The organism is Pseudofrankia saprophytica (genome assembly GCF_000235425.2).
Lineage (GTDB): Bacteria > Actinomycetota > Actinomycetes > Frankiales > Frankiaceae > Pseudofrankia > Pseudofrankia saprophytica.
On the sequence record NZ_KI912267.1, the window covers coordinates 1286029 to 1342253 of the forward strand.

Sequence of the window (56225 nt, forward strand, 5' to 3'; positions counted from 1 at the left end):
CCGAGTTCGACACCGACAACGCCGACACGCGGCTCGTCCTGGCGCGCGCCGACCTCGTCGAGATGATGCGGATGTTCCTGCCGGCCGGCCGCAACGAGGCCCGGCTCGTCGACGAGATCGACGCCCATCTCGGCAAGGCCGTCGACCTGGGGTTCCTGCGTAAGCTGCCGGGCTCCGACGAGACGTACGAGGTGCGCCGGATCCTCAAGGCGTTCGTCGACGCCCAGTGGCTGTCGGGTTTCGACGAGGGCCTCACCCGGTACGCGCGGACGCTGGCCGGCTCGACCGAGGAGGACGCATGACCGCCGTTCGCTCGGAGAACGATCATCGGACGCCGCCCGCGGCCGACGCGGATGGGGTGGCCGCGGTGGACAAGGCGGAAGCGGCCGCGCCACCGCGGCCGGGCTTCCGGCTCGACCGGCTCGAGCTGCTCAACTGGGGCACGTTCCACCGCCGCGTCTGGACGCTGCGGGTCGGCGGGGACAACGGCCTGCTCACCGGCGACATCGGCTCCGGCAAGTCGACGGTCGTCGACGCGGTCACCACGCTGTTGTTGCCCGCGCAGCGGATCTCCTACAACCGGGCCGCCGGCGCCGAGTCCCGCGAGCGGACGCTGCGCTCCTACGTCCAGGGCCACTACAAGTCCGAACGCGTCGAGTCGTCCGGCGGATCCCGTCCGGTCGGGCTGCGGACCGACGGCAGCACCTATTCGGTGCTGCTCGGGGTGTTCGTCAACGAGGCGCTGGGCGCGACCGCGAGCCTGGCCCAGGTCTTCTGGCAGCCGGCGGACGACACCGGGCAGCCGGAACGGTTCTACGCCACCGCCGCACGCGACCTGGGCATCGCCGCCGACTTCGCCGACTTCGGTGAGGACATTCCCGCGCTGAAGCGCAAGCTGCGCAGGGGCGGCGTCGACGTCCACGACGGCTTTCCCGGCTACGGTCGTGCCTTCCGGCGCCTGCTCGCCGTCGAGTCCGAGCAGGCGATGGAGCTGTTCCACCAGACGGTGTCGATGAAGTCCGTCGGCGACCTCAACGAGTTCGTCCGCGCGCACATGCTCGAGAAGCAGGACGTCGGCCGGCGCGTCGACGAGCTCGTCGCCCATTTCGAGGACCTGACCAGGGCGCACGCGGCCGTGCGCCGGGCCCGCGACCAGCTCGAGACGCTCACCCCACTGCTTGGCGACTGCGACGAGTACGACCAGTTCGGCGGGCGGGAACACTCGCTCGCGGCCGAGGCCCAGGCGGTGCGGTACTTCGTCGCCGACCGCACCGCGGCGTTCCTGCGCGGCGAGATCCGCCAGCTCGACGTGCGGATCGAGCAGGACACGGTGCGCGCGGGCGACCTCGATACCCGGGTCCGGACGCTGCGCGCGGACGAGAAGCGCCTTGAGCTCCAGCGCGCCGGTCTCGGTGGCGGCCGCCTCGGTGAGATCGAGCGGGAACTCGGCCGGCTCGACCAGGACCGGGAGGCCCGCGAGGCCCGGGCACGCGTGTTCGACGCCCGGCTTGTCACGCTCGGTCTGGACGCGGTCAGCGACGCCGGCGAGTTCGACGCGCGGCGTCGTGAGTTCACCCGGCTCGCCGAGAGGCTGACCGGGCAACGCCAGCAGCTGGAGGGACGCCGGTCGGACCTGGACGTCCGGAGCAGGATGATCCGCGACGAGTCCGGGGCGCTGCGGGACGAGATCGCGAGCCTGCGGCAGCGGCGCAGCAACATTCCCGTACGGAGCCTGGAACTGCGTGGGCGGCTGTGTTCCGAGACCGGTCTCGACGCGGCGGAGCTGCCGTTCGCCGGCGAGCTGATCCAGGTCTCGCCCGAGCACCGCGAGTGGGAAGGAGCCGCCGAACGGCTGTTGCACGGCTTCGGGCTCTCACTGCTCGTCCCGGACCGGCACTACCGGGCCGTCTCCGACTGGATCGATCGCAACCATCTGCGGGCAAGGCTGATCTACTTCAGGGTGCCGTCGGCCGCCGGTCCGCCGAGGCAGCGACAGTCCGCGAGCGGGAACGCGCTGCTCGTCGACCGCCTCGACCTGAGGTCCGACTCGCCGTTCCTGCCGTGGCTGCGGCGCGAGCTGGAGTCACGGGCCGACCACGAGTGCGTCGCCACCATGGACGACTTCCGCCGCGCGGCGAAGGCCGTCACCCGCACCGGGCAGGTCAAGCACACCGGTGGCCGGCACGAGAAGGACGACCGCTGGCGGGTCGACGACCGAACGCAGTACGTCCTGGGCTGGAGCAACGAGCAGAAGATCGCCGCGATCGTCGCCCGGGCAGCCCAGGTGCAGGCGGAGCTCTCGGAGATGACCGACCGCCTGGGCGCCGTCGCGGCGGACATCGAGGCGCTCGGCGCTCGGGAGACCAACGTCAGGCTGCTCGCGGACACGCAGGCGTGGCGTGAGCTCGACTGGCGCTCGGTCGCCCAGGAGATCGACGCGCTGACCGCGGAGAAGGCCGGGCTCGAGAAGGCGTCGGCGGAGCTCGCGGACATCACCCAGCGGCTCGGAGCGCTCACCGACGAGCTGACCCGGGCCGACGAGCAGGGCGACGAGCTGCGCCGCCGCCTCGGCGGGCTGCAGGCGCGCCGCGGTGACGCCGAGACCGAGCTGGCCGAATGCGAGCAGATGCTGTCCGCGGCCGAGTTCGAGCCGGCGAGCGCCTCGTTCACCACGCTGGCGGCCCGGCTGACCGAGCCGCGTCCGTCGACACCGCGCCAATGGGTGGACGCCGGCCGGCGGCTCGACGACACCATCCGTCACGAGTCGCGGCAGGTCAGCGACCGCCGCGCCGCCACCAGCCGGCGCCTCGTCGCGAAGATGGGGCGGTTCCGGCAGGCCTACCCGCTGGAGACCGCGGAGCTCGACGACTCCGTGGAGTCGATCGGCGGGTACCGGGAGCTGCACGCCCGGCTGGTTCGCGACGACCTGCCGCGGTTCGAGACCGAGTTCAAGACCCACCTGAACGTGAACACGATCCGCGACATCGCGACGTTCCAGGCCGAGCTGAACAGGCAGCGCGATCTGATCCGGAGGCGGGTAGCGACGATCAACGAGTCGCTGACGTCCATCGAGTACAACCAGGGCACCTTCATCCGGCTCGAACTCGACGACACCCCGAACACCGAGGTCAGGCAGTTCCGCGCGGACCTACGGGCCTGCACTGAGGGGTCGCTCTCCGGCGGCGGCGAGGCCGACCAGTACTCGGAGGAGAAGTTCCTGCAGGTCAGCAAGATCGTGGAACGGCTGCGCGGGCGGGAAGGGCAGACCGAGGCCGACCGGATCTGGACCCGGCGCGTCACCGACGTGCGCAACTGGTTCGTGTTCTCGGCATCGGAACGGGCGCTCGCGGACGACACCGAGCGTGAGCACTACACGGACTCGGGCGGGAAGTCCGGCGGGCAGAAGGAGAAGCTCGCCTACACGATTCTCGCGGCGTCGCTGGCCTACCAGTTCAAGCTCGACTCCGGGCCGCGCACCTTCCGGTTCGTCGTCATCGACGAGGCGTTCGGCCGCGGGTCGGACGCGTCGACCCGGTTCGCGCTCGGCCTGTTCGAACGCCTCGGGCTACAGCTGCTGATTGTCACTCCTTTGCAGAAGATCCACGTCATCGAGCGGCACGTGTCGTCGGTGGGCTTCGTCGACAACGAGTCCGGTAGCTACTCGCGGCTGCAGAACCTGACCGTCCAGGAATACCGGGCCAGGCGGGTCGGCCGGCTCGCGGCCGAGCTGGCCACCGCCCAGTGACCCGACGGCTGGTGAGGCGGCGGCTGGTGACGCGGTGACCGGCGACCCGGTGGCACGGCCAACGAGGACGGGGACGAAGGCGGCGGGATGGACAACGCTGGCGGACGCGCGGGCCCGCCTGCGCCGGCGGTGGGAGAGCGGCCAGTATCTCGCGGCCTGGGCCAAGGGCGAACCGTTCGAGACGGTGGAGGTTCCCCTGCGAGGGCCGGCGGTCGGTGAGCTGGCCGAACGGTTCGACGAGGCGCGGGCCTGGAGCCAGGAGTGGTTCGCCGCCGAAGACCGATCGGCGGACTTCCGGCTGCCGACCAGGACCGTCGGCGGTCGCAGCATCGGGACGAACAAGATCCCGGCCAGGCTGGTCGTCGACGGTGGCTGGGACGCGCTGTGGCGGCTCCTGCAGGTCACGGCCGACGTCCGACGGTTCACCGAGCTGCGCCGCCTCACCGCGGGCGAGGGCCGCAGCCTCACCGCGGGCGGACTCGTGGAGGCCAGCGCGACGGGACATCGGGAGGCCGCCGCGTCCGACCCCGGCGAAGGCACCGTGCCCCGGTTCCGCGGAACCCCCACGACCGGGCCCGGCGACGGCTCCGCCACGGCCGCGGCGCTCGTGGACTGGGTGAACACCCATCCGGCCCGCGTGCTCCAGCACACTCCCGAGCAGTGGGCCAGGATCCTCGCGACGACCCGGTGGCTCATGCGCGAACGCGGCCAGGGCCGATACCTGCGCCAGGTGCCGGTGCCGGGAGTCGACACCAAGTTCATCGAGGTCCACCGGGCGCTGCTCGCCGAGCTGCTCGACCTGCTGCTGCCGGACGGCGCCGTCGACCAAGCGGTTCCTCGTGCCCAGTTCGCCCGGCGATACGGGTTCCGGAGCCAGCCGGCCTACGTCCGGTTCCGCTCCCTCGACCCGACCGTGAACCGCCTGCCTGGCGTGGGCGAGCTGGGCGTCCGGATCGAGGACCTCGCGGCGGCGGCGCCGAACGTCGGCACCGTGTTCGTCCTCGAAAACGAGATCACCTATCTGGCCTTCCCTGACGTGCCCGACGCGGCCGCGGTCTTCGGCGGCGGCTACGGGCTGACCGGCCTCGCCGCGCACCCGTGGTTCGCCGGCCGCCGCGTCCTGTACTGGGGCGACCTCGACACCCACGGCTTCGCCATCCTCGACCGGCTACGCGCCGAGATACCCGACGCCGAGTCGTTCCTGATGGACCGCGCCACGCTGCTGGCGCACCCTGACCAGTGGGTCCGCGAACCCTCGCAGCACCGCGCCCCATTGCCCCGCCTGACCCCCGATGAGGCCGCTCTTCACCAGGACCTCGTCAGCCACGCCTACGGTGACGCGATCCGCCTGGAACAGGAGCGGATCGGCTTCCCCCATCTCGAGGCCGCCCTCACCCGCCGGCTCGCGTAGCTCCCCAGCCGCCATGAGGCCGGCCGGAAGGTGACCGTCAGTCCGGGGTGCCGAGTTCGCGGACGGCGTGTTCGATGCGGCGGTCGGGGATCAACCACATGAGCGCCCCGGCGGCGTAGCAGGCCACCGCGATCACGACGCCGACGTGTCCGTGCGGGTCGACGAGCTGGGCGCACAGGATGCCGGTCAGGTACAGCACCGGCGAGATCTTGCCCTTCACATCCCGGCCGACGGCTCGCCGCAGCGGTGAATCGGAGCCCTGCCCGCGAATGATGATCATCTGAAGAACGTAGTACGCGATCGCGGCGAGCATCAGGTTCACGCCGTACAGGACGACGGGGCTGTGGGCGAACTTGCTCTCGTCCATCCAGGCGGTGGTGAACGGGAACAGCGAGAGAAAGAACAGCAGCCCCAGGTTCGCCCACAGTACGGCCCCGGTGACCTGGCGCGTCAGCTGAAACATGTGGTGATGGTTGTTCCAGTAGATCCCGACGTAGACGAAGCTGAGCAGATAGGTCAGCAGGCCCGAGCCGGCGGCGTGCCGCAGCGCGGCGAAGTCATGGCCCTCGGGGATCTTCAGCTCCAGGACCATGATCGTGATGATGATGGCCAGAACGCCGTCGCTGAACGCCTCCAGCCGGCTGGTCCTCATCGGATGCCACCTCACCGCCGCCCTGACCGGCGACCCTCGGGCGCGGCCCCACCTCGCCGCGCATGCCTGTCCGTGTGCCGCCCATCAGACCATCTGGCGACCAGGCACCCATCGGGGCCACCGGGGACGTAGCGAAGACGGGGTGGTGGCCATACCGCGCCACTTGCGACAGAAGACACGGTGAAGGTAGAACCCTGTTACAACGACGGGGCGGCTGGCGAGCGAGCTGGCTCTCCTGGCCGAGGCGAAGGCCGCTCGCGTCTCACTTCTGGTGGCCGTGAGCCGCGGTCCGCTCCGGGGCCAGAGCGCCGGTCGCTCCTGGGTCGGCTTCGCGGCCGTTGGTGAGGCGGAAGGCGTGCGCACATGGCTGACGAACGGGTCCGGCTTGAGATCGACGGGCCGATCGCCACGATCACGAACAACAACCCGGGCAAGCACAACGCCTTCGACGACACGATGGACCTCGCTCTTTTCGAGATCCTCGACGAGCTGGCGGCACGACGCGACCTGCGAGCGGTGATCTGGCGGGCGGAGGGGAAGTCGTTCTCCTCGGGCCGCGATGTCGCCGCGATCGGTGGCGGCGCCGTCGAGATCAGCCACCACGAGCTGATGAAACGCGGCCACCGCGGCATCCTGCGCGCGCTCGACATCGAGGCACCGATCCTGGTCGCGATGCAGGGCTGGTCGATTGGAGCGTCGTTTCAACGGGCCCTGATCTGCGACATCCGGGTTGCCGCCCAGGGAGCCCGGATGATGCTGCCCGAGCTTGGCTACGGCGTCATCCCGGACACCGGTGGCATCGGCCGTCTCTACCAGATCTGCGGCCACGGCGTGGTGAGCGACCTGGTGCTCACCGGCCGGGCGATGGGCGCCGACGAGGCGCTGGCGCACGGCGTCGTCTCCCGGGTCGTGCCGGCCGACGAGCTCGACAGGACGGTGCGCGAGATGGCCGAGAAGATCGCCGCCGCGCCGAAGGTCTCGGTGAACATGGCGCGCGGCGTGATCCGCCATCTCTCGGAGCCGGCGCTGCGCTCGTCGATGGCGGACGAGCTGATCTTCCAGACGTTCATCAGCAGGTCGGACGACATCGCGGAGATGCGGACGGCACGGGCCGAGGGGCGCCCGCCCCGATACACGGGGAGCTGACGACATGACCGGCAACGGACCCACGGGAACGAACCCGACCGGCGGCGCCAGCGAAGCAGGCGGGACCGGCGGGACCGGCGATGTTCAAGGCGTCATCGGGCTGTCCGAGCCGCCCGGCGCCGGCGAGAGCGCGTTACCGCCCGGCACCTTCGAGGGCGTCGCGGTCGTCGTGACCGGCGGCGGCACCGGGCTCGGCCGGGCGATCGCCACCGAGTTCGCCCGTCTCGGCGCGGCGATCGTCATCGGCAGCCGGAAGCCGGAGCATCTCGACGCCGGCCGGGAGGCCATGGAGAAGCTCGGCGCCCCGGTCCTCGCGAGCCGCTGCGACATCCGCGACCCCGAGCACGTCGCCGACCTGTTCGACGCGGCGGAAGCCGCGTTCGGCCTGCCCGGCGTGCTCGTCAACAACGCGGCCGCCAACTTCCCCGTTCCGGCCGAGGACATGTCACCGAACGCCTGGCGCACGGTCGTCGACATCACCCTGAACGGCACCTTCTTCTGCGCCCGCGAGTTCGCCCGCCGGCTGATGGCCGCCGGTCGGCCCGGCTCCATCGTCAACGTCGGGGCGTCCTACGCCTGGACGGGTGGACCCGGCTTCGCCCACTCGGCCGCGGCCAAGGCCGGGGTGAAGAACATGGTCGAGACGCTCGCCGTCGAGTGGGGGCCGTACGGGATTCAGGTGAACGGGCTGGTTCCCGGGCTCTTCCCGCACGAGGACATGACGACCGACATTCAGGCCAACCTCGCCCGTACCCATGACAAGGCCGTTGCCCAGCCGGCGATGCGGGTCGGCCGGCCGCGCGAGCTCGGCTGGGCGGCGACGTTCCTGGCCTCGCCCTATGCCCGGTTCATCTCCGGGCACACGCTCGTCGTCGACGGCGCGAACTGGCAGCGCCGGGCGCTGACCAACCCGGCGGTGGTCACCGTTCGCGACCAGATGGGACGCGGCCCCTTCGTCCCCTGACCACCGTTCGCCGTTCGCCGTTCGCCGTTCGCTGTTCGCCGGCCAACGGCCGCCGGCCAGCGGCCACCTGACCGCTCACCTCGCTTCTCGTCGCCGGAGGCTCGTCTTGTCCCTGTCCCACACGATCACCAACGAGGTCGCGGCGGGAGCGCGCTGGCCACTGCGGTTCGGCATCTTCCTGGCGCCGTTCCACCAGGCCGGCCGCAACCCGACGCTGCTGCTCGAACAGGACCTGTCCCTGATCGAGCACCTCGACCGGCTCGGCTTCGACGAGGCGTGGATCGGCGAGCACCACTCCGGCGGCTGGGAGATCATCTCGTCGCCGGAGATCTTCATCGCCAGCGCCGCCGCGAGAACCCGCCGCATCCGGCTCGGGACCGGCGTCGTCTCGCTGCCCTACCACCATCCGCTGCACGTCGCCGACCGGATCGTCCTGCTCGACCATCTGACCCGCGGCCGGGTGATGCTCGGCGTGGGCCCCGGCCAGCTCGCCTCCGACGCCCACATGCTCGGCATCGACACCAACCGGCAGCGCGAGATGATGGAGGAGTCCCTCGAGGCCGTCGTCGCGCTGCTCGCCGGTGATGAGCCGGTGACCCGGCAGACCGACTGGTTCACTCTGCGGGACGCGGTGCTGCAGCTCGCCCCCTACACCCGACCGCGCCCGGAGATCGCCGTGGCCGCGACCTTCTCCCCCGCCGGCCCGCGCACCGCCGGCCGGTTCGGCGCCGGGATGCTCTCCATCGCCGCGAGCCAGGCCGCGGGCTTCGACATTCTCGGCTCCCATTGGGAGGTCGCGAGCGAGACGGCCGCGCGGCACGGGCAGACGATGGACCGGCGCGGCTGGCGGCTGATGGGCCAGATGCACCTGGCCGACACCGTCGAACAGGCCGCCAAGGACGTCGCCTACGGGCTCACCGCCGTGCAGACCTACCAGTCGAAGGTGCTGCCGATACCGTTCGACCCGTCGACCCCGCTGGCCGAGCGCATCGAGCACGGCAACGCGACCGGCTCGTTCATCTGCGGCACCCCGGACATGGCGATCGCGCAGATCGAGCGGTTGTGGCAGCAGTCCGGCGGTTTCGGCGGCTACCTGCTCCTCGCCGCCGACCTCGCCGACCAGGAAGCCACCCGGCACAGCTACGAGCTGTTCGCACGTGAGGTGGTCCCACATTTCACCGGCGCGTCCGCTGCCCCGCTCGCCTCGGAGAACTGGCAGTTCGGCAAGTCGGAGACGTGGCGCAACCAGACCGCCGCCGCCATCGGCAAGGCCGTCCAGGACCACGCCGCCGCCACCGCTCCCGCTCCGGCGGCCGGCTGACCCACCTCGCGACCCCACCCTCGACGACCGTCACCGGGGAGGCCGCCACGTCTGTCGCGGCGGCCTCCCCGACCAGGTCGCCCGTCAGCGGTAGGCCCAGAGCTGGATGGCGCCCTGCCGGTCGGCGGTCAGCAGGGCCTGGCCCTGCTGGATGAACGCGGCCACGGCCTGGTAGTGCGCGTTGGGAGCGGTGGACGTGGCCCGGGGCCGGGTGGGGTTTCTGACGTCCCACAGGCGTGGCGGCAGCGTGGCGGACACGGCCAGCAGCCGGGTCCCGTCGGGGCTGAACGACACCTGCGGCCGGTCGTCATCGCCGCCGCGGCGGCGCAGCAGGGTCGCCCGGGCGACCGGCTCGGCGGGGTCGCTCACGTCCCACAGCGCGACGCCGCTGTCCGTGGCTCCCGTCGCCAGCAGCGTGCCGTCGGGGCTCAGCGCGAGGCGCGCGACGGCGGACCCACCGGTCTCGATCCGGCCGAGCACGGTCGGCTGGGCGGGCTTGGCGCCGATGTCCCAGCCGCTCACCATCCCCTGGCCGCGGTTTCCGTCGGCCGTGAACAGGACGCGCCCGCGTGAGCTGAACACGACGTCGGACGCCGGGATGCCCAGCGTGGCCAGGAGCCTGGGCCGGTCCGGTGAGCTGACCTCCCACAGCCACACGTTGGCACCGGTCGCCCGGCCGGCCGCGACGGCGAGCAGCCGGCCGTCCGGGCTGAACGCCAGCCTGCCCGTTCCCGCCGGCAGCGTGCTCAGCTGCCGCGGGGTGGACATCGGGCCCAGCCGCACGTCCCACAGCTCCACGGCCTGACCCGCGGCGGCCAGCATCCGGCCGTCGGGGCTGAACACGGCCGTCCGGTACGCCGGATGGGAGCCGGAACCGAGAACGGCCGGCCGCACCGGCGAGAACAGGTACCACATCCGGACGCCGGTGTCGGTGGCCGCGGCGGCCGTCGTGCCGTCCGGGCTCACGGCCAGGTCGCCGGCGAGAATCCGGCCGGGGTCGGTGGAGCCGCGGGGAGTGAAGGTCGGCAGCCGCCGCAGCCGGCGCACCAGCAGGACGACGCCCGTGAGGACGATGATCGCCAGTCCGGCGGCCGGCACCCCCGAGAACAGCCCCACCACGGCGGCCAGAAGCAGCCCGGTGACGGCGATGGCGACCGGGCCGAAGCTCCGCCGCCGGCGGCGTCCCCGTGGCGCGGGCACGATCAGGGACGGTCCCGTCCCGTCGCGGCGGCTGTCGGGCGCCGTCCGCTCGGCGGGCGGGCGCGGCGTATGCGGCCCCGACTGCGGGTGCGGTCCCGGCGGCGTACGCGGGCCGGACGGGGTACGTGGCCCGGACGGGGTATGCGGACCTGGCGGCGTACGCGGGCCAGACGGCGAGCGCGGGCCAGACGGTGTGGACGGGCCGCCAGACGGCGTGTGCGGACCCGGCGGCGTGCGTGGACCCGTGGACGCGGGAGGCGGCTGCTGGGGCGGTGGGAGCCGCGGCGACGTCGGGAGGTTCGGGTTTCCGGTGGGCGCGGGGAACCGCCTGGGACCGTCGGGGACGGGCTCGTCCGCGCCTGGGTGGGGAAGCTCCAGCAGCAGGCTGTAGAGCTCGGTCGCCGTCGGCCGTTGCTCGACCTGCTTGCTCATCGCGCGGGCGACGACCGCGCGCAGCGGCCCGTCGAGCGCGTCGAGCGGCGGCTCCTCGGTCACGATGCGGTAGGGCACCAGTTCCTGCGGGCCGTCGAACGGGGTCCGCCCGGTGGCGGCGAACAGGACGATGCCACCCCAGGCAAAGATGTCGACCTTCGGCGTCGGCAGCTCGCCACGGACCTGTTCCGGCGCCATGAACGCCGGCGTGCCGAGGCGACTGAGCTCCTGGGTGATGACCGACGTCGAGTCCAGCGCGCGGGCGATCCCGAAGTCGATGACTCGCGCGCCGGTCGGCGAGAGCAGGACGTTTCCGGGCTTCAGGTCGCGGTGGATGACGCCAGCGCGGTGAATGACCGTCAACGCCGTCGCGACGCTGACCGCCAGCTGCTCGAGCGCCGCACCGGCAAGCGGGCCCTCCCGCGCGACGGCCTGGCTGAGCGTCGGGCCGGGAATGTAGTCCGTGACGAGGAACGCGGGCTCGCCATCCGGGTCGGCATCGAGCAGCTCCGCTGTGCAGAACCCGCGGACCTTGCGGGCGTTGCCCACCTCCCGGCGAAAACGCGCGCGGAACTCCGGCTCCTCGACAATGTCCGGACGGATCAGCTTGACGGCGACCCACCGCCCGTTCACGGTGTCCTGCCCGAGGTACACCACGCCCATCCCACCGGCGCCCAGCAGGCGCCGCAGCGTGTACCGCCCGACGACGCGGGGATCTTCGGCCCGCAACGGCCTGCCGACGTCCAGGACCTTCTCTGACGGGTCGTCGGCCATCAGCCCACCAGCCGGGGTCCGCGCCCAGCGCCCCCGGCGCGCCCGTCCCCGCGCATCGTGGTACTCCCCCGAATCAGCCTGCTCACCCTCGCCGAGCCCCGTCCGACAAGAGGATGATGGCAGCATTCCCGTCCGCCCGCGCATGCACCCACGCGAGCGGCGGCCCTCCTGAAGCGGCTCCCTGGCAGCCACCAACGCCAGCCAGCTCCGATCACAATACGGGCCACACGCCGACCGCAAACACCCCTCCCGCCGAGGCTCTTCTCCCACCGTTCTTTTCCACGGCACGGGACCGGTCTGTGGTATCTCCCGTCTTCGTCCGGCCTCGGCACAGGACACAGGGAACCGGGCGGCGGGCTCGCCAGCGCGAGCCCACCGCCCGTCGAGGTCAGGATCCGGGAGCGGAATCAGGATCCGGGATCAGGATGTGGGATCAGGATGTGGGATCAGGGTGGTGGTTACAGCCCGAGGAGGTCCAGGACGGACTGCCAGACGTAGCCGTGGCCCGGCATCTCGATGTACGGAATGACCTCGGCGTAGGCCATGCCGGTAACGGCCTGGCCGTTGATCGTGCCGCCCACGGTCGCCGTGCCCTCCCAGTACTGGCCCACCGGGACAAGGCTGCTCCACACCTCCTGGTCGGGCAGCTGCGGCGTCACCGACAGCGTGCCACCGGGGACCGTGACCGTCGATTTTATGGGATAGGTGATATTGGTGTTCGGGCTGGTCCAGGTGCCGGTCGTGGTGCGGCTGAGCTGCGCGGGCGGCAGGTTGGTGGTCGACCCGTTCGGCTGGACGAGCGTCCCGACCGTCTGGACGTAGTTGCCGTTCTCGTCGCGGATGAAGTAGAGCATGTACTGGGTGTTGTTGGAGAGCTGGATGCTGTACCACTCCCAGCCGCCCTTGCCGGGTGTCCAGTCACCCCACTGGTGATCCAGCCAGGCGGTGCCGGTCACCTGCACCGGCATGCCGTGGTCGAACAGTGTCCCGTTGACCTTCAGGTTCGTCTGCGAGTAGTAGCCCGACTGCCCGAAGGGTCCGTAGGGAATGATGCCCGCATTGCCGTGCAGCGCGGCCGGCGTCGACTGGCTGGCGGTCATGCTTCCGAACGAGTAGCTGAGGTCCGAGAAACCGCCGGAGAAGTGGTTGACGCCGTTCTTCCCGTCCATGTGCACGGACCCGACGGTGAAGTTGTAGCCGCCGCCGGGCGGGACGACGTCCGGCTGGATGCTGTAGATCTCCTTGGTGCCCTTGTAGGTTCCCCGGGTGAGGTCCGAGATGGCGAAGTTCACGTTGTAGATGGTCGCGACGGGCGCCGTGGAGATCCCGTCATTGCGGACGACCATCGTCTCGAAGCCATAGGAGTGGCTCTTGCCGAGGAGGTCCTTGCCGTTGAGGTGGCCGGTGATGTACCACCATTCCATTCCGGCGTCGACGTGCGGGGACTCGTCCGCCGGCAGCGACACAGGATGGTACGTGATCGCGGATGCCGGCGACGCTCCCGCCGTGAACAGCACCAGCGAGCCGGCCAGCGCGGCTAAAGCAGCCGCGGCGAGTCTTCGGAACCGTGCTCGCCTCGCCCGCGAGCCCATAGATGAACGCACGACAACGTTTCCTTCCGTCGGGTGGGGAAGAACGGCGCGGAGGACAGAGCTCCGCGCCCCTGGGCGGACACTCAGGCCGCCAGGCTCATAGGGATGTCCACGGCAAAGGGCCCGCGCAGGCGAAAACGCCAGGAGCCATCCAGTCGAGAAGCAGCTCGACTACCAACCGCGACGATCAAACGGTAACCGAAATATGTAAATGCTTCAAGGACGTATCGTGCACGAGGTAATCGGCTCGGTTGGCGCCACGGCCACCAGCGAGCGAGCACGCGTCAATCCATGATGAACTCGCGAAATCGCATTTGCCCATTTTCGGGCGGATATGCGTGCGCGGCCGATGGGCTCCCGCCCCGGCCGGGCAGGGCGATCCAGGTCCAGTCCCGCCGGATTGGTCAGACGACCAGCTCGACGGCGCGGCCGGAACGGGTCCCACGCCAGGTACCGGCGGCGCCGCCAGCGCCCTGACGCCGAGATGGCGGCATGGACACCTTTAGATATTCTGTCGAGCGACACCGTCGTGCCCCTGACGTCTTCCGGCCGGCCGAAGTCGGTGCGGCCAGAATCCGCCCGGCCGTAGTTCGCCGGCCGGAATGTCAGGGGCAGGCCGTCGTCCGGCCCGCGGCCCACGGGCCCGCATCCAAGAGAACGGTGAACGTTCGCGGCCGCGCAGGATCATGGAGTCCCGTCGGCGGCGGACAGCGGAGAGGGCGGGCGCTGCCCTTCCGCGCCCGCCCTCTCCGCTGTCAGTGAGGCGTGGATCCTAGCTGCCGGTGAAGCGCGGGTCGCGGCGTTCGAGGAAGGAGCGGATGCCCTCGGCCATGTCCTTCGTCGTGTAGGCGATGTGCTGGGAGCGGGCCTCGTCCTCGACGGCCTGCTCGAAGGTGAGCGCGCCACTCGCGTCAAGCTGACGCTTGATGAGGGACAGCGTCGTCGTCGGGCCGGCGGCAAGCCTGCGGCCCCAGGCGGCCGCGACCTTCGGCAGGTCGTCCGCCGGGACCACCTCGTTGACCATCCCCCAGGCCAACGCGTCGCTCGCCTCGACGATGTCACCGAAGAACGCGATCTGCTTGGCGCGGCGCAGCCCCACGTGCCGGGGCAGCGTCCACGACGTGCCGCCGTCGAGCGCGAGGCCGCGCCGGGCGAACACCTCGCAGAACCGGGCCTGCTCGCTGGCGACGACCAGGTCGCACGCGAGCGCGAGCCCGAGCGCCACGCCCACGCAGACCCCGTCGACGGCGGCGAGCGTCGGCTTGGGCAGCCGGTGCAGCCGGTTGATGAGATCGCCGACGATCCGCATCTCGTGCAGGATCAGCTGCCGGCCGCGGCCAGTGAGCCCGCTCGCGTCGTTCCCTTTCGGCGACAGGTCCGCGCCGGACGAGAAGTTCCCACCGGCCCCGGTCAGCAACAGCGCCCGGTCCTCCGGGTTCAGGGCGACCTCGGTGAGGATCCGGTCGAGGTCACCCCAGCTCTCGGCGTTCAGCGCGTTCTTCTTCTCCGGGCGGTTGAACGTCACGGTGACGAGACCGTCGTGCCGCTCGACGAGCGTGGACGCCATGAGGGTTCTCTCCGGGTCTACTCGATGGGAGCCGGGGTCGGTGGGAGCGGAATCCGCGGGAGCGGGATCCGCGGGAGCGGGGACTGGCTCAGTCCTCGATCGGGGAGACACCGGTAGGACGGTAGGGAAGCGTGGGCTGGCCCTTCGCGTCCAGGCTGGTCAGCAGCGCGCCGCGCACGCAGACCGCCGGCGTCTGCGGATCCGCCTTGCCGTTGCAGCGGAACTTCAGGCCAGGCCCCGCCGGTACCGGCTTGGCCGGCATCGCGTGGAGCTTGTCTGCGATGGCGGTCGGGGTCAGCTCGCCGGTGAACCCGTCGAGCCCGTCCCGCAGTCCCATCATCGTCATGTAGATCGTCAGACCCATCGAGTTGGAGAGGTCGACCTTTCCCTTCGCGTAGGTGTCGACGATGGCGTGCCACTGCTTGATGTCGGCGTTGCCCGCGTCACCGTCCGCGACCGGCGTCGCGATGACGACGCCCTTCAGGTACGAGCCGACCGCCTTGCGTGTCGCGTCGGTGATGCAGCTGTACAGCGCGCTGATCGGCCCGGTGAAGTTGATGGCGCGCAGGCCCTGGAACGCGGCGATGCAGAAGCTGTCATTGCCGATGACGTGGACCTCGGTGTCATCGGACTTGATGCTCGCCAACTGTGGGGTCATGTCCGCGGTGCCCGGCGGCACCGGGATGACGGTCACGTCGATTCCCGCCTTCTTGAAGAGGTCCTTGCCGGCCTCGTCGTAGAAGGCGGTGGCCTGCGGCACGTCGATCACGACGACGGCCACCTTGGTGACCTTGTGCTCCTTGGCGACACCGATCGGCTGGTCCGCCAGCCCGGTCGCCGAGCTCACCATGACGAACGTCCGGTCCTTGTCGTGCAACGCGTTCTGCTCGGTGGTGCCGTAGATGAACATCGGGATGTTGGCGTCGTGCAGCGGCTTCCACACGTTCCCGAGGCTGGACGTCTCGCCGAGAACCGTGACCGCCACGTTCTCCTGGACGAGCTGGGCGGCGCAGTCGGCGGCGGCGCCCGGGTCGGAGTGCGTCTCGCAGGGCACCAGCTGGATCGGCCGGCCGCCGAGCCCACCGCGGTGGTCGTTGAGGAACTTCGCGACCGCGTCCGCGGCGGACAGCTGGATCGAGTTGTCGAGAGCCGGCCCCTTCCCGTCGCTGATCACGCCGACCTTGACCGGGGTGCCGCTCGCCGGCTGCGCCGGGCCCAGCGCCGCGACGCCGGTTGGCTCGGCCGGCGCGGCGTCCTTCCCGTCGTCACCGCCACCGCCGCAGGCCGCGGCCGCGACCACGAGCGTCGTGGCGACGGCAGCGGCCGTCAGCCACCGTGGCCCGCGCCGCCGTGGCCGGGGCACGTCTCTCGCTAACTCACCGATCGGCGAGGAGTCGTCCATGGCTTGTCCCTTCGGGTCGACGGTGCGGGCGCTGACCGCTGCCCGCGGTGTCGAGCGGACCGGCCGCCCGCCCGGGCGGTGCCAGTCCGCGGATGCACCCGAGCCGGCCAGATAGTACCGGGACGCCACCCTTAGTATCTAGATGTTTTGCGGGATCCCTTCGCGGCGATCTTCCCACACCGTGACCTGCGCGAGCGCAGGCGACCCCGTCGTTGCACGCTCCGTTAGATATAGATATTTTCGAGCGGGTCGGACCGGGCAGGCAGCGCGGCCCGGCGACACGGGAGCAGGAGGTGGACGGTGCTTCGGGTCGTACAGTGGGCCACCGGGGCCGTCGGGCGGCACGCGATACGCGCGGTCCGCGACCACCCCGACCTCGAGCTGGCCGGCGCGTTCGTCTACAGCGACGCCAAGGCCGGCCGGGACGTCGGCGAGATCGCGGGCCTGGACCCCATCGGGGTGACCGCCACGAACGACCCCGACGAGATCGTCGCGCTGGACGCCGACTGCGTGCTGTACATGGCCCAGGGCGAGATGAACCCGGCGGGCGCCCTGGACGACATCTGCCGGCTGCTCGCCGCCGGCAAGAACGTCGTCTCCACGGCGGTCACCAGCCTCATCTACCCGGCGAGCCTGGAGCCGGCGGTCGCCGCGCGGCTGGAGGAGGCGTGCGCCGCGGGCGGGACGTCGTTCCACGCCACCGGCATCGAACCCGGCTGGGCCTCCGAGGTGCTGCCGCTGACGATGTCGGCCCTGTTCGCGCGGATCGACACGCTGGTGGTCCAGGAACTGCTCGACTACTCGTCCTATGACAGCCCCGGGATGATGTTCGACATCATGGGGTTCGGCCGGGCGCCCGACGCTCCCGTGCCGCTCGCGGATCCGGTGCTGGCCGGTTCCGTGTTCCGCGCCCCGCTCCTCCTGGTCGCCGACGGGCTGGGCGCCACGATCGACGACTTCCTCTACGACCGCCAGGTGGCCGTCGCCGACAGCGGTTTCGACATCAAGGCCGGCCGCGTCGAGGCCGGGACGGTCAGCGCCCAGCGGTTCTCGGCCACCGCCGTCATCGGCGGCCGCCGTGCGCTGACGGTCGAGCACATCACCCGGGTCGGCCAGGGGCAGGCTCCGGACTGGCCCACCGGCCGCGGCTGGAAGGTCACCGTCGAGGGCAGCCCCTCGATGGTGCTGGAGGCAAAGATCGCCATTCATGGCGAGGACGAGAACGACCAGGGCTGCCTGGGCACCGCCATGCACGCCGTCCACGCCGTCGCCCCGGTCTGCGCGGCCGTGCCCGGCATCCGGACCTTCCTCGACCTCCCCATGATCAAGGGCCGCCACATCCTGTCCCAGCGGTAGGCCACCAGGTCACGCCATCCGAACCGGCGGAACGAAGCCGGGCGGAACCGGGCCGGGCGGGACCGGGTCCGCCCGGGCTGGCCGAGACCTGCCGGGACCTGCCGGGACCTGGCCTGGCCTGGCCGGTCCAGATCGGGTCCCGGCCAGGCCTCGGTCCGCGCCCGATCAGACGACGAACGATGCGGGAGGCTGCCGCCATGGGATACGAGACCATCCAGTACGAGGTTCGCGACCGGATAGCGACGATCACGTTCGACCGGCCGGACCGGCTCAACGCCCTGTCCCCCGAGATGATCCGCGAGCTGCGGCAGGCGTACGCGGACGCCGAGGCGGACGGCGACGTGTGGATCCTGGTCGTCACCGGGAACGGGCGGGCGTTCTGCGCCGGCGCCGACGTCGGCGAGATCCCGGACGACGGCCGGGTCGTCTACGACGAGCCATACCTGTCGACGTATCCGCAGTGGGAGGCGCCCCAGGAGGGCACCCCGCCGTTCCGGAGCATGACCAAGCCGATCCTCACCGCCGTCAACGGGCTGTGCTGCGGCGCGGGGCTGGACCTCGTCACCACCGGCGACATCGTCATCGCCTCGGACCGGGCCGAGTTCTTCGACCCGCACGTCAGCATCGGCCTGGTCTCGGGCCGTGAGGTGGTCCGGCTGGCGAGGGCGCTGCCGACGAACATCGCGATGCGGATGGCGCTGATGGGCCGCCACGAGCGGATGAGTGCCGCGCGCGCCTACGAGCTGGGGCTGGTCTCGGAGGTCGTCGAGCACGACCGGCTGCTGGAGCGGGCCACGGAGCTGGCGGGCATCGTGTGCCGCAACGCGCCGCTGGCGGTACGCGGCACACGACTGGCGATCCGCCAGGGCCGCGACCTGCCGCTGCGCGAGGCCGAGATCATGGGCGAGGCGTATCGGGAACGGGTCGTACGCACCGACGACGCCAAGGAAGGCCCGCGAGCGTTCCTCGAGAAGCGCCAACCCGCCTGGAAATGCCAGTGACGGCCCCCGCGGCGTCGGCGGCGGGCGCGGAAGCCGGCTCGGTCAGTAGTGGTGGACCAGGTCGACGACCGTCCCCGCCTCGGCGCCGAGCATGACCTTGTCGACGACAGCCATGTGGGACCGCCAGTGCTCCTCGGCGGCCGGGCCGTCGCCGGCCTGGATCAGCTCGACGAGGCGTCGCTGCGAACGCACGCCTCGGCGCCGGGTCGCCAGGGAGCCGGTGGCGTCCTCGGCCCGGCTGAGCGCGGTGACGGCGCGGGCCACGATCTCGTTCAGCATCTCGGCGACGATGGTCAGCGTCTGGTTTCCCGCCAGCGCCAGCAGCCTTTCGTGGAACTGGGCGTTGGCCCGGCCGAACTCCTCGGGGTCGGCGAGCGACTCCTCTTCCTTGCCGATGAGCTCGGCGAGCTCATCGGCGGCCGACTGCCGCTGCGGCGACTGCGCCAGCCGCCGGGCCGCGAGCGGCTCGAGCAGGGTGCGCGCGGCGCAGACGTCCATCAGCGGGACGCCTCGCGCCTGGAGCAGCAGGGCGGCGGTGCGTGCGGTGAGCCGCTCGTCGGGCTGGCGCACGAAGATCCCGCCGAGGACGCCGCGCTCCACCGAGATCAGGCCCTGGGTCTCCAGGATGCGCAGCGCCTCGCGCAGCGACGGGCGGGAGACGCCGAACCGCTCCACCAGCTCCGGCTCACGGCCGAGCAGGTCGCCGTCGGCCAGCTCGCCGGTCACGATGAGCGAGCGGATCTCGTCGGCGATCTGCTGCGGCTTCTCCCGCGGAGGGCGCGCGCCCTTCTTCGCGACCACGAAAACTCCCAGGCTGCTTCGGGTGGGCGAGGCGGGGTGGTTCGGTCAGCCCACCGGTGTCCGTCTCATCGTTTCACGTCCGCCGACGGGCCCGGCCCGGCGACCCGGCACGCGGACCGCCGCGCGGAAAGGTTGCCAGGTAGCGGCAGGTGCCGGCCGGGCCGCCGCCTTCCGGGCTGGCCTGAGAGACGGCGCCAGAGTACAGTCACAGTTGTTGGAAAGCCATGCTTTTCTAGATTGAAAGCGCTACTTCCCAGCCGAGGAAAACAAATGACGAGCTCGAAGCCGATCGACGCGGACAACCACTACTACGAGACGCTCGACGCGTTCACCCGTCATCTTGACAAGAAGTTCGCGCAGCGCGGGGTCCAGGTCGTACAGGCAGGCAGGCGCACGCAGTTACTCATGGGCGGGCAGGTCAACCGCTTCATCCCGAACCCGACGTTCGACCCGATCATCGTTCCCGGCTGCCTGGACCCGCTGTTCCGCGGCCAGATTCCGGACGGGGTCGACCCGCGGACGTTGATGAAGGTCGAGCCGCTGCGGCCGGAGTACCGCGACCGCGACGCGCGCCTCGAGGTCGTCGAGCGGCAGGGGCTGGACGGGGTGCTGCTGTTCCCCACGCTGGGCTGCGGTGTCGAGGAGGCGCTCAAGGACGACGTCGAGGCGACGATGGTCAGCCTGCACGCCTTCAACCGCTGGCTGGAGGAGGACTGGGGCTTCGACCACCGCGGCCGGCTGATCGGCGTGCCGATGCTCTCGCTCGCCGACCCGGCCGCCGCCGTCGCCGAGGTCGACAGCCTGCTCGCGCGCGGCGCCCGGATGGTGCACGTCCGCCCCGCGCCGGTCCCCGCGCCGCACGGCAGGTCACGTTCGCTCGGCGACAAGCTGTACGACCCGGTCTGGGCCCGGCTCGCCGAGGCGTCCGTCCCGGTCGCCTTCCACCTCGGTGACAGCGGCTACGAGGCCTCCACCGCGGCGTGGGGCGGCTCCGAGCGGTTCGAGGGGTACGGCCGCATCAGCGTCCTCACCCGCGTCCTCGTCGCCGACCGCGCCATTCACGACACGATGGCGTCCCTCGTCGTCGACGGCGTCTTCACCCGCCATCCCACCCTGCGCGTCGCCAGCATCGAGAACGGCTCGGACTGGGTGGCCCTGCTGGTGAAGCGGCTGCGCAAGCAGGCGAATCAGACGCCCTGGGCGTTCGCCGAGGACCCGCTTGACACCATCCGCGCGCACCTGTGGGTGACGCCGTACTACGAGGAGGACCTGCGCAAGCTCGCCGACCTCGTCGGCGTCGAGCACATCCTGTTCGGCTCCGACTGGCCGCACGGCGAGGGCCTCGCCGAGCCGACGGACTTTCTCAAGGAGCTCGACGGCTTCACCGACGACGAGATCCGCAAGATCATGCGCGACAACTGCGTCGACCTGCTGGGGGCGAGCCGCTCGTGAGCACCACCGCCACCTCCGGCACCGCCACCGACGGGGACTCCCAGGCCGGCCTGCGCGCCGAGGTCGAGGCGTGGCTCGCCGAGCACTGGGATCCGGAGCTGTCCGTCGAGCAGTGGTGGCGCCTGGTCGCCACCGCCGGGTGGACGGCGCCGCACCTCACCGCCGAGCAGGGTGGCCGCGGGCTGCCGCAGCGGGCGGGACGGACGGTGCGGGCCACTTTCGCGGCCTTCGGCGCGCTGCAGCCGCCCGGTGGGCTGGGCCTGCTGATGGCGGCGCCGACGATCCTCACGCTCGGAACGCCCGAGCAGATCGCCCGGCATGTACCGCCGATCCTCGAGGGCCGGCTCGGCTGGTGCCAGCTGTTCAGTGAACCGGGCGCCGGCTCCGACCTTGCCGGGCTCACCACCCGCGCCGAACGCGACGGCGACCGGTGGATCATCAACGGCCAGAAGGTCTGGAGCAGCCAGGCCCGCGAGGCCGACTACGGCATGCTGCTGGCGCGCACCGACTTCGACGTCCCCAAGCACGCCGGCATCTCCTGGTTCGCGCTGAAACTCGACCAGCCGGGCGTCACGATCCGCCCGCTGCGCGAGATGACCGGCGACGCGGTCTTCAACGAGGTCTTCCTCGACGACGCGGTCGTCGCCGCGGACGACCTCGTCGGCGGCGCGGGCAACGGCTGGATGGCCGCCAACACGACGCTGCACTTCGAGCGGACCGGCATCGGCGCCGGCGGCGCGCACGCCGGCTTCCCACCGCCCGGGCCCAAGGGCGGCGTGCTCGGTCTGAAGGCCGGCGACGCCGCGCTGCTGCGCCCGCCGGAGGGCATGGTGGTGACATTCGCCGACCTGGTGGCGCTCGCCCGCGAGCACGGCCGGGCGGACGACCCGGCGATCCGCCAGAAGCTCGCCCGGCTGCACTGCTACCTGCAGGTCGGCCAGTGGAACGCCGTCCGGGCCAAGGCCGAGGCCGCCGCTGGCGACGCGGCCGCCGGCGCCTCCGTCGCCAGCACCGGCAAGATCGCGCAGACGAGGATCACAAAGCTCTCGGCCGAGATCGGCCTGGAGATCCTCGGTGCCGGCGGCCTGCTCGCCGGGCCGGACGCCGCGGCGAGCGGCAAGTTCGCCAATGCGTTCCTGTTCGCCCGGGCCTCCTCTATCTACGGCGGCACCGACGAGATCCAGCGCAACATCGCCGCCGAGCGCACCCTGGGTCTCCCCCGCGAGCCCAGCCCCGACCGCAAACGCCCCTACCGCGAGGTCCTCCACGCCCTCGCCCGCCGCGACGACGCCTCCTGAGCCCCGCCGGCCACGTTTCGTGTTGGATGGCCGAGCCCCAGGGCTCGGCCATCCAACACGCTTAATCGGTGGCTTGGTGGATTGTGTTATGAGGGTGAGTTCATAGGCTGGCTGATCTGCCACGATTCGGGCTCGGGGCGGACGGGCGCCGGGACGGTGGTCTGATTCGGGCCAGGGGCAGTATCCGGCCTGACCTCGATCGTCCCTCAGCGGCCATTTCAGCCGTGTGCGCACGGCTACGTGGTGCGACCAAGCGTGCATCGACCCCTGGTCGGCGACCCGGACCCGTTCCGAAGGCCCACCTGTCGTCGGCGCGGCCGCCCGAGTGCCCGCTACAGGCCGACGCGGCTGGCGAGGCGGTCGCGCCAGGCCGACGGGTCACCGAAGAGCAGCTCGTCGGACTTGGCGCGGCGGAAGTACAGGTGGGCCGGGTGCTCCCAGGTGAAGCCGATGCCGCCGTGGACCTGGATGTTGTCCGCGGTGACCTGGGTGTATGCGTCGGAGCAGTAGGCCTTGGCGACCGCGGCGACCTTGGCCAGCTCCGCGTCGTCGTCCTCGGCCGCGCACCAGGCGGCGTAGTACGCCGCGGAGCGCGCCGACTCGACTTCGAGCAGCATGTCCGCGCAACGGTGCTTGACCGCCTGGAAGCTGCCGATCGGCCGGCCGAACTGGACCCGGTCCTTGGCGTACTGGACCGCCATGTCAAGGGCGACCTGGGCACCACCGGCCTGCTCGGCGGCCAGCGCCACGGCCGCGAGGTCCAGCACGTGCTCGAGCACCGGCCAGGCGGTTCCCTCCTCGCCAACGAGCGACGCGGGGGTGGCGGCGAGCTCGACACGCGCGAGCCTGCGCGTCTGGTCGAGGGTCAGCAGCGAGGCGCGGGTGAGGCCCGCGGCGTCGCCGGGGACGGCGAACAGGGAGATGCCCGTGGCGGTGCGGGCGGCGACGAGGAGCAGGTCGGCGGTGTGCCCGTCGAGGACGTAGTGCTTGCTGCCGGTGATCTCCCAGCCGACGCCGGCCGGCGTCGCCACCGCGGTGATACCGCCCGCGTCCCAGCGCCCGTTCTCCTCGGCGAACGCCACCGTCGCGCGGGTCTCGCCGGCCGCGATGCCCGGAAGCCACGCCTTCTGCGCGGCCGTGTCCCCCGACCGCAGCAGCGCGGCGACGGCCAGCACCGCCGTCGAGAAGTACGGCGCGCAGAACAGCCGCCGGCCCATCTCCTCGCAGACGACCGCCACCTCGACGAAGCTCGCACCGCTGCCACCGAACTCGGCGGGAACCGCGAGGCCCACGAGGTCGAGCTCGCCGGCCAGCCGCGCCCACACCCGCGGGTCGTAGCCCTCGGGTGTCTCCATCAGCCGGCGCACCTCCGACTCGGGCGAAGCCGCCTCGAGGAAGGCACGCACCGCGCGGCGCAGGTCGCGCTGTTCGTCGGAAAACATGAACGGTCTCACGACCAGCACCCACTTCCGTCGGCTGCCGCCGCCTCCGCCCGCTCCCGCCACCGGCCGCCGCGGAGCGACCGGTGGCGTCCGAGCGTGGTCGGTCGGCGTACGTGAACTACTTCGGCGCGAAGCGCTGGCCGCCGTCGAGGCGGATGGTCTGGCCGTTGAGCATCGGGTTCTCGATGATGCCCACCGCCAGCCGGGCGTACTCCTCCGGGCGTCCCATCCGCTTCGGGAACGCGGCGTCCTTCGTGAGGACCTTCTCGTACTCCTCGGGGATGCCCTTGGTCAGCCCGGTGTGGAACAGGCTTGGCGCGATCGCGTTCACGCGGATGCCGAGGGAGCCGAGCTCCCGGGCCATGGTGAGGCTCATGGCGGCCACGCCGCCCTTCGCCGCCGTGTAGGCGATCTGCCCGATCTGGCCCTCGAACGCGGCGATGGACGCCGTGTTGATGATCACCCCGCGCTCGCCGTCCGCGTTCGGCTCGTTCTTGCTCATGTGCCAGGCGGCAAGCCGGGCGACGTTGAAGGTGCCGATCAGGTTGAGGTCGATGATCCCCTGGAAGGTCTCGAGGGGCATCGGGCCGTCCTTGCCGATCGTGCGGCCCGGGGTCGCTCCCCCGGCCGTGTTCACGACGACGTCGATGCCGTCGAGCGCGGCCAGGGCCGCCTCGATGACACCCTCCATGCCGGCGAAGTCAGTGACGTCGCAGGCGTGGAAGGTGCCCTTCAGCTCGTCGGCGACCTCCTGGCCGGCACTCGCCGGGCGGTCGAGGATCGCTACCCGGCCGCCGCGCGCGACGACCAGCTCGGCCGTGGCCCTGGCCATGCCGGAGGCGCCGCCCACGACGAGCGCCCGCAGACCATTCAGCTCCACCTGATGTCCCTCTCCTCTGGTGAGCTCGGCGAGCACGCGCTCGCGAGCGTCGGGGCTCCACCGGCGCCGCCCATGCCCGCCACCAGCACCCGTCTATATATTTTATACATATTGCCCCGGCTGGTGCCGCTCTCCCCGGGGCGGGCGATGGCCTTCACGTCGACTTCACCTTCCGGGATCTCACGGCTCCCTTCTCCCGCAGGAGCCGGCGCAGCGCGCCGCCGTCGACCTTTCCGCTGGCCAGCCGCGGAACGTGGTGAGGGTCGTCCACGACGAGCCACCGGGTCGGGACCTTGAAACTGCTCAGCCGCGCCCTGGCCTGCTCGACCAGCCCGTCCGGCTCCCCATCGCCGTCGCGGCCGGGTGCCACGACGACGACCAGCGCGGCGACCTGGCTGCCGCCCGCCTCGTCGACGACCTCGGTGACGAACGCCTCCCTTACCCCCGGCACGGCCCGCAACGCCGCCTCGACCTCCAACGGATACACGGTCGCGCCCGACACCTTGAACATGTCGTCGAGCCGGCCCCGGTACCAGAGGTAGCCATCCTCGTCGAGCACACCGGCGTCCGCCGTCGGGTAGAACCCGTCGGCGTCGAACACCACGGCCCGGTCGCGGCCGCGGATGCCGCGCATCAGGTTCGGGCCGCGCAACCGGATCTCGCCCTCCGTGCCGGCCGGGACCGGGGCACCCGTGTCCGGGTCGGTGATGCGCACCTCGACACCGGCGAACGGCCGTCCGCAGCTACCGTGCTTGCCCGCGGGCAGGTCGGTGTCCAGCGGGGAGCCGCAGTACGGCCCGAACGCCTCGGTCATGCCGAACAGGTTCGCCCGAGCGCCCGGGGCCGGGCGTAGACCGGGCGGCAGGACCGCGCCGAGGCTCGCCGGGCGCAGCGATGACAGGTCCGTGCCGGCGAAGTCCGGGTGGGCGGCCAGCCGGGCCGCCTGGTCGGGCCAGCCCCGAAACAGCGTGACCCGCTCGCGCTCCAGGAAACGCAGCGTTCGCGCGGGCTCCGGCTCGGCCTCGGTGAGCAGGGTCGCGCCGGCGACGAGCGCCGACAGCAGTCCGCCGCCGAGACCGCCCGTCCAGAAGAACGGCATCGGAATGTAGAGCCGCTCACCCCGGCCGATGCGACGGGCATCCAGGCCCGAAGCGACCGCGCGCAGGGCCCCACCCTGGGTGTGGATCACTCCCTTTGGGCCGCCGGAGCTACCGGACGTGAACAGGATGACCAGGTCGTCGGCCGGGCGGACCGACGCATCCAACCCGTCGACCACCGCGTCGGGCACCGCGTCGGTGGGCAGGCCGTCAGGGGTCCACAGCCGGCGCAGCGACGGCACCTCCGCGGGCCGCTCGCCGCCGCGAACCCGTCTCGTCAGGCCGGGGACCGCCTCGTCCAGGTCGTCAAGGTAGTCGCGGCCGCGGAAGCGCGGGACGACGACCAGCTCGGTGACGGCGGCGGTGCGCAGCTGCGCGAGCAGCTCAGGCGGGCGCAACAGCGTGGAGAGCGGGACGAGCACACCGCCGACCCGCGTCACGGCCAGTGCGAGGACCGCCCAGTCGATCCCGTTCGGCATCACCAGCCCGACCCGGCTGTCCTTACCGACACCGGCGGCCACCAGCCGGGCCGCCAGCTGGCGGCTCGCGTCGTCGAGCCCGGCGAAGGTCACGGACGCGTCGTCGCTCACGAGTGCCTGGACCAATGGGTCCTGACGCCGCCGGGCCGCGATCAGCGCGGGGATGGTCAGCTGATCCGGCGCACGCCGGGCCGGCGCGTACTCGTCCGGCGCACGCTCATCCGGCGGCATGCGAGAGCTCCTCGTGAAAAGGCGTATCGATCTTGTCAGCGAACACCGTCGGCACCCCGCCGCCCTCCGCGGCGATGCTATCCAGACCTCCCTTAAATGTCTACAGATATCGCCTGGCTGGCGTTGCCTGGACCCGAGGCTCGCGACCATCGGGTGCCGCGGTCCGGAGAGGGGGGCCGACCGGCGGCTTCCCGTTCGTTCGCACTGTGCGCCGGCCGCGCGAATGCCCAGTACGCTGGTCGACACGGCGGGCCTCGCCCGTCCCATGGCACGGGCCTGAAGGGCGACTGCGCGCATCGGCTGACGGACGCATCGGGCAGTGCCGGCGCTGTACGCCAGTGCCGCGTCAGGACCGTCTGGCGGTTGGAGGCGGCGACGGAGAGGCCGACGGAGAGAAGGTCGATCGTGGTGGCGGAGCCGAGGCGGGCGCGCCGGAATGGCCGGGCTCCCCTCCGCGAGAAGCCACAGCTGATCGCCGACGAGCTCCGGAGCCTCATCGTGCGGGGCGAGCTGGCGGACGGCGAGCTGCTCGGGCGCGAGCCCGAGCTGGTGGAGCGCTTCGGCGTCTCCCGTCCCTCGTTGCGGGAGGCGCTGCGCATTCTCGAGGCCGAGGGCCTGATCTCGGTGAAGCGCGGCGTGCTCGGCGGGGTGGTCGTCCACCGGCCGGACGAACGGCTGACGGCGCGGACGGCGGCGCTCCTGCTCCAGGCGCGCAACGTGCCGCTAGCGGACGTCTACGACGCACGCGGCATGGTGGAGCCCGTCGCCGCGCGGCTGGTGGCGTCGTCGCGCTCCCGCCGCGCCTCGGCGGCCGAGCTGCGACGGCTCATCGCCGAGCAGCTCGAGGTGGTCGACGACCCCGCGACGTTCGGCCAGGCCAACGCGCGTTTCCATGCACGCCTCGTCGAGCTGGCCGGGAACCAGACGCTGAGCCTGGTGGCCGAGATGCTCCAGGAGATCGTGGCTCGGGCCGTCGCCGCGGTCAGTCAGCCCGATGACGGCCGGGATACCGGGGCTGTCCGGATGCGCGGCCTGCGCTCCCAGGCCAGGCTCGTGGCGCTCATCGAGGCCGGCGAGGCCAGCGCGGCGGAGGCCCACTGGGCGGAGCACATGGCGGTCGTGGGGCGAGTGATGCTCACGCAACGAGCGAAGACCGTCATCGACCTGATGCAGCACGACTACTGAGGCAGCACCGGCCACTGAGGCGACGCGGCCATCGAGGCGACGCGGCCATCGAGGCGACGCGGCTATCGAGGCGACGCGGCTCTTGAGGCGACACGCGCCGACGCGGCGCCCACCGACGCGACGTCACGTGCCGTCGTGACGGCTTGGCGCCCGGGCGCCGCTGTCGGCGCGCCCGGGCGTCACGCCACAATCAGGTGCTGACCTCGGGCGGGAGGAGCCGACGGGCGATCTTGCCTGTTGGCAGGCGAGGAAGCTCGGCGACGAAGCGGACCGAGCGGGGCGCCTTGAAGCGGGCGATGCGGTCCCGGCAGAAGGCGATGATCTCCGCTTCCAGCGCCGCGGGGTCCGCCGGCGGGTAGACCGCCGGCTGGACCACGGCACGGACGGACTCACCCAGGTCCGGGTCGGGAACGCCGATCACGGTGACGTCCACGAGGTCGGGGTGCTGGATCAGGACGTCCTCGAGCTCGCGCGGGTAGATGTTGACGCCACCCGAGACGATCATGTTCGTCGCGCGGTCGGTGAGGTAGAGGTAGCCGTCCGCGTCGACGTGGCCGATCTCGCCGTAGGTGGCCCAGCCGCGCTGGTCGAACACCGTCGCGGTCTTCTCCGGGTCGCCGTGGTACTCGAAGCGCCGGGCGGGTTCGAAGTACACCCGTCCGTCGGTACCTGGCGGAACCTCAGCTCCCTGCTCGTCGACGATGTGCACCGCGCCCTGCATCGAGCGGCCGACGGAGCCGGGGTGGGCAAGCCATTCCTCGGGACCGATGTAGCAGAAGCCGACGCCCTCGCTGCCGGCGTAGTACTCGTGGACGACCGGGCCGAGCCAGTCGAGCGCGGCCCGCTTGATCTCGGCGGGGCAGGGCGCCGCGGCGTGGACGAGAACCTTCAGGCTGGACAGGTCGTAACGGTTCCGCTCCTGTTCGGGGAGCTTCAACAGCCGGACGAGGTGGGTCGGGACGACCTGGGTCAGGGTGACCCGGTGGCGCTCGATCGTCTCGAGGAACTCGACGGGTTCGAACCGCGGGGTGACGACGACCGTGCCGCCGATCCGGTGGATGGCGGCGGCCCAGCCCGATGGCGCCGCATGGTAGAGCGGCGACGGGCTGAAGTAGACGGTGGACTCCTCGCCGCCGAACAGGTGCCGGACCATGGCGGTGAATCCCGTGGGCAGGCCGACCGGGCCGCCGACCTCGGTCGGCCTGATGCCCTTGGGACGGCCGGTGGTGCCCGACGAGTAGAACATCCAGTTGCCCTCGGCCTCGTCGTCGAGCGCCGACGACGGCAGGCCGGCAACGAGCTGCTCGTAGGGCTCGAACCCCTCGATCTGCCCGCCGACCACCAGCCGGAGCTTCGGGGCCACCTCGCCGAGCCCGGCCACGACGTCGGCGCAGCCCGCGGACACCACCAGGGCGGCGGCGCCGCAGTCGGCGATGATGTACGCCGCCTCGGCGGTCGAGAGATGCCAGTTGATCGGGGTGACCAGCAGGCCGGCGCGCAGGCCGGCCCAGGTGACCTCGAAGTACTCGGCCCGGTTCTCCATCAGCACGGCGACGTTGTCGCCGACCTTCAGGCCCGCCGCCCGGAAGGTGTGCGCGAGCCGGTTCGACCGCGCGTCCAGCTCCGCGTAGGTGATCGTCGTGTCGCCGACGATGACCGCGGGCCGGTCGGGCGCGGACGCGGCGAACCGTTTCGGGTGCTCGACCTGCTGTTCGATCTGCATGGCACTCCCACGAGCGGCAAGGTCCTAAGAAGCTCGTCCTGTCACTGAACCATTTGCTACTGAACCAGCAGAGGTGTGAGCGGTGCCACCTTTGAGGTCACCGGCGGTGGCATACCTCGACCTACCTCGCCCTATCTCGATCGACACACCTCGATCGCCGTATGTCGATCGAGGTGTGTCGATCGCCGTCGTCACGACGCCCGGCGGGTGGACACGACCGGCAGCCGGGAGCGCTCGCCGCGGACGGCCTCGACCCGCGCGTCGCACAGCACGACGTCCCCGGCGAGGATCTGGCCCGTCGAATGGATACGCGTCCCCTCCACCGTGCGGGTCAGCTCGAAGCTCAGATCGGTGAGCAACGGCGTCGGCCGCCGGTAGCGCAGCTCCAGGCTGGCCGTCTTGCCCGCCTCGCCGAGCTCGCAGTTGTGGTGCTGGATGGCCGCGTCGAAGAACAACGCGAGGAATCCGCCGTGGACGAGGCCCGGCGGCCCCTCGTAGACGATCGGGAAGTTCACCGTGCCAATCGCCCGACCACCGGCGACCTCAATGGTGTATTCGGGGAAGCAGGGGTTGAACGCCCCGATGTGCCGCGAATGGTCGACGTACGCCCGCCCGTCGCCGTCGGCCGCGGAACCGACTCTGGGCCCCGGGTCCGCCGGCACGCGCTGCGACAGTGCTCGTTCCGCACGGTCCAGGGCGCCGAGGAGCTCGTCGAGGGCGGGATCGGGTCGCTCGAGCGCGAGGACGAGGCCGGCGACGCGACGCAGCCGGGCCGCGGCGTCGGCCGCCGCGGGCAGCGGCTCGACGCCGAACGTCCACCGGTCCGCCCCCTCGACGAGCCCGGCCGGGCCGCCGCCATCCATCATCGGCTCCTCACCAGCGGCCCAGGGAGCTTCTCATTGCGGCGATGCTAGCCAGCGGGCCCGCTAATGTCTAGATATATCCGACCGCCCTCACGGGGTCGACGCGTCCCGTGCCGCGCGGATGGCGGCCGACGCTCGGGCGAGTTCGCGGGTGTAGCCAGCGAGGACCGTGCGCACGTCGTCGAGGTACCGGCCGAGCGCCGGCCCGGCGTCGACGGCGGCGAGGATGAGCGCGGCCGTGACCGTCAGATAGGTGCGGGCGGCGTGGGCTCGGCGATCGGGTGGCAGGTCAGGCGCGTGTCGGGCGATGTAACGGTCGAGGTAGGCGATCCACTGCCCGGTCTCGCCGGGCGGCTCGCGCAGGGTGGTCGCGAGCAGACCCCTGGCTCCCGGCAGCTCGACGAGGACCCGCCGCAGCGTTCCGACGAACTGGTCGATGGATTCGTCGATGCCGGCCGTCGGGTCGGTGTCGACGCCCTCCGTTCCCGCCGACTCCGCAGGTACCGCCGACTCCGCAGGCACCGCCAGCACGACCGCTACCGCCGATGCCCCGGATGCCGCCGGTTCCGGTAGGGCCGCCAGTGCTGCCGGTATCGCCGGCCCTCCTACTCCCGCCAGCCCTGGCGGCGTGAGTGTCGGGGCGCTGGACGCGGGGCTGTCGCCCGCAGTGGCGTCCCCGGTCAGCAGCGCGGGCTCGACGGCGTGGCGGATCCGGTCGATCCAGCGGGCGGTGAGGGTCTCCGTCAGGGCGCTCTTGTTCGCGAAGAACCGGTAGACCGAGCCGATCGAGACTCCGGCCCGCTCGGCGATCGCGTTCATGGTCGCCGCCTCGACGCCGACCTCGTCGAACAGCCTGCCTGCGGCCTCGAGGATCCGTTCGAGGGTGGCGGCGCTGCGCGCCTGCCGCGCCTGCGCGCGCACCCCGACGTCGCGTGGCATCTGCGTCCTCTCGGTCGAAGCGATGACGGGCTTGAAACATGAGGCAATCCTCACTTATTCTTCCACGCGACGGAGGACAGGGCTCACAGACGGGCATCGCAAGACGCTCGCCACACGGACCCATCCGAGCCAGGGACCTGGTTCTCACGTCCGCGCCGAGGGTGGGAGGTGGAGGGTGACGCGTGGTGGCGGCGGTGGGCTCGGCCTCGAGGCGCGCTCCAGTCCGGCGCTGGGGCCTCCCCAGGGCCGCCTGACCAGACGACGACCTTTCCACCGACACGGCGAGGAACAGAAGAAAAGGCGGCTCATGTCCCCGAACGGTGCCGGGTGACGCCGGCGCCCAGGGCCGCGCCGCGCACCAAAACGCCGAAATTCCACAGGTAACCCGGCGCGGCGAGCATTCCGCCCGCCGCGAGATTCCAGGCTTCCGTGCCGTCGATGCCGGCTGCGCGGAGGAACCGGCTGGATGCGTGTTCCACACGGAAGAGGCAGCCCCCCTCCACGGTGGTACTCGCTTTCAGCCGGCCTTCAGACGAGGAACGACACCATGTTCCTCGTCCCCCGCTTCACCCATTCCAGGGAGGCAGAGAATGAAACACGCCCTCACTCGTTTACCCTTCGAACGACGCCGACACAGACGCTTAGCGGTGTTCCTCGGGGCACTGTTCGCGCCGCTCCTGCTCGTCCTGCCCGCACAGGGCGTGTCCGCCGCCACGCCGCCGGTCTCGCTGCCGGCCGACGAGGCGGCGCACCCGGACTCCGCCATGGAATGGTGGTACTTCACCGGGCACCTCCAGGGCACCGACGTCTTCGGCGGGCACCATGAGTACGGGTTCGAAGAGACGATCATCCGCTTGGACGCGCTGGCGACCGCGCCGGCGGCGTCGGCCTACGACGGGCAGCTCGCGATCAGCGACATCACCCGCGGCACGTTCAAGCAGAACATGTCGATGTTCTCCCTCCAGCCGGACGTCATACCTCCCGGTGGGGGCTTCAACAACACCGTCGGCCTGATCCACATGGACGGCAAGAACCGGGTCAACCACCTGACCGGCGGGTTCGCTGACCTCAGCTACTCGGGTATCAACCTCGCGCTGACCCAGTCGACGCCGACCGCCCTGCACGGCAACGCCGGCGTCATCCCGTACGGCCCGTTCGGTGAGTCCTATTACTACTCGCAGACGAACCTCAAGGCCAAGGGCACGCTGTTCGACCACGGCCTGCTGGTGAACGTCACCGGTATCGCCTGGCAGGACCACCAGTGGGGCCACTTCGCCGCCGGTACCGGCGGCTGGGACTGGTTCAGCATCCAGCTGTCGAACAACACCCAGTACATGCTGTATTACATCAAGAACGCGAGCGGGCAGATCGTCCAGACCGTCGGCACCCTGGTCGAGGCTGATGGCAGCACGACCAACCTCAACCCGTCGCTGGTCACCGAGACGCCGTTGGGCACCTGGACAAGCCCACACAGCGGGCACGTCTTCGACCAGAAATGGCGGGTCAACGTGCCCGGCGGCACGCTGACCATCACGCCTCAGCTCGCCGACCAGGAGCTGTATGTCCCGGGGATCGCGAACGCGACCACCGGCTCCTACTGGGAGGGCTCGTCGGCCGTCACCGGCACCATCAACGGCCAGTCCGTCACCGGACAGGCCTACGCCGAGCTGACCCCGACCTTCGACATGTTCACCAAGGGCTTCATCTTCGACGCGATCAAGCAGGCGCTCGGGCTGTAGCTCTTCGGTCGGAGGCCGCCCGCATGGCCGTTGGTTGGTCGCCGCGCACAGCGGCGGCGCCACGGCGATGACGTCCTGATGACGACCTGAGGTGGCGGGGCGGGGCGATGCGGAGACGAGCACGGCGGGCACCATGCCCGCGCCCGTCTCTCCGCTCGCCCCGCCCTGTCCGGCCGGCCCATGGGCCGGCCGCGACCGAGGGTCGGGTGCCGGGCACGTCACCGCCCTCTCGACCTGAGCACTGCCCGATCGGGAAAAGTCCGGGCCGCCCGCCGGGATCCGGCGGGACGCCACCTGGGAGTGACGCATGCACGTGGGGCGCGACAGAGGTAACTCATACCGACGGCCGGAAGCGTTAGGCGAGCTACGCTCCGCCGATCATCCTTCGATTTCGAGGAATCGCCGGTCCTTGCCGCGGACGGCGCGCCGACGGCGGCATCGTGACGTGCTGTCCCTCGTACTGGCTCTCGTGACGCTCACCAGTTGCGCCATCGGGACGGAGAAAACCGAGCGGACCGCCAACGCGGGTTGCGACGCGCCTGGGGTATCCCCCGGCGCCATCAAGGTAGGACTGATGTACCCGAACACGGGAATCCTCTCCGAGGCGTTCACACCGGCGCGCAGCGGCGTCGAGGCCCGGATCGGCCTCGCCAACCAGACCGGCGGCATCAACGGCCGCAGGGTCGACCTGGTCTGGCGCGACGACGCCGGCGCGGCGGACACCAACGGCCTGACAGCCAAAGACCTCGTCGAAAAGGACCACGTCTTCGGCCTCATCGAGCTGAGTACCGCCGTCTCCGGGTCCGCGGACTACCTGGACCGCAACGGCGTGCCGGTGACCGGTCTCACCGCCGAGTCACTGTGGAACGATCACGCCAACATGTTCTCGTTCTCCTACCTGTTCGCCAAGGGGACCGCGGTCACCACCGTCGGCCAGTACGCGAAGGCCCAGGGCGGCACGAGGGCCGTCGTGCTCGAGGACGCCGTCGGCGGCCCCACGGGCGAGATCGCGGACCAGCTGACGGCCAGTCTGAAAAGCCAGGGCATCGATGTCGTCCGGCGAATCGGTCTGACGACCGGTTGGAGCAGCGCGTCGTGGGCGGCCGACGAGATCATCGCCAGCCAGGCGGACGTCATCGTCGGCACCGTGGCGATGAGCAGCATCGCCGAGACGCTGGCGGCGGTGCGTGCCGAAGGCGGCAACCCGAAGGCCGTGTTAAGCCCGACCGGCTACAACCCGGACCTGCTGCGCGAGCAGGGGCCGGCCATCGCCGGCTTGACGATCTGGCTCAACTACACCCCGTTCGAGTCCCAGTCGCCGGCCATTCGCCGTTACCAGGAGGCGATGGCCGAGTTCGCCCCCGAGCTGGACGCACCCGACCAGGAGGTCGCGGTCGCCTCCTACATCAGCGCGGACCTCTTCCTGCGCGGGCTCGAGGCCGCCGGCCCCTGCCCCACCCGCCAGGCCTTCATCACCAACCTGCGGAAGGTCACCGACTACGACGCAGGCGGCCTCGTCCCCGGCACCATCAACCTGTCCCAAAATCGCGGCAAGCCCAACACCTGCTACGCCTTCGTCCGCGCCAACGCCACCGCCGACGGCTTCGACGTCGTCAGGGACTCCAAGGGGTCGGGCCAATGGTGCGGCCAGCTGATACATGAACCGGCCGCGGGCAATGAGTGACCAGCCCGGTTCATCTGGAGCACCAGGTCAGCCTCCGCCGCGAGCAGCGGGCGGAAGCTTCCGGCGCGACCGGGCGAACAGCTTCCGGTTGTCGTCCGGTAGCCACATGTGCCACCGTCCCGCCTCGTCCGGCTCGTTCTCTGCCGGTGCCGATGCCGGTGCCGTGGCGGCCGCCGCGCGGTGGCCGCTCGGTGGCCGCTCGGTGGCCGCTCGTGCCGGCACGGGCGCTCCCGCTTCCCGACGCTGAGAGGAACCCGCGGTGCTCATTCCTTTTGACGACTACCCGGTCCACCAGACCGCGCTGCCGCTCGCGCACGCCGGCGACGGCCACCCCGACCAGTACGACCGGTTCTGGTTCAACGGCTACGACGAGAACATGTACTTCGCGGTCGCGATGGGCTTATACCCGAACCGGGGCATCATCGACGCCGCGTTCAGCGTCGTGGCCGACGGCGTGCAGCGCTCGGTGTTCGCCTCCGGGCGCGTCCCGCTCGACCGCACGCAGACGAAAATAGGCCCGATCACGATCGAGATCGTCGAGCCGATGCGGATCAACCGCGTCGTCGTCGACGCGCCGGAGCACGGCCTCGTCGCGGACCTGACCGCGACGGCCCGCACTCCCGCGTACGAGGAGCCGCGCCAGACCCGGCACGCCGGCACCCAGCTGACCATGGACGTCACCCGCGCCACCCAGCTCGTCACCTGGGCCGGCACGCTCTCCGCCGGCGGCCACGACATCCCGCTGTCGACGCCCACCTACGGCACCAAGGATCGTTCCTGGGGAATGCGCGGCGTAGGCGACCCGACGCCGGGGGCGCCGCGCAAGGTCCTGCCGCAGATCTTCTTCCTCTGGGCACCGCTGAACTTCGCCGACGTCGGTCTGCACTACCTGCGGTTCGAGGACGCGCTCGGGGTGCCGTGGTCCCAGACCGCGGCGATCCTGCCGGTCATCGGCAACCATGCAGCGGTGTTCGGCGCCGACACCGGCATTCGCACGCTCAGCGGCGCCCGGCACGACGTGCGATGGGCACCCGGCCTGCGCCGATCGGAAGGAGCCACGATTCTCCTTGCCCCGGGTGACACCGCGGAAGCCCCAGGCGACACCGTCGAGCTGGAACCGATCCGCACATTCCGAATGAAGGGAGTCGGCTACCTGCACCCCACCTGGGGACATGGGAAATGGCACGGCGAGCTGGCCGTCGGCGGAGAGGCGCACAAGGCCGCCGACCTCGACACGCTCGCCTTCGACACCGTCCACATCCAGCAGGTCATGCGTGCGACGTGGGGCGAGCGCACCGGTCTCGGCGTGCTCGAGCAACTCGTCGTCGGCCCCTACGCACCTGGCGGCTTCACCGACCTGCTCGACGGCGCCCCGGCCAGGGTCACGGACCTTTGAACGCCAGCCCGCTCTGCCCCGGCCGCCCGGCGAGCCACTCGGGATGGCCCGCCGGGGAACGAGCGGCGGTGACGGCGCGCTGGCGCGCGGCGGTGACGGCGCGCGTCCGCTCTACAGGACCTTCGCGAGCGGGTCGACTCCCATCAGCGCGCCGAGGTTGCCGCCCATGATCTTGCGCTGCTCGTCGACGGTCAGACTGTCAAGCTCGTCGATGAACGTCACCGGGTCGAACAAGCCCTCCGGGTGCGGATAGTCGGAGCCGAACAACACGTTGTCCGCGCCGAGCACCTTGACCAGGCCGACCACGTCCTCCTCGTGGAACGGGTGGACGTAGACGCAGCGGTGCCAGGCGACCATCGGGTCTTCGTCGAACAGGTCCGGGGTGCGCTCGTAGAGCTTCTCCAGCTGCGTCACCAGCGGGCGGACCCAGGAGCTGCCGTTCTCGACCGGCAGGAAGCGCAGCCCCGGGAACCGAGTGGCCAGGCCGTGTCCGAGGATCGAGGCGATGACGTCCTTGATGACGCGGTGCTCGCTCATCACCAGCTCGGCGAATGCGGTCCGCCTGGACTTGAACGGCAGGAACTCGGCGGACGCGCCCTCCCAGTCGTTCAGATAACGCTGGAAGCCGTCGTCCGAGGCGTGCATGCCGACGACGATGCCGGCCTCCTCGACCCGCTTCCAGAACGGGTCGAACTCGGGCAGCGCGAACGAGCGGCGCTGCCCGCCGTAGCCGGGCACGGGCGCCGGTCGGACCAGGATGGCGCGGGCCCCGTGCTCGATCACCCAGTCCAACTCGCGCAGCGCCTCGTCCAGGATCGGCAGCGTGATGACGGGCGTCGGGAAGATCCGGTTCTCGTAGTTGAACGTCCAGTGCTCGTGCATCCACCGGTTGAGCGCGCGGACCACGATGACCGTGGCCTCCGGGTCGTCCGCGAGGCGCTCCTCGAGCAGGCTCGCCAGCGTCGGCCACATCATCGCCCGGTCGATGCTCAGCTCGTTCATGAGCTCGAGCCGGTCCGCCGGGTTGAAGTACGCCGGGATCGACGGCACGTAGCGCGGCGGCGGGGCGACCTGGATGTCACCGGCCTTGGTCTTCGACGACGGGTTCTTCAGCCGGAACTCGAGCTCCTGAGCTCCCGGCGGCGCGACGACGTTGAACGTCGGGTTCGGGATGTACTCACTGATCTGCCCACGGAGGGCGATCTTCGTCCGGTTGCCCACCTGGACGTACTTCACGAGCCCGTCGTACTCCGCCGGCAGGTACTTCGTGAACGCGTCGGTGGTCTCGTACATGTGGTTGTCCGCGTCGAAGACCGGAAACTCGATCGACCGCGACAAGGCGATCACATCCTCTCAGCGCGTCCAACATCACGTGATGGTGGTCACGGTAGTCGACAAAGTCAGACGTCGTCTAGTTTTTCCAGCCCGAGCTGGACCGTGGTGCCCGGACCGGATGCGTGGGCCGCGACCCACCCAGGCTGGGAGTACCCGAGCCGGTCGGAGGAACCAGGTAGGTCGGAGGAACCGGGTAAGAGGAACCAGGTAGGAGGTGATCGGTCGGACCGTCCTCGGACCGCCCTCGGGCACCCTCGAGCACCCTCGGCACCGGTGCCCGGCGGGTCCGCGCGAGGCAGGCGCCAGCCTTGATCTTCGGCGACGATCGTTCCCCGGCTCGCGCCAAGGCCTCGACCCGAGCTAGGTCCGCGCCCTTCGCTCCAAGTACGTTTCGTCAGGTGCGCCGAAGCCGTGCTGCTTGTACAGCCCGTGCGCGTCCGCGGTGTGCAGCATCCATCGGAAGTTCACGCCGGGGCCTTCGTCGATCATCGCCGTCACCAGCGCCTTGCCCAGCCCCCTCCCACGCACCCGTTCGACGATGAACACGTCCGCGAGATAGGCGAGCGCGACGCCGTCCGAAAGGGCCCGCGCGAAGCCCACCAGCTCCCCCGTGCTCGTCTCGTAGACGCCGACGACCCGCCAGGCACCGTCGAGCTGGGCGTCGACATCCGCGCGTCGCCGCCACCGACCCCAGTAGGCGCTCGTCGACAGAAACGCCCAGACAGCGTCGCGGTCGACCCGGCCCAGGTCGTCGTCGAGCTCGAACCCCTCGAAAACCGTCATGCGGCCCGACTCTGTCAGAACCCGCCAACCATCCGCACACGGATTTCGGTGCGAGAGCCGCGCGGCAGACGGTGGCCGGTCTGGGCGAGCTACCAGCGCGCGCCGCGGGAGCATTCTCGAACGATGATCACGGCGATCCTGATGCCCGGCCCGGCGGGGCGGCGGCCCGACGGCCCGGCGGCCCGGCGGCGAATCCGGCCGCTCGGAAGCGGGATGCCGCCGCACGGCCTCTGGCAGCCGAGCCCGGTTTGAGCAGCAGGCACTCGTGTGGCTCCCGAGCCGGGTCACCATCGGGCACTGCCGGTGCCGGCCAGACTCTCGGTGCCGGCCGCAGGGCGCCGGCATAGCCGCCGACCTGGGCGGAAGCGATCTGGCCAGGTCGGCGGCGATGCGCCGAGATCCGGCTCCCAAGACAGATCGTCGCCTGTCGTCCGCGTCACTTGACAGCATGATCTGCCACCGCCAGGATCGAATGTATGTTCGATCTCCTCGGGGTCCGGTCACGCACTCGCATCGCCCACGAAGGCCGGGTCACGCCCGCCCCCCGGGTCCCGTCGCAGATCAACACCGCCCCCAGGCCCCTCGCGGCCAGGCCGTCGACCGACCTGCCACCGAGTGTGGCCCGGATGGCGGCGCGGACAAGACTATCGGCGGAGCTGCTTGCCGCCATCATGGCCGTCGACGGGCGATCCCGAGCCACCCTCGACGACATGGAACGCGCGGACGCGCTGGCGGACGCCCTCCTGGCCCGTCGACGCCAGCGAGTCGGCCGGGCGCACCCCGAACTCGTCCAGGCGAGTCACCGCGGCTGACGGACCCGGCAAATTCCACGAACCGGTGGATCTCCGCCGGCACGGGCGCAGACACGGGTCCGCGAAGCCCTAGGTGCGGCGAGCAACGACACGAACCAGTGCTCAGCGTCCCACCCAGCCAGCGGTACTCCCCGCGCAGGATCGCTGACCAGCCGGTACGACACGACACGGCTGTAGTCGGTACGCTACGTCAGCCTGGGGCGGTAGCTCAGCCGGTCAGAGCAGGGGACTCATAATCCTCCGGTCGTGGGTTCGAGCCCCACCCGCCCCACACTCACTCTGTGTAGTTTTCGCAGGTCGCTGCTCCCAAGTCGATCAGGGGCGGCGACCTTTGATCATTTCTGGCAGCCACGCTGGCAGCCACACGTTCCGTTCGGGTCGCGAAGGCTTCAGGCTCGGATCGCCGCCAACGCGGCCACCCCCTCCAGTTCGTGTCGCGTTCGTCACATCTGCTGGACGCACGCAACCTTCAGTCCGCCTCCAGCACTCCGACCAGGCGTGATTCCCACTTGACCATCACACCCCACCCCGTAGAGAAACAATCCCACTGCTACGGTGACGCAACATCACAACTCGATAGGTATGGAGAACCGGGATGGCCAAGCGCAACGTCGCGCTCTCTCTGCTCGTGGTCGAACTCGGCGCGATTGCGCTACTTGTGGCTTCTCTGATCTCATTCGACTGGCATCAGCTCTGGTTCGCTCTGTCAGTCTCGATCGCGATCCCGTGTTGGCTGCTCGCCGTCAAGGCGCCTTCTACTTGCGGCGTGACAACCCAGCGCGGCACCCCGTGCCGTAACCGGACGGTCGGCGTACTATTTGGATGCTCCCAGGCGCCCGGCGGAGGCCATGTCTGGGCGAAATTCTTCGCTCGCTTCGGATGGCATCCTCACCAGCCAGTCCCGGCCGACGCTGAGAACTCCGCATCACCTTCAACACGTGGCTCGACCAGTCCCGACGGAACCGTTCTGACTGCTCACCAGCGCGGCATCGTGGTTGTCAGACTTGAAGAAGACATGCAAAGCACCCTTACCTTCTGGATGACGGTTGTCGCGACCCTTTCAGGAGTCATCTCGACCGCCGCCATATTTGCCTAGTCGGAGGTCTGGCCGTCGTCCTCTGGGTCCCAGAGGACCGAGCCGATGCCGTCGGCGGCGTCCCGTTGCATCTCTGGGATGACGTGGCTGTAGGTGTCGAGGGTCAGGCTGATCTGCGAGTGGCCGAGGATCTCCATGGCGACGCGGGCCGGGGTCCCCTGGGCCAGGAGCAGCGTGGCCGCGGTGTGCCGGGCGTCGTGAAGCCGGGCGTGCGGGACGCCTGCCTGTTCGAGAAGGCGCTTCCAGGTGGCCCAGTCGCGAGCAGGGTCCAGGGGACAGCCGTTTGGCTGGGTGAAGACAAGGTTCCATTCGTTCTTCCAGAGGTCGCGAGCGTGCTCCGCCGCTTTCCTCTGTCGGTCGCGCTGGTCGCGCAGCGCCCGGACGAGCGGCCTCGGGAGGGTGATCGTGCGCCGCCCGGCGCGGCTCTTGGGTGCGACGAGGACCAGGCCGCCACCGCCGACACGGGACGGGCAGCTTCCCGCGCGCTTCTTGCCGCACGGCGTGTCGCCGCATCCGTGCTGCCAGGGCCGGCGCTGGAGGGCTTGGCGGACCGCGATGGTTCCTCGGACGAGGTCGACCGCGTCCCAGGCCAAGCCGAGCGCTTCGCCCTGCCGCAAGCCCAGCGAGAGCGCGACCGACCATCGCGCCGGATTGACGTCGTCGGCCGCGACCTTGAGGATCTGCCGGGCCTGCTGGGCCGTCAGCGGTCGGATTTCATCGCGTTGCACGGCCGGCGCGTCCACCAACGCGCAGACGTTGCGAGCGACCTTTCCGCGTTGCACAGCGACCTTGAGTGCGCGGCTCAGAATACGGAAGCACTGCCGAACGGTCGCCGGGGCAAGGCCCTCGGCGAGCAGCTCATCCCGCCAGGTCTCGACGTTCTCAGGCTGAAGCGCTTCGAGCTTGTAGCCGCCCAACGCCGGAATGATCCGATGGTTGACCTTGCTCCGGTACCCATCGAGCGTCGACGGCCGAACCCGCGCCGGGGCGATGTGCTCGACCCAGAACGTCACCCACTGGCCGACCGTCGGCGGCTTCTTACCGGTCGTCACCGCGACGACGACACCGTCCTCCTGCTGCCGACGTAGCTTCCGAAGCTTCTCGGCCACCTCGGCGCGGGTCCGGCCGGACAGGTACTTGCGTTGGCGCTTGCCGTCCCTCCAGCCCAGGTCGACCGACGCGCGCCAACGGCCATCCGGCGACTTGTAGATTGCTCCCTCGCCAGCGCCGCGGCGTCCCTTGCGCGCAGCCATCAGGCCACCTCCTGCCGGTCGTTGGAGGATTCGCGGGCCACCTCGGCCAGGGCGAGTGCGTACCGGGCGGCCGCGATGGTGAATTGGTCCGTGCGTCCGGCGACGATTTCCTCCGCGACGAACCGCAGAGCGCCGCAGGCGTAGGAGTACCGGGCGTCGAGCGGGTAGTGGGCCACTTCGGCGCGCGCTCTGGTCAGCTCTGCCGCCGTGGGGCGGTAGTCCACTGAGTCGTTGGCGAACGGGTCGGGCCTGTTTTCGGGCATGACGATTCGAAGCTCCTTGCCGGAAAGAACGGACCTGAGCGCCGGGCGCGGGTGTCGCTGCCGGGCGTCGGTGGGCATTCCGTTCTCTGGGCGGAGGGAGGATCTGTCGGGGCGCCGGCCGCGTCCAGGGCGCTGCGCGTCGCTGCGCGATCGGCCTTCGGCCGACCCTGGACCCGTCCGACACCCCGACAGCTTTGGAAGCCGCCAGAGAGCGGAAAAAAATGGGGGTGGTGCAGGCAGGGGTGCCGCTACGGGCGGGAGACGCCCGCCGCCGCCGGGTCCGTCGAGGGCATCGCGTCTGCGGGGACGAGGGCCGAAGCGCCCGGCACGCGCCGGAAGACCAAGACCACGTCGATGTCGCCGAAGTGCTCGGTGAAGAAGGCGTCCGGTGGGAGGTCCGCGAGGATCGCGACCAGGTCGCCGATGTCGGCGCCGGGGCGGATCGTCAGCTCGTGGCCGGTGTCGGTCGCCTGCGTCGAGACGAGCGGCGAGTCGTCACCGGGGGTGCGCCACGCGCCGAAGCCGCCGGAAGAGAAAATGGGCATAGGGCTTCGCTCCTTGTGGATGCAAGGGGTGGGGTCTAGGTCTCGGCGGGTGTTCCAGCACCCGTCGGGACCGCTAACGGCTACAGTAGGCATTAGCTACTGGCTCGTCAAGCTATGATGCAGCCCATGTCGACGATCAAGCTCATGGGTGCGGCGGAGATCGCGCATCTCCTCGACGTGAGCCCGTCGCGGGTCCACCAGATCCTGCGCGACGACTCGACCTTTCCCGAACCCGTGGCCGTGCTGAGCATGGGGAAGGTGTGGAATGCCGACGACGTAGATCGGTGGCACGCCGCTCGTAAAGCGCCTCGGCCGTCCAGAGACCAAGGCAAGGCGGAAGAGTGGAGCCTAGACGATCTACGCCAGGCGCTTGACCGATACGAACGACTACTCGTGTCCAGCGGGAAGGCGCCCAACACCGTCCGGACCTATCTGGATCACCCCCGACGCTTCCTTCGATGGCTAGCCGGCGACTACGACCCGATGAGCTGAGCGTTCCCGAATCGGTCCTTGCGGTCCGCCGCTCAGCCAGCACGATCACGCTGCTTCTCCGCCGAGGCCGCGGAGCCGGGCGACGTAGCTGTCCAAGGCGTCGCGTGGAATGCGTCGAGCCCTGCCGATGCAGATCGATTCGAGTTCGCCGGACGCGAGGAGTTCGTAGACGGTGGAGCGGCCGAGGCCGAGTAGTTCGGCCGCCTCAGCCGGAGTCAGCAGGAGCTTAGAGCCTGTCCTGAATCTTGATGTTGTGGGCTGGCCGTGGCCCGTTCCCGATCTTCGCGGTGTGGTGGCGTGAACGGCTGGGACGGGCTGGTCACGGTCGGGACATGGGACGATCTCGCCGCTATCCCTCGGATATGTCGGATGAGGAGTGGGCGTACGTGGCGCCGCTGTTGCCGCCGGTTCCGAAGGACGGCCGGCCCGAGAGCCATGACCGGCGCGACATCGTGGACGCGATCCTGTACGTGGCCCACAACGGGATCGTGTGGCGGGCGCTGCCGGCGGACTTCCCACCCTGGAAGACGGTCTACGGCTTCTTCGACCGGTGGAAACGCAAGGGCGTCGTCATCCGGGTCCACGACGGGCTGCGCGACCAGTTGCGCCAGGCCGAGGGCCGCCGGCCGCGGCCGACCGCCGGGGTGATCGACTCCCAGTCCGTGAAGGGCGCCCAGACCGTCACCCACCCCAGCCGTGGCTACGACGCGGGCAAGAAGGTCAACGGCCGCAAGCGGTTCATCGTCGTCGACACGTTGGGCCTGCTGCTGGGGGTACTCGTGCTGCCCGCCAGCCGCCAGGACCGCGACGGCGCTCGCCAACTCCTGCTCGACCACTACTTCACCACCCCGACGTGTCGGCACCTGTTCGCCGACGGCGGCTTCGCCGGCAAGTTCGTCACCTGGGCCACCGACATTCTCAAGACCACCGTCGAGGTCGTCCGCAAGAAAGACGGACAGAAAGGCTTCACCGCCCTCCCGAAACGATGGGTCGTCGAGCGCACCCTGGCCTGGCTCACCGCGCACCGCCGCCTCGCCCGCGACTACGAACGAGACCCGGCAAGCTCGGTCGCCTTCATCCGCTGGGCCATGATCCGCACCATGGCCCGCCGCCTCGTCCGCGGCAAGCCCGTCGAACGCTGGACGGCCCGCGAGCAACCGAACACGGCGAGCTGATAGCCCTTCAAGATTCAGGACAGGCTCTTAGACACGGCGTACCCCTTGGTCACGAGATCGGAGTCGGGCGGCGGTCAGGCCACCGCGGGCCGGGTGCCGTCGGGCGGACCGGTCGTCGAGGGGTTCGCCAATTGCGTGCGCCAGCGCTGTCGGTTGGCGATCGCGTGCAGGATCAGATGTTCGCGGCGTGGCGCGTCCTGGTCGCCGGGTCGGACGAGTTCCCAGGCCAGCCGTGGCGCGTTCGCCGAGTTAGTGACCGTCTGCTCGGCCGGGCTGCCGTCGTCGGGTCGGTGGCCGAGGGCTTCGAGTTGGGCGCGTACGAAGTCGAGGCGGTCGGCTTTGTGGTCGCCAAGGGTCTTGCCGGACCACTTCCGCGAGACCAGGACGCGTCGGCCGCCGAAGCCGAGGGTTTCGCGTCGGTGGGTCTTGCCCTTGCACCGTCCGGGAGCGAGGCCGGGTCGGGCGTTCTTCGGGGCGATCCCGTGTAGGAGCCAGTTCGCGCAGGTAGGGGAGCACGGTTCATAGCGCAGCGCCGCCGCCAGCCGGTCGACGTGGGCGCGCTGTCGGTCTGTCTCGACCGCGTGGCAGCCATCGAGCGACTTGGTCAGGTACTTGGTCAGATAGCCGATCAACTTCCCGGCGGTCTCGCCGTTGGCGGTGACGCCGTCCGCGCGGATCTGTGGCCCGAACCGGACAACGTGCGCTGGTTCGTCGTCCGGGCCGATCGCGTCGAGCGCGTCATCCCACGAGACCAGCTCCGCCCCGGTGACCGGATCGACGTAGCTGCCGGCCTGCTCGTCCCACGTCGGCAACCCGGGACCGTCTGGCGCGTAGATGGGCGCGTCGGTAGCCGGCCACCACACCTGGTGGTAAGTCGCGGTCGCGACCTGGCGCAGGACGACGCGGGAAACGGTTCCGCGGAACGCGGCATGAAGATGCGGGGCGAGCCGGCGCTGTGGTTCCAGGACTGCGAAGTACTGGACGTCCCAGCCGACGGCGCGGCGCAGGTTCTGCCAGAACCGGTCGATGAGCTTCGGGAAGTGGATCGCGTCCCGCGCCGCTCGCCGGTAGTCATACGAGTCCGGATCGACAGGCGTTCCGTCGGTCAGGACCCTGCCGTAGGTGTCGCAGGTCAAGGTCAGGAACATCGACGGCCGCCAGGCCGTGCCGTCCGGCGCGCTGTACGTCCGGCCGACGGTGCGCTTGTCGACGGGCAGCCGGGGCAGGTCCGCGGCATCCTGCCGCCGCCGGGTCGAGCGGGTCCGCCGTGGCCGTTCCCGGTTGTCCGGCGCAGCCTTGCCGCGGACGCCGAGTTCGGCGAGGGCTTCGTCGACATGGCCGATCACCCCGTCGATGTCAGCGACATTGGCCGCGTCGCCGGCCTGTTCGGATTCTTTGCGGAGGGCTTCGAGGTCGGCGCGGAACCGGCCGAGGTCCTTGGCTTCGTCCGACGGCGGGTCAGGGTCGGGCAGCGGTTCGTCGTCGAGGTGCCATCCGGCCTTGCACTGCGCCATCCGCAGCCGCCGCGCCCGCTCGGCACACGGCGGGCATTTGGACGCCAGGGTGGCGCCGCAGGGGGCGGGGACGATGGTGGTCTCGCCGGTGTCGAGGTCGACGCGGCGCAGCGCCACCGGCCGCACGCAGACGCCCTCTTCGACAGCGACCGCTTCGACGACGTGACGGGCGAGTGGCTGGCGCATCCGGGCCAGCCGGGAGCCAGGCCGCGGCTCCTCGTCCGCCGGATCGACCGGGCCGAGCTCGGCGTCGTCCTGGTCCACGGCGTTCACCGATCGGTCCACGGGTCGCCGTACTCGGTCAGGTCAGGAACCCAGCCGTCCGCCCGACCGCGGGGAGCGGAGCGCCGGCCGCGCGTCTTGGGCCGTGACCACGAGAGCCGCCGCCGCCGGACCGGAGGGTCGAGGCCGAGGACATCCCCAAAGCCACGGGCCCGAAGAATCTCCACCACGTCCGGCCAGACAGCGGGCGCCGATAGCTGCGGACGCGGCGGCACCGCCGGCAGTTCCAGCAGTTCTGGTGTCCAGCCCGTGACCGGGACGCGGTAGCGGTCGACCGTCCGCCGGATCTCACCGTCGTCCGGGAAGGACGCCCGGACCCGGACCGGTTCGGCGCCGCCGTCCTTGGCGACGTAGCCCGTGCCCTGGAGGTCGACGGGGATGTCCTCGCAGCGGGCGCCCTTCTCATGCGCACCGGCGCCGAGGACGAGGTCGACCTGCTCGGCTTCGACCAGGCGCAGCGCGACCCGAACCGGGAACAGGTCCCGGAACGGCAGCGTCTCCTTGCGCGGGTCCTGGACCGCGGCCACCACGACCACGCCCGGCGCCCGCCCCTGCGACAGCAGCAGCGGTAGCGACGCCGACAGCCGCTTCTTCAGATCGCGGTCGGTCACGTAGGCGGTGAGTGCGGCGATCTCGTCGACGACGACCACGATCAGCGGGTCGCCCACGGTCGGCACATGGAGCCGGGACACACCCCGCAGCCCGTCGGCGCGGGACTGCATGCGGGCTACCGCGTCGTCGAGGAGATCGGCGATGGAGGGCAGGTCGTAGGCGAACCGGGCGAACATCGCCGCCCCGGACGCCATCTCCATCCCACCCTTGGGATCACACACCCACAGTTCCGCGAGTCCGGCGGAGACGGCCGGACCCAGGGCGCGGATCAGCGACCACAACACCGAGCCCTTGCCCGCTCCGGTGGCACCGGCGACCAGGACGTGCGACCCGCGTAGCGGCAGCAGCCACGGCGCGCCATCCTCGCGACGGCCGAGGGGCAGGTTCTCGAGATCGCCCGGAGCGTTCGGCCCGTCGAGCGGCGCCGGGGGCACGACGGTGTCCAGCGGGTCGCGGCGGTAGAAGTCGACCCAGACGAACCCGACCCGCTCCGCACGAACCCGGCACGCCCGCGCCCGGTAGATGTGCCGCAGCGCCTCGGCCTGCTCCGCCCAGACGTCGGGAGTCTGCCCGGGCAGCAGCTCCACCCGCAGCGACTCCACCGCGGCCGAGGCGCGGAAGCCGCGGATACGCGGGAAATACTCGTCGAATGTCACCCGCTCCGCGTTCGACGCGGGGATCTGAATCGCCAGGCCGCAATGCACCGTCGCCGCCCGCCACCTGCGGCGGTAGACAGCAACGAGCCGGATCCGGCCCCAGGTCCACCGGGCCGCCCGGTCGAACGAGCACCGATGCACCAGCCGCCAGACCACGGCGACCAGCACCACCGCGCCGGCCAGCACGCCGAGGCCGAGCAGACCCGTGCTCCGGTAGAAGCCGGTCAGAAGGACCAGCACGGCGACGGTGGACGGGTGCCGCACGAGCAGCAACACGAACCGGCCACACAACCGAGCGACCAGACCGGCGAGCACCGCCCACAACGGCACGCGAATCTTGTCGTGGCGCGCAGGTAGGGACGGGATGCGGCGGTCCCCGTTGATTCTGGGCATGACGAATACCACCCGTTTCACGGCAGGGCAAAGCCAGGGCAAGGAAACGTGAAAGAAAGACAGCAGGCCCCGGAACGCCGGCGGCTAGAAAACCGACGCCCCGGGAATCCTGCGAGAAAGCGCGACTATCAGGCCGCGCGCGAAACCGGCGGAATCGTCAGGCTGGAGGTCTCGTCGCCGTCGGTGTCCGAGTGCGCGGTGAAGTGCTGGCAGTTCTCGGCGAAGCGGGCCACCGCGTCCGCCAGGTCCCGGGCGAATCGCAGCGCGGTCGGGTCCAGGTCGTGCGGCGACAACGCGATCGTGACCGTGACGTCCCCGGTCGAGAGACTCAGGATCGGCGACCGCTCGTCATAGGTGTAGAGCGAGACCGATGCCCCGGCGCAGACCGCCAGATGCGCCGACAGCCGCGTCGGCGACGGGCGCTTGCTGTTCACGCCGCCGCTCCCTGGGAACGGCGAGCCGGCAGCGGAGTCGCCGGCCGCAGACCCGAGGCCCGCAGCGCGAACATCTGCCGCGGACGCGACCCGTTCGTGTCCACCCACGGAATCACCAGTAGCCCCACCAGCTCTACCGGCCGGAACGGTGTACCCGGGATCGGGTCCGGCGGCACCGGCGCCACCTCCGCCGCGATCTTCACCTTCAGCTCCGCCGACCGCGCCGTCGGATCCGCATCCATGACCCGCACCGCCCAGAGCCGAACGCCGGTCTCCTTGTCGAGCTCCTGCGGATCCGGCGCACCGGCCCGCATCTTCTCGAAGTCGTTCGACGCCTCCACACCCAGCACGTACGCACCGTTCGGGAACACGTCCCCAAACGCCACCGGAATCCTGCGAGGAATCGCCACCGCGCCACACCTCCATGGGAATCGCCCCCGCCCGGCCGATCCGGGCGTATCGGGACGTCCCCACGATGCGCCGCTCGCCGAGCGCTCGTCGAGCGGATATCCAATGGTTGGATAGCGCCTTTAGATGGAATGCGGTTGGTACTGTCGTGCCGTTCCCGAAATCCATCCGAAGCGATATGTTTGCTTCGTGGCAAACGATGACAGGCGACGGGTTCCACCGCGCGAGGACTGGCGAGCCGTCGCCGCCACCCTCAACGCGAGGATGGCCGTCCGCCGCGTCGGTCAGCAGGAGCTCGCGGAACTCGCTGGAGTGTCGGTCGCGACGCTGCGCGTCTTGCAGCATGGGGCGGGCGGTCGCCGCGTCCAGGACGCCACGTTGGCGGCGGTGTGCCGCGCGCTGGGCTGGCCGACGGACTACCTGCGCCGTGTCCTGCTCGGCGAGCCCCTGCCCAGCGCCCCCGACACGCCCGGCAGCGTCTCCCCCGACGCCCAGGACGAGATCCTGGCCGTTCTACGGCGCATCGAGGCTCAGGTCGAGCAGATCGCCCGCCACCTGAGCCCGGCTTCACGCTGACCGCCCACCGCGGAGTGCGAAGATCGTTGCTGCCGGCTGGTAACGACGAGGGCCGGACCCAGCGGGAAGCGAGTCCCGGCAGGTCCGGCCCGTCAGCCGTCCAACAGTGATGATGTTCTACGACGTCACAAGCGCTGATCGGCTGCTCGGCGGCCGTGAAATGGTCCCGGTCAGCGCGCGCCGCAACGCGCGGAGCGCATCCGCCTGCCCGGCCGCAAACGCCGCCCGTTCGGACGCCGTGGTGTACCGCTCACCAGCGGACAACCCGTCTGGGCTAACCGGCCCGACGAGCATCCCGCCGTGCTCGACAACCTGCTCCACCAGGGAGTTCAGCAGGTCCCCGCGTGACGGCGTCGCGTTTCCGGGCCGGTAGACGAGGACCAGGTCGACGTCGCCGAAGGCTTCGACGAACTCCAGCCCTGCCGGAAGCCGAACGATCTGGTCATATAGCTCCGCCAGGTCCGACCCGGACCCGACGACCAATGCCCAGTCCTCTCCGGCCCAGGGCGCTGCCGCTTCATCGGACCTTCCCTGTCGACCCGCGGCGACTCCAACACCATTCGCACGGGCCGTGTCGGTCGTCGAGACGCCGAGGCCGCCCCCTCCGTCCTCACGCTCCGCCTGATCCTGCGTCATCCGCGTCCCTCCGCTCCACTCACCGATCGTTGTCGACACCCGCCACGTCGGGCGCCGTTGACCGCGTGGCGGGGTCGACGGCAGCCTTGCGCCGATCGACGAGCGCGAACAGGTACGGCGATGGATAGCGGCAGTGGATAATGCGACGAACAGTGCAGGACCGCTCACAGCTTCGGCCGCTGTCCCTCTCAGGAGCCGTGACCATGACTCCAGCCCGCCCCGCGCCCACGCCGCCGCCCGACCTCTGGGACCGCCCAGAGATGGCGAAGGCCCTGGCAGATCGCGACATGGGCCAGGTTCTCAAGATCTATCAGCGATGGACCGGCGCGTCCCAGACCCAGCTTGCGCGCATGGTCAACGTCGGACAGCCGACGATCAGCGGAGTCATCCAGGGCAAGCGCCGAGTCGAAAGCCTGTCGCTCTTCGAGCGCTTCGCAAGCGGTCTGGGCATCCCACGCGCCCGTCTCGGCCTGTCCGACAACGGTCCCCTGCCCTCGGCCCCGGCCAACGCCTCGGCACCAAGCCCGGCGGTAGGCGTCTCGTCCGACTCTGCCGACGAGCGGGACGACGCCCAGGTGCCAGCCGGCGACATCGAGGACCGGCGACTCACGATCGACATCGAGGTTGCCGAAGACGGCTGGGCGACGCTCACCTATCAGCGCGAGCTATACAACGGCACGGCGACGCCGCTCACCCGCCTGAGCCAGGAACTGTGGTTCGAGACGACCAACGGCCCGTTGAAGATCGAGCCGCTACCGTCCCCGGACCGGAACGTTCTCATCCAGCGGATACATGACACGCCGCTCAACGCCCGCTTCGCCTGCCAGATCTTCCCGGCCATCCAGCCGGGCGAGTCTGCCGAAATCGGCTACCGGAGCACCGGCGGACGATTCGTCTACGACCACTACTGGCGCCAGGCGATCCCCCGGCCGACTGGGCTGTTCGTGATCCGGCTACGCCACCACGGCGTGACGACGTTGGCCCGCTGCTCGGCGAGCGAGGACAAGCCGGACGGCTCGGAGATCTCCGCAACCGAGAGTCTTTCGTGGGACCGGGACGGAGATGACGTCGTGATCGAGCTGACAAGGCGTGACCTACGCCCGAACCAGGCCGTGACGTTGAGATGGGATCGCGCGCATGCGTCTACGTGACGAGATCGAGCAGACGATCAGGGCCTGGGACGCGTACGAACGTGCGCGGGGAACGTCCCCGATCATCGACTTCGACTGTGCTCCTGTCTCTGGTGCGGCCGAGGCCGCGCCGAGCCGGCTGGACGTCTATCACCGGCTCACCGTCTTGCACGAGCAGGCCGACCGAGACGGCGACCGGGCGTGCGCCGTGCAGCTTCGCGCGCACCTTGCCTACCTCGGCGCCCTCCTCGGCGAACGCCCCGGGCTCGACGGGTACCTCTCGGCGACCCAAGGATGCCCGGCGTCCGGCTGGTCCGAGGAGTACATCGTCGAAGTCGGCGACCGCGCCCGCCGCGCCCTGGCCGACCTCGGCGTGCCGTGGGACGCGACCACTGCCGACTTCCTCAACAACGTCGAGGGGCCGGTCGATGCGAACGACGCTGGCGAGCTGATCCGAGCCGCCGCCCACGATGCTGAACCGAGAATTCGAGAGTTGGCCCACGCGAACGCGCCGTACACGCTGACGATCGAGACTGCCGAGGTCGACGCCTACTGGGCCTACTGGCTCGACGGCGTGGGCCAAGACGCGCGGCTACGGTTCAACCTGCGCACCGTCAGCTTCACCAAAGTCCGAATCCGCCAGTTCGCCCAGCACGAGATCCTCGGACACGCGCTCCAGTGCGCCAGCTACGCCGCAGGGGCAGACGACGCGGACTGGCCGCGCCTGCTCTCGGTGCACCTGCCCTATCAGGTGCTCCTCGAAGGTCTCGCCCAGGCAATGCCGCTGTTCCTCACTCCCGACGACGCGCCCCTGGTCGCCCGCGTCCGCCTGGACCACTACCTCCAGCTCGTCCGCACCGAGCTACACCGCGCCATCAACGACGGCGCGACCATCGCCGACTGCGCCGCGCACGCCCGCGCCCGCGTCCCCTTCTGGAGCCCCGCGACGATCGGCGACGCACTCACCGATCGTGGCAACGATCCCCAGCTACGCACCTACCTGTGGGCCTACCCCGCGGGCATCGACTGGTTCGTCACCCTTGCCGACAACGCCGACGCCGACACCGTGGGAAAGGTCCTCCGTGCCGCCTACACCCAGCCCCTCACCCCGAACGACCTCACCCAACTCTGGCCGACTGGCCCCCGTATCAGCGGACCCGGCGCCCCTCTTCGTCTACGGAAGCCTTCTCTTCCCTGAGGTCCTGCACGTCCTCATCGACCGCGACCCCACCCGCGTCTCCGCCTCGGCATCTGGATGGCGGGTCATCAGCCTGCCCGAGCGCGTCTATCCCGCGCTGATCCCAGGCCCGGATGACACCGCGTCGGGTCACGTCCTGACCGACCTCACACCCGCCGAGTGGGCCACCCTGGACGCGTTCGAGGCCGACGTCTACACCCTCGACCGCCTCACCCTCACCGGCGGCGGCCACGGCTGGGCCTACACCTGCACCGACACCCCAGAACTCGCCGACCAGCCCGCATGGAGCCCGGACACGTTCGCCCGCGACCACCTCACGGCCTACATCGAACGCTGCACCGCCTGGCGACAGCGCTACGAGCAGACCCAGTAGCCGGACCGGTCGCCGAGCAACTGCCGAATCCGCCGATTTAGGATCAAGGACAGCGCGGTGCGGGCCGTGCCGCGCGGCCGGCTGCGCGCGGCCGTGGACGGCCGTGCTCACCGGGCGCGTCGCGTCCCGCACCGCGCCATGCCTGAAAACGGTCACGATCCCGGCGAGGCCCAACATCGAGGCATGCGCTCCGCATCCCGGTCGGCTGCTTCAATACCAGCGGCGGCAAGTCAAGTAGAGCTGCCGCGCCGCTTCCGTTCCTCAGCGCCGGAGGCGCCTGCGGTACGGGTCGGCTTGCCAACGTAGATTGGTCTGTGCCATCGCGCTCGATCATATAAAAAATTGGATGACACGACTTGGCGGCGGGCGCTTCGGTTGCGGGTATGTTGTCGCATTTTCGACGCCGGACTAATTTACGTGCCGCGTTGGATCTATCGGCGGCGGAGGAACCCGCTTGGTCGGACTCGGCGGGCGGCTGCGAGGTTCGCTCGGAATGTATCCAGCATCGGATGCCCTAGATCAAGGACGCGCTCTGCGGCTGCCAGGTTTTCTTTATAAAGCTGGATTGCCTGATCCAAGCGTCCCGCCGCCTGGTAGGAGCCGGCGACGTTGTTACGGGAGATCATCGTTGATGGGTGGTCGCCGCCGAGTATCCGCTCGCGGTCTGCCAGGGTGGCCTTATATAGCTGGATTGCCCGCTCCGATTGTCCCGCTGCCTGGTGGGCGCCAGCGAGGTTGTTGCGGGCGCTGAGGGTGGACGGATGGTCGGCACCGAGTACTCGCTCCATATCGGCCAGAGTCTTTTGGTGGAGCGGGATTGCCTGCTCCAACCGCCCCGCAGTTTGATAGGCGTAGGCGAGGTTGTTGCGGGCGCCGAGTGTCTCCAGGTGGTCAGGGCCGAGTACCCGCTCCATATCGGCCACAGCTTCTTTGTGGAGCGGGATTGCCTGCTCCAACCGCCCCGCCGCCCGGTAGGCGAAGGCGAGGTTGCTGCGCGAGATTAGGGTGTCCAGATGGTCAGCGCCGAGTACCCGCTCGCGGTCTGCCAGGGTGGCCTTATATAGCTGGATTGCCCGCTCCGATTGTCCCGCTGCCAGGTGGGCGCCAGCGACGTTGTTGCGGGCGCTGAGGGTGGACGGATGGTCGGCACCGAGTACCCGCTCCATATCGGCGACAGTCTTTTGGTGGAGCGGGATTGCCTGCTCCAACCGCCCCGCCGCCTGGTAGGCGCCGGCGAGGTTGTTGCGCGCGGTCAGAATGGATGGATGGTCGGCGCTTAGTACCTGTTCAGAATCAGCCAAGGTCTGCTCGTACAGATCGATTGCCTCCTCCAACCGCCCCGCTGCATGGTAGGTGTGGGCGAGGTTGTTGCGGGCGAGAACGGTGTTCGAGTCGTCGGCACCGAGTACCCGCTCCATATCGGCCACGGCTTTTTGGTGGAGCGGGATTGCCTGCTCCAACCGCCCCGCCGCCTGGTAGGCGCCGGCGAGGTTGTTGCGCGCGGTCAGAATGGATGGATGGTCGGCGCTTAGTACCTGTTCAGAATCAGCCAAGGTCTGCTCGTACAGATCGATTGCCTCCTCCAACCGCCCTGCTGCTTGATAAACGTAGGCCAGGTAGTTGCGGGACTCTATGGTATTCGAATGGTCCACGCCTAGGTGGGTTCGGTTAAGAGCCAAGCTACGTGCTATGTAAGGAATCGCGGCGTCTGGTCGACCGTGGTGTGCCAGATAGAGCCCGGTCTGGCCACATAGCCAAGACAAAGCCCGGATCGTTTCTCCGTCCCGCTCGTTTTCATCGGCGTCGAGTACGGCCCGGACGTGCGGCAGCAGGTCCCGCCAGCGTGGCCAGCCCGCAGGATCGCGGACATCGGCCGGCACCGTCGCGGCCAGCAGCCGGACCAGACACGCTTCGGTGGCTAGCCTGTCTTCCGAGGTCATCTCGGCGCGGGTCGCCGCGGCGATCAGCCGGTGGACCGTCAGCACTGACCCGTCACGGCGTGCCAAACTGTAACCGACCAGCGCGCCGACCGCGTCTGCCCAGGCCAGCGGATCACCCGCCGCCGCGCGCAACGGACCCTCGGCCAGCTCAGCACTGCCGCCCGCGACAAGGTCGAGCGGGATGGGCTCCGGTCCGCAGAACGCGCACAGCTCCAACAGCGCTCCCGCCGCGGGTGGCTCGGCGCGCAGACGGGCCATCGACAACGCCCACAGATTCGCCACCGTCACCCCGGGCCGATCTGCCACCCGCCCGCGGCCCAGCATGTCCCCGAGCCGGCTTTCCACCAACGTCGCGTACTCCGCCGGCGGCATTCCGGTCTGGCGCAGATAACCCGCAGCCTGCTCCACCGCGAGCGGCAGAAGACCCAGCACCGCGACAACCCGTCCGGCCACCTCCAGATCGATGCCACGCACCCGCTCGGCCAGCAGCGCGACCGCCTCCCTCGACGTGAACTCACCGACCTCGACCGCCCCGCCCGCCCCATCAAGCCCCGCCAGTCGGGACGTCACCAATAGCCGGCCCCGCGGATCCGACGGCCGAAACGGCGTCACCAGATCCCACGCGTCGACGTTGTCCAACACCAGCAGCCAGCGATGCCCCTGGTGTCGTAGCTCAGCCGCGACCGTCGGCCAGTCCGCCCCTTCCGCCAGACCGATCGCCACTCCCAACGCGCCGATGTGCCCCGCGACCAGGTCCGCGTCCTGTGCCGGCACCCACCAGACCACCTCGAATTCGTCCTTGTGCCGGTGCGCGTACTCCACCGCCAATGCCGTCTTGCCCGTCCCGCCCGCGCCCTGCACCGCACATACTGAAGTCAGACCCTGCGCGGCCAGATCCTCGGCCATACCCGCCAGCAACGCTTCCCGGCCGACGAACCGCGCCAACCTTGGCGGCACATTCCACACCCCTGGCAAATCCATCGGAAACACCGGCGCCGCGCCCGCCGAACCCCCAACCGCCACGCCCACAGATGTGACACCGGCATCCACCGACACGGGAAAACGTGGCGCCACCGCAGGCTTACGCCGACGCAGCGCAACCGCGTCCAACAGTCGGGTCCGCGCAGCCTGCTCGTCGACGCCGAACAGATCCACCGACACGATCTGACGCAACAGCCCCGGCCGGGCGCACTCTTCCACCCGCACCACCAACAGCAGCCGCTTCGCCCCATCCGGGTCGGCCGCCCACACCGCCTGCCACTCCTCCGACGCGAACGCCGACCTCAGATACGCCTCTGACAGCACCGCCACCGTGCGCCGGCCACCCGACAACGACCGCTGCATCTCACTGACGAAATGAGACCCCGGCCCGAAGTCCCACGCTTGAATCAACGCCTCATGCCCCACGGCCTCAAACGTCCAGGCAACCCACTCCGCCCACCGGACATCCACACCTGTATACGACACAAAGAAGCGTTGCTGCGCGTCGACCGCGCTCCCGCCGGTCATAGCACCAGTATCCCACGCCCAGCAGCCACCCCGACACCCACCGCCACCAGCCACTACACAGCCGCCGCCGCCTGACACTGGACCCCGACCGCGTACCCGAGCCCACGAATTACAACGAACGACGACGAACACCCAGTAGGCACCGCGCACCAGTCACGCAGGCGCCATGGATCAGCACTGACATGAGCGGATGGCGCTGGTGTAGCCAACCGTGTGGCCCAGCCGGCGGACCGGAGCGGACGGCGGTGGACGACGGCAGAATCGATCACCATCCCAGACCGAGGCAGCGGACGCCTACGGACGTCGGTGGACGACCCGGACCGACTTTGCAAGGCCGAGCTCCGAGGTCAAAACACCTATTGTCGCCTTTGCTGGGACAACATGGTTCCGAGATTGTTTAACGAACCGGCAAGATAGTTACTGAAAGCAGCAGGGTTCGAAGCGGCCAGTTGAGAATAGATCTCTACAGCCTCTTTTGTGGCGATTAGTGCTTCCTCTAGCCGTCCTAGTTCCCACAGCTTGGCGCCGAGATTATTTAGTGAACTGGCAAGGTAGTTGCGGAAAGCGGCAGGGTTAGTTGCGGCCAGCCGGCGACGGATATCCAACGACTGCTCAACGGCAGCGAGTGCTTCTGCCGGCCTACCCGCGCTTGAAAGATGTGTGCCCAGGTTGTTTAGGGAACTGGCGAGGTCCGGTTCGAACGCGGCCGGATTTGCTACGGCCAGTCGGCGATGGATCTTCACCGCCTCTTCGGCGGCGGTTAGTGACTCCTCCAAACGCTCCATGCCCGAAAGCGCAATACCGAGATGGCTCAGGGTGCTGGCCAATTTAGATTCGAATGCAGCAGGGTTAACAGCGGCCAGTCGACAGTAGATGTCAACAGCTTCTTCGGTAGCGGCCAGCGCTTCCTCCATCCGGCCCAATATAGACAGCCTGACACCCCGGCCGTCGAGCGAAGCGGCAAGGCCGGTCTCGAACGCTCCTGGGTTGTCCACTGCGAGCCGGCGATAGATTTCTACGGCCTCGTCGGTCGCGGCT

General features: G+C 70.2%; 48 protein-coding genes and 1 tRNA gene (2 of these 49 only partly in view). 23 read left to right on the forward strand and 26 right to left on the reverse strand.

The annotated features are described in order from the left end of the window. The 3 genes in view from FRCN3DRAFT_RS0239900 to FRCN3DRAFT_RS0239910 are tightly spaced (at most 34 nt apart) and all read left to right on the forward strand, a layout consistent with a single transcriptional unit that may run on beyond the window. On the forward strand, window positions 1–302 hold the 3' portion of the coding sequence (locus FRCN3DRAFT_RS0239900; RefSeq protein WP_007506745.1) for a DUF4194 domain-containing protein. Its footprint begins 355 nt before the window's first position; 302 of the gene's 657 nt are visible here — the last part of the coding sequence; the start codon falls outside the window, past its left edge; its stop codon occupies window positions 300–302. Next, entirely contained in the window at window positions 299–3745 is a 3447-nt protein-coding gene (locus FRCN3DRAFT_RS0239905) for an ATP-binding protein (protein WP_007506746.1), read from the forward strand. The genes FRCN3DRAFT_RS0239900 and FRCN3DRAFT_RS0239905 overlap by 4 nt, the downstream gene beginning before the upstream one ends. 34 nt (window positions 3746–3779) lie before the next feature. After that, window positions 3780–5156 carry a Wadjet anti-phage system protein JetD domain-containing protein gene (locus tag FRCN3DRAFT_RS0239910; protein WP_007506747.1) on the forward strand — a complete coding sequence of 459 codons (1377 nt, stop codon included), beginning with the start codon at window positions 3780–3782 and terminating at the stop codon, window positions 5154–5156. A gap of 37 nt (window positions 5157–5193) precedes the next feature. On the opposite strand, the gene FRCN3DRAFT_RS0239915 is transcribed toward FRCN3DRAFT_RS0239910, so the two are convergent. Next, entirely contained in the window at window positions 5194–5808 is a 615-nt protein-coding gene (locus tag FRCN3DRAFT_RS0239915) for a TMEM175 family protein (protein ID WP_007506748.1), read from the reverse strand. A 363-nt stretch (window positions 5809–6171) separates the two neighbouring features. Here FRCN3DRAFT_RS0239915 and FRCN3DRAFT_RS0239920 point away from each other — a divergent pair, with 363 nt between their 5' ends. From FRCN3DRAFT_RS0239920 to FRCN3DRAFT_RS0239930, 3 genes are all read left to right on the forward strand, one after another. Continuing rightward, window positions 6172–6954, forward strand: a complete 783-nt coding sequence (locus FRCN3DRAFT_RS0239920) for an enoyl-CoA hydratase/isomerase family protein (RefSeq protein WP_007506749.1) — start codon at window positions 6172–6174, stop codon at window positions 6952–6954. A gap of 4 nt (window positions 6955–6958) precedes the next feature. After that, on the forward strand, window positions 6959–7918 hold the full coding sequence (locus tag FRCN3DRAFT_RS0239925; protein ID WP_007506750.1) for an SDR family oxidoreductase: 960 nt from the start codon (window positions 6959–6961) through the stop codon (window positions 7916–7918). A gap of 106 nt (window positions 7919–8024) precedes the next feature. After that, the gene (locus FRCN3DRAFT_RS0239930; protein WP_007506751.1) at window positions 8025–9239 is read left to right on the forward strand and encodes an LLM class flavin-dependent oxidoreductase; all 1215 of its coding nucleotides are present in this window, start codon (window positions 8025–8027) and stop codon (window positions 9237–9239) included. Window positions 9240–9323: 84 nt separating this feature from the next. Here FRCN3DRAFT_RS0239930 and FRCN3DRAFT_RS0239935 read toward each other — a convergent pair whose 3' ends face one another. From FRCN3DRAFT_RS0239935 to FRCN3DRAFT_RS0239950, 4 genes are all read right to left on the reverse strand, one after another. Continuing rightward, on the reverse strand, window positions 9324–11645 hold the full coding sequence (locus FRCN3DRAFT_RS0239935; RefSeq protein WP_007506753.1) for a WD40 repeat domain-containing serine/threonine protein kinase: 2322 nt from the start codon (window positions 11643–11645) through the stop codon (window positions 9324–9326). 458 nt (window positions 11646–12103) lie between these two features. Further along, a complete protein-coding gene (locus FRCN3DRAFT_RS0239940) occupies window positions 12104–13237 on the reverse strand; it encodes a lipocalin family protein (RefSeq protein WP_035931217.1) in 1134 nt (377 codons plus the stop codon). Window positions 13238–14009: 772 nt separating this feature from the next. Beyond that, window positions 14010–14804 (reverse strand): enoyl-CoA hydratase/isomerase family protein, encoded by a 795-nt coding sequence (locus tag FRCN3DRAFT_RS0239945; RefSeq protein WP_007506755.1) that lies wholly within the window; start codon window positions 14802–14804, stop codon window positions 14010–14012. An 88-nt stretch (window positions 14805–14892) separates the two neighbouring features. After that, the gene (locus FRCN3DRAFT_RS0239950; protein ID WP_007506756.1) at window positions 14893–16206 is read right to left on the reverse strand and encodes an ABC transporter substrate-binding protein; all 1314 of its coding nucleotides are present in this window, start codon (window positions 16204–16206) and stop codon (window positions 14893–14895) included. 300 nt (window positions 16207–16506) lie between these two features. On the opposite strand from FRCN3DRAFT_RS0239950, the gene FRCN3DRAFT_RS0239955 reads away from it, so the two are divergent. Continuing rightward, a complete protein-coding gene (locus tag FRCN3DRAFT_RS0239955) occupies window positions 16507–17562 on the forward strand; it encodes an NAD(P)H-dependent amine dehydrogenase family protein (RefSeq protein ID WP_007506757.1) in 1056 nt (351 codons plus the stop codon). A 197-nt stretch (window positions 17563–17759) separates the two neighbouring features. After that, window positions 17760–18563 carry an enoyl-CoA hydratase/isomerase family protein gene (locus tag FRCN3DRAFT_RS0239960; protein WP_007506758.1) on the forward strand — a complete coding sequence of 268 codons (804 nt, stop codon included), beginning with the start codon at window positions 17760–17762 and terminating at the stop codon, window positions 18561–18563. A 42-nt stretch (window positions 18564–18605) separates the two neighbouring features. Here FRCN3DRAFT_RS0239960 and FRCN3DRAFT_RS0239965 read toward each other — a convergent pair whose 3' ends face one another. Next, window positions 18606–19364 carry a FadR/GntR family transcriptional regulator gene (locus FRCN3DRAFT_RS0239965; RefSeq protein WP_007506759.1) on the reverse strand — a complete coding sequence of 253 codons (759 nt, stop codon included), beginning with the start codon at window positions 19362–19364 and terminating at the stop codon, window positions 18606–18608. Window positions 19365–19634: 270 nt separating this feature from the next. Here FRCN3DRAFT_RS0239965 and FRCN3DRAFT_RS0239970 point away from each other — a divergent pair, with 270 nt between their 5' ends. Both FRCN3DRAFT_RS0239970 and FRCN3DRAFT_RS0239975 read left to right on the forward strand, forming a co-directional pair. Next, on the forward strand, window positions 19635–20816 hold the full coding sequence (locus FRCN3DRAFT_RS0239970) for an amidohydrolase family protein (protein WP_007506760.1): 1182 nt from the start codon (window positions 19635–19637) through the stop codon (window positions 20814–20816). After that, entirely contained in the window at window positions 20813–22114 is a 1302-nt protein-coding gene (locus FRCN3DRAFT_RS0239975; protein ID WP_007506761.1) for an acyl-CoA dehydrogenase family protein, read from the forward strand. The genes FRCN3DRAFT_RS0239970 and FRCN3DRAFT_RS0239975 overlap by 4 nt, the downstream gene beginning before the upstream one ends. 332 nt (window positions 22115–22446) lie before the next feature. Here the strand turns inward: FRCN3DRAFT_RS0239975 and FRCN3DRAFT_RS0239980 are convergent, their stop codons facing one another. From FRCN3DRAFT_RS0239980 to FRCN3DRAFT_RS0239990, 3 genes are all read right to left on the reverse strand, one after another. Then, window positions 22447–23556, reverse strand: a complete 1110-nt coding sequence (locus FRCN3DRAFT_RS0239980; protein WP_035931926.1) for an acyl-CoA dehydrogenase family protein — start codon at window positions 23554–23556, stop codon at window positions 22447–22449. A 118-nt stretch (window positions 23557–23674) separates the two neighbouring features. Beyond that, entirely contained in the window at window positions 23675–24436 is a 762-nt protein-coding gene (locus tag FRCN3DRAFT_RS0239985; protein ID WP_007506764.1) for an SDR family oxidoreductase, read from the reverse strand. A gap of 154 nt (window positions 24437–24590) precedes the next feature. Next, window positions 24591–26243 (reverse strand): class I adenylate-forming enzyme family protein, encoded by a 1653-nt coding sequence (locus FRCN3DRAFT_RS0239990; protein ID WP_007506765.1) that lies wholly within the window; start codon window positions 26241–26243, stop codon window positions 24591–24593. A 405-nt stretch (window positions 26244–26648) separates the two neighbouring features. Here FRCN3DRAFT_RS0239990 and FRCN3DRAFT_RS0239995 point away from each other — a divergent pair, with 405 nt between their 5' ends. Further along, window positions 26649–27428, forward strand: a complete 780-nt coding sequence (locus FRCN3DRAFT_RS0239995; protein WP_007506766.1) for a FadR/GntR family transcriptional regulator — start codon at window positions 26649–26651, stop codon at window positions 27426–27428. Window positions 27429–27618: 190 nt separating this feature from the next. Here FRCN3DRAFT_RS0239995 and FRCN3DRAFT_RS0240000 read toward each other — a convergent pair whose 3' ends face one another. The 4 genes from FRCN3DRAFT_RS0240000 to FRCN3DRAFT_RS0240015 form a co-directional block, all read right to left on the reverse strand. After that, window positions 27619–29151: an acyl-CoA synthetase gene (locus tag FRCN3DRAFT_RS0240000; protein WP_007506767.1), complete on the reverse strand. Its 1533-nt coding sequence runs from the start codon at window positions 29149–29151 to the stop codon at window positions 27619–27621. A 191-nt stretch (window positions 29152–29342) separates the two neighbouring features. Next, window positions 29343–30014 carry a PaaI family thioesterase gene (locus FRCN3DRAFT_RS0240005; protein WP_007506768.1) on the reverse strand — a complete coding sequence of 224 codons (672 nt, stop codon included), beginning with the start codon at window positions 30012–30014 and terminating at the stop codon, window positions 29343–29345. A 90-nt stretch (window positions 30015–30104) separates the two neighbouring features. Then, on the reverse strand, window positions 30105–30953 hold the full coding sequence (locus FRCN3DRAFT_RS52370) for a TetR/AcrR family transcriptional regulator (protein ID WP_007506769.1): 849 nt from the start codon (window positions 30951–30953) through the stop codon (window positions 30105–30107). Between the two features lie 305 nt (window positions 30954–31258). Then, entirely contained in the window at window positions 31259–31432 is a 174-nt protein-coding gene (locus FRCN3DRAFT_RS0240015) for a hypothetical protein (RefSeq protein WP_198536216.1), read from the reverse strand. Window positions 31433–31543: 111 nt separating this feature from the next. Between FRCN3DRAFT_RS0240015 and FRCN3DRAFT_RS0240020 the strand changes: the two genes are divergently transcribed. The 3 genes from FRCN3DRAFT_RS0240020 to FRCN3DRAFT_RS0240030 all read left to right on the forward strand — a co-directional run bounded on the left by FRCN3DRAFT_RS0240020 (window position 31544) and on the right by FRCN3DRAFT_RS0240030 (window position 35772). After that, window positions 31544–32692, forward strand: a complete 1149-nt coding sequence (locus tag FRCN3DRAFT_RS0240020) for a lipocalin family protein (RefSeq protein ID WP_007506772.1) — start codon at window positions 31544–31546, stop codon at window positions 32690–32692. A 469-nt stretch (window positions 32693–33161) separates the two neighbouring features. Then, the gene (locus FRCN3DRAFT_RS0240025; RefSeq protein ID WP_425343361.1) at window positions 33162–34376 is read left to right on the forward strand and encodes an ABC transporter substrate-binding protein; all 1215 of its coding nucleotides are present in this window, start codon (window positions 33162–33164) and stop codon (window positions 34374–34376) included. 259 nt (window positions 34377–34635) lie between these two features. Next, on the forward strand, window positions 34636–35772 hold the full coding sequence (locus FRCN3DRAFT_RS0240030) for an Rv3169 family protein (RefSeq protein ID WP_007506774.1): 1137 nt from the start codon (window positions 34636–34638) through the stop codon (window positions 35770–35772). Window positions 35773–35883: 111 nt separating this feature from the next. Here the strand turns inward: FRCN3DRAFT_RS0240030 and FRCN3DRAFT_RS0240035 are convergent, their stop codons facing one another. Then, window positions 35884–37110 carry an amidohydrolase family protein gene (locus tag FRCN3DRAFT_RS0240035; RefSeq protein ID WP_027141365.1) on the reverse strand — a complete coding sequence of 409 codons (1227 nt, stop codon included), beginning with the start codon at window positions 37108–37110 and terminating at the stop codon, window positions 35884–35886. 357 nt (window positions 37111–37467) lie between these two features. Continuing rightward, entirely contained in the window at window positions 37468–37890 is a 423-nt protein-coding gene (locus FRCN3DRAFT_RS0240040) for a GNAT family N-acetyltransferase (RefSeq protein WP_007506776.1), read from the reverse strand. A 476-nt stretch (window positions 37891–38366) separates the two neighbouring features. Here FRCN3DRAFT_RS0240040 and FRCN3DRAFT_RS0240045 point away from each other — a divergent pair, with 476 nt between their 5' ends. From FRCN3DRAFT_RS0240045 to FRCN3DRAFT_RS54605, 3 genes are all read left to right on the forward strand, one after another. Next, window positions 38367–38702 (forward strand): hypothetical protein, encoded by a 336-nt coding sequence (locus FRCN3DRAFT_RS0240045; RefSeq protein ID WP_007506777.1) that lies wholly within the window; start codon window positions 38367–38369, stop codon window positions 38700–38702. Between the two features lie 197 nt (window positions 38703–38899). Continuing rightward, window positions 38900–38973 (forward strand) — tRNA-Ile (locus FRCN3DRAFT_RS0240050). Between the two features lie 324 nt (window positions 38974–39297). Then, window positions 39298–39798 carry a hypothetical protein gene (locus FRCN3DRAFT_RS54605; protein WP_007506778.1) on the forward strand — a complete coding sequence of 167 codons (501 nt, stop codon included), beginning with the start codon at window positions 39298–39300 and terminating at the stop codon, window positions 39796–39798. Here the strand turns inward: FRCN3DRAFT_RS54605 and FRCN3DRAFT_RS0240060 are convergent. The 3 genes from FRCN3DRAFT_RS0240060 to FRCN3DRAFT_RS0240070 form a co-directional block, all read right to left on the reverse strand. Further along, window positions 39795–41051: a tyrosine-type recombinase/integrase gene (locus FRCN3DRAFT_RS0240060; protein WP_007506779.1), complete on the reverse strand. Its 1257-nt coding sequence runs from the start codon at window positions 41049–41051 to the stop codon at window positions 39795–39797. The genes FRCN3DRAFT_RS54605 and FRCN3DRAFT_RS0240060 overlap by 4 nt on opposite strands. Beyond that, entirely contained in the window at window positions 41051–41314 is a 264-nt protein-coding gene (locus FRCN3DRAFT_RS0240065) for a hypothetical protein (protein WP_007506780.1), read from the reverse strand. Before FRCN3DRAFT_RS0240065 ends, FRCN3DRAFT_RS0240060 begins: the two co-directional genes overlap by 1 nt. Before the next feature lie 248 nt (window positions 41315–41562). Next, window positions 41563–41859 carry a hypothetical protein gene (locus FRCN3DRAFT_RS0240070; protein WP_007506781.1) on the reverse strand — a complete coding sequence of 99 codons (297 nt, stop codon included), beginning with the start codon at window positions 41857–41859 and terminating at the stop codon, window positions 41563–41565. A gap of 126 nt (window positions 41860–41985) precedes the next feature. Between FRCN3DRAFT_RS0240070 and FRCN3DRAFT_RS0240075 the strand changes: the two genes are divergently transcribed. Then, window positions 41986–42351 carry a helix-turn-helix transcriptional regulator gene (locus FRCN3DRAFT_RS0240075; protein ID WP_035931934.1) on the forward strand — a complete coding sequence of 122 codons (366 nt, stop codon included), beginning with the start codon at window positions 41986–41988 and terminating at the stop codon, window positions 42349–42351. 45 nt (window positions 42352–42396) lie between these two features. On the opposite strand, the gene FRCN3DRAFT_RS52380 is transcribed toward FRCN3DRAFT_RS0240075, so the two are convergent. Beyond that, entirely contained in the window at window positions 42397–42573 is a 177-nt protein-coding gene (locus FRCN3DRAFT_RS52380; protein ID WP_035931936.1) for a helix-turn-helix domain-containing protein, read from the reverse strand. A 110-nt stretch (window positions 42574–42683) separates the two neighbouring features. Between FRCN3DRAFT_RS52380 and FRCN3DRAFT_RS0240080 the strand changes: the two genes are divergently transcribed. Further along, window positions 42684–43526: an IS5 family transposase gene (locus FRCN3DRAFT_RS0240080; RefSeq protein ID WP_027140517.1), complete on the forward strand. Its 843-nt coding sequence runs from the start codon at window positions 42684–42686 to the stop codon at window positions 43524–43526. 74 nt (window positions 43527–43600) lie between these two features. Here the strand turns inward: FRCN3DRAFT_RS0240080 and FRCN3DRAFT_RS0240085 are convergent, their stop codons facing one another. The 4 genes from FRCN3DRAFT_RS0240085 to FRCN3DRAFT_RS0240100 all read right to left on the reverse strand — a co-directional run bounded on the left by FRCN3DRAFT_RS0240085 (window position 43601) and on the right by FRCN3DRAFT_RS0240100 (window position 47827). Then, on the reverse strand, window positions 43601–45313 hold the full coding sequence (locus tag FRCN3DRAFT_RS0240085) for a replication initiator (RefSeq protein ID WP_007506784.1): 1713 nt from the start codon (window positions 45311–45313) through the stop codon (window positions 43601–43603). Beyond that, window positions 45310–46983 (reverse strand): FtsK/SpoIIIE domain-containing protein, encoded by a 1674-nt coding sequence (locus FRCN3DRAFT_RS0240090; RefSeq protein ID WP_007506785.1) that lies wholly within the window; start codon window positions 46981–46983, stop codon window positions 45310–45312. Before FRCN3DRAFT_RS0240090 ends, FRCN3DRAFT_RS0240085 begins: the two co-directional genes overlap by 4 nt. Window positions 46984–47111: 128 nt before the next feature. Next, the gene (locus FRCN3DRAFT_RS0240095; RefSeq protein ID WP_007506787.1) at window positions 47112–47417 is read right to left on the reverse strand and encodes a hypothetical protein; all 306 of its coding nucleotides are present in this window, start codon (window positions 47415–47417) and stop codon (window positions 47112–47114) included. Next, the gene (locus FRCN3DRAFT_RS0240100) at window positions 47414–47827 is read right to left on the reverse strand and encodes a hypothetical protein (protein ID WP_007506788.1); all 414 of its coding nucleotides are present in this window, start codon (window positions 47825–47827) and stop codon (window positions 47414–47416) included. The genes FRCN3DRAFT_RS0240095 and FRCN3DRAFT_RS0240100 overlap by 4 nt, the downstream gene beginning before the upstream one ends. A gap of 124 nt (window positions 47828–47951) precedes the next feature. Between FRCN3DRAFT_RS0240100 and FRCN3DRAFT_RS48625 the strand changes: the two genes are divergently transcribed. Further along, complete coding sequence (locus tag FRCN3DRAFT_RS48625) at window positions 47952–48401, forward strand: helix-turn-helix domain-containing protein (RefSeq protein ID WP_007506789.1); 450 nt, start codon at window positions 47952–47954, stop codon at window positions 48399–48401. 117 nt (window positions 48402–48518) lie between these two features. Here FRCN3DRAFT_RS48625 and FRCN3DRAFT_RS48630 read toward each other — a convergent pair whose 3' ends face one another. Further along, a complete protein-coding gene (locus FRCN3DRAFT_RS48630; protein ID WP_232794406.1) occupies window positions 48519–48884 on the reverse strand; it encodes a hypothetical protein in 366 nt (121 codons plus the stop codon). A 356-nt stretch (window positions 48885–49240) separates the two neighbouring features. On the opposite strand from FRCN3DRAFT_RS48630, the gene FRCN3DRAFT_RS54610 reads away from it, so the two are divergent. From FRCN3DRAFT_RS54610 to FRCN3DRAFT_RS50875, 3 genes are read left to right on the forward strand one after another with little or no spacing between them, the layout of a single operon-like run. Continuing rightward, window positions 49241–50188: a helix-turn-helix domain-containing protein gene (locus FRCN3DRAFT_RS54610; RefSeq protein WP_007506791.1), complete on the forward strand. Its 948-nt coding sequence runs from the start codon at window positions 49241–49243 to the stop codon at window positions 50186–50188. Continuing rightward, on the forward strand, window positions 50175–51365 hold the full coding sequence (locus FRCN3DRAFT_RS0240120) for a hypothetical protein (protein ID WP_007506792.1): 1191 nt from the start codon (window positions 50175–50177) through the stop codon (window positions 51363–51365). Before FRCN3DRAFT_RS54610 ends, FRCN3DRAFT_RS0240120 begins: the two co-directional genes overlap by 14 nt. Continuing rightward, on the forward strand, window positions 51250–51738 hold the full coding sequence (locus FRCN3DRAFT_RS50875) for a gamma-glutamylcyclotransferase family protein (protein ID WP_083401658.1): 489 nt from the start codon (window positions 51250–51252) through the stop codon (window positions 51736–51738). Before FRCN3DRAFT_RS0240120 ends, FRCN3DRAFT_RS50875 begins: the two co-directional genes overlap by 116 nt. Before the next feature lie 431 nt (window positions 51739–52169). On the opposite strand, the gene fxsT is transcribed toward FRCN3DRAFT_RS50875, so the two are convergent. Next, window positions 52170–55187 (reverse strand): FxSxx-COOH system tetratricopeptide repeat protein, encoded by a 3018-nt coding sequence (gene fxsT, locus FRCN3DRAFT_RS48635; protein WP_007506793.1) that lies wholly within the window; start codon window positions 55185–55187, stop codon window positions 52170–52172. Between the two features lie 356 nt (window positions 55188–55543). Continuing rightward, window positions 55544–56225, reverse strand: the 3' portion of a protein-coding gene (locus FRCN3DRAFT_RS52385; protein ID WP_198536217.1) for a tetratricopeptide repeat protein. 2393 nt of this gene lie beyond the right edge of the window; only the last 682 of its 3075 coding nucleotides appear in the window; its start codon lies beyond the right edge, outside the window; the stop codon is at window positions 55544–55546.

Excerpts from the sequence above, each read along its gene's own strand:
- FRCN3DRAFT_RS0239905 (WP_007506746.1), top strand. The coding sequence starts at position 299 with ATGACCGCCGTTCGCTCGGAGAACGATCATCGGACGCCGCCCGCGGCC.
- FRCN3DRAFT_RS0239915 (WP_007506748.1), bottom strand. The coding sequence starts at position 5,808 with ATGAGGACCAGCCGGCTGGAGGCGTTCAGCGACGGCGTTCTGGCCATC.
- FRCN3DRAFT_RS0239920 (WP_007506749.1), top strand. The coding sequence starts at position 6,172 with ATGGCTGACGAACGGGTCCGGCTTGAGATCGACGGGCCGATCGCCACG.
- FRCN3DRAFT_RS0239925 (WP_007506750.1), top strand. The coding sequence starts at position 6,959 with ATGACCGGCAACGGACCCACGGGAACGAACCCGACCGGCGGCGCCAGC.
- FRCN3DRAFT_RS0239935 (WP_007506753.1), bottom strand. The coding sequence starts at position 11,645 with ATGGCCGACGACCCGTCAGAGAAGGTCCTGGACGTCGGCAGGCCGTTG.
- FRCN3DRAFT_RS0239940 (WP_035931217.1), bottom strand. The coding sequence starts at position 13,237 with ATGGGCTCGCGGGCGAGGCGAGCACGGTTCCGAAGACTCGCCGCGGCT.
- FRCN3DRAFT_RS0239945 (WP_007506755.1), bottom strand. The coding sequence starts at position 14,804 with ATGGCGTCCACGCTCGTCGAGCGGCACGACGGTCTCGTCACCGTGACG.
- FRCN3DRAFT_RS0239950 (WP_007506756.1), bottom strand. The coding sequence starts at position 16,206 with ATGGACGACTCCTCGCCGATCGGTGAGTTAGCGAGAGACGTGCCCCGG.
- FRCN3DRAFT_RS0239960 (WP_007506758.1), top strand. The coding sequence starts at position 17,760 with ATGGGATACGAGACCATCCAGTACGAGGTTCGCGACCGGATAGCGACG.
- FRCN3DRAFT_RS0239970 (WP_007506760.1), top strand. The coding sequence starts at position 19,635 with ATGACGAGCTCGAAGCCGATCGACGCGGACAACCACTACTACGAGACG.
- FRCN3DRAFT_RS0239980 (WP_035931926.1), bottom strand. The coding sequence starts at position 23,556 with ATGTTTTCCGACGAACAGCGCGACCTGCGCCGCGCGGTGCGTGCCTTC.
- FRCN3DRAFT_RS0239990 (WP_007506765.1), bottom strand. The coding sequence starts at position 26,243 with ATGCCGCCGGATGAGCGTGCGCCGGACGAGTACGCGCCGGCCCGGCGT.
- FRCN3DRAFT_RS0240000 (WP_007506767.1), bottom strand. The coding sequence starts at position 29,151 with ATGCAGATCGAACAGCAGGTCGAGCACCCGAAACGGTTCGCCGCGTCC.
- FRCN3DRAFT_RS0240005 (WP_007506768.1), bottom strand. The coding sequence starts at position 30,014 with ATGGATGGCGGCGGCCCGGCCGGGCTCGTCGAGGGGGCGGACCGGTGG.
- FRCN3DRAFT_RS52370 (WP_007506769.1), bottom strand. The coding sequence starts at position 30,953 with ATGCCACGCGACGTCGGGGTGCGCGCGCAGGCGCGGCAGGCGCGCAGC.
- FRCN3DRAFT_RS0240020 (WP_007506772.1), top strand. The coding sequence starts at position 31,544 with ATGAAACACGCCCTCACTCGTTTACCCTTCGAACGACGCCGACACAGA.
- FRCN3DRAFT_RS0240040 (WP_007506776.1), bottom strand. The coding sequence starts at position 37,890 with ATGACGGTTTTCGAGGGGTTCGAGCTCGACGACGACCTGGGCCGGGTC.
- FRCN3DRAFT_RS0240045 (WP_007506777.1), top strand. The coding sequence starts at position 38,367 with ATGTTCGATCTCCTCGGGGTCCGGTCACGCACTCGCATCGCCCACGAA.
- FRCN3DRAFT_RS54605 (WP_007506778.1), top strand. The coding sequence starts at position 39,298 with ATGGCCAAGCGCAACGTCGCGCTCTCTCTGCTCGTGGTCGAACTCGGC.
- FRCN3DRAFT_RS0240060 (WP_007506779.1), bottom strand. The coding sequence starts at position 41,051 with ATGGCTGCGCGCAAGGGACGCCGCGGCGCTGGCGAGGGAGCAATCTAC.
- FRCN3DRAFT_RS0240065 (WP_007506780.1), bottom strand. The coding sequence starts at position 41,314 with ATGCCCGAAAACAGGCCCGACCCGTTCGCCAACGACTCAGTGGACTAC.
- FRCN3DRAFT_RS0240070 (WP_007506781.1), bottom strand. The coding sequence starts at position 41,859 with ATGCCCATTTTCTCTTCCGGCGGCTTCGGCGCGTGGCGCACCCCCGGT.
- FRCN3DRAFT_RS0240075 (WP_035931934.1), top strand. The coding sequence starts at position 41,986 with ATGTCGACGATCAAGCTCATGGGTGCGGCGGAGATCGCGCATCTCCTC.
- FRCN3DRAFT_RS0240080 (WP_027140517.1), top strand. The coding sequence starts at position 42,684 with ATGGGACGATCTCGCCGCTATCCCTCGGATATGTCGGATGAGGAGTGG.
- FRCN3DRAFT_RS0240090 (WP_007506785.1), bottom strand. The coding sequence starts at position 46,983 with ATGCCCAGAATCAACGGGGACCGCCGCATCCCGTCCCTACCTGCGCGC.
- FRCN3DRAFT_RS48625 (WP_007506789.1), top strand. The coding sequence starts at position 47,952 with ATGGAATGCGGTTGGTACTGTCGTGCCGTTCCCGAAATCCATCCGAAG.
- FRCN3DRAFT_RS54610 (WP_007506791.1), top strand. The coding sequence starts at position 49,241 with ATGACTCCAGCCCGCCCCGCGCCCACGCCGCCGCCCGACCTCTGGGAC.
- FRCN3DRAFT_RS0240120 (WP_007506792.1), top strand. The coding sequence starts at position 50,175 with ATGCGTCTACGTGACGAGATCGAGCAGACGATCAGGGCCTGGGACGCG.
- fxsT (WP_007506793.1), bottom strand. The coding sequence starts at position 55,187 with ATGACCGGCGGGAGCGCGGTCGACGCGCAGCAACGCTTCTTTGTGTCG.